This is a genomic window from Streptomyces sp. ME02-8801-2C, from assembly GCF_033793965.1.
Lineage (GTDB): Bacteria > Actinomycetota > Actinomycetes > Streptomycetales > Streptomycetaceae > Streptomyces.
Map to the genome: position 1 here is coordinate 172,567 of NZ_JARAXP010000001.1, position 56,854 is coordinate 229,420.

Annotated in this window: 52 protein-coding genes and 4 pseudogenes (2 of these 56 running past the window's edge); 31 read left to right on the plus strand and 25 right to left on the minus strand. The window is 71.0% G+C overall.

What is annotated here, in order from left to right:
• Positions 1-1,091 carry the 5' portion of an FdhF/YdeP family oxidoreductase gene (locus PV396_RS00785; protein WP_319199602.1) on the minus strand. It extends 1,189 nt beyond the left edge of the window, so 1,091 of the gene's 2,280 nt are visible here — the first part of the coding sequence; it begins with the start codon at positions 1,089-1,091; its stop codon lies off the left edge, out of view.
• Positions 1,092-1,221: 130 nt separating this feature from the next.
• Here PV396_RS00785 and polA point away from each other — a divergent pair, with 130 nt between their 5' ends.
• Positions 1,222-3,948 carry a DNA polymerase I gene (polA, locus tag PV396_RS00790; RefSeq protein ID WP_319199603.1) on the plus strand — a complete coding sequence of 909 codons (2,727 nt, stop codon included), beginning with the start codon at positions 1,222-1,224 and terminating at the stop codon, positions 3,946-3,948.
• 177 nt (positions 3,949-4,125) lie between these two features.
• Positions 4,126-4,389 (plus strand): hypothetical protein, encoded by a 264-nt coding sequence (locus PV396_RS00795; protein ID WP_319199604.1) that lies wholly within the window; start codon positions 4,126-4,128, stop codon positions 4,387-4,389.
• Between the two features lie 23 nt (positions 4,390-4,412).
• On the opposite strand, the gene PV396_RS00800 is transcribed toward PV396_RS00795, so the two are convergent.
• Entirely contained in the window at positions 4,413-5,339 is a 927-nt protein-coding gene (locus PV396_RS00800) for a DUF4184 family protein (protein ID WP_319199605.1), read from the minus strand.
• A 402-nt stretch (positions 5,340-5,741) separates the two neighbouring features.
• On the opposite strand from PV396_RS00800, the gene PV396_RS00805 reads away from it, so the two are divergent.
• The 3 genes from PV396_RS00805 (at position 5,742) to PV396_RS00815 (ending at position 8,883) form a co-directional block, all read left to right on the plus strand.
• Positions 5,742-7,568 (plus strand): lytic transglycosylase domain-containing protein, encoded by a 1,827-nt coding sequence (locus PV396_RS00805; protein WP_319199606.1) that lies wholly within the window; start codon positions 5,742-5,744, stop codon positions 7,566-7,568.
• A gap of 157 nt (positions 7,569-7,725) precedes the next feature.
• Complete coding sequence (locus PV396_RS00810) at positions 7,726-7,860, plus strand: SPW_0924 family protein (protein WP_319199607.1); 135 nt, start codon at positions 7,726-7,728, stop codon at positions 7,858-7,860.
• A gap of 30 nt (positions 7,861-7,890) precedes the next feature.
• Positions 7,891-8,883, plus strand: a complete 993-nt coding sequence (locus PV396_RS00815) for a DUF3068 domain-containing protein (protein WP_319199608.1) — start codon at positions 7,891-7,893, stop codon at positions 8,881-8,883.
• Here the strand turns inward: PV396_RS00815 and PV396_RS00820 are convergent.
• On the minus strand, positions 8,873-11,713 hold the full coding sequence (locus PV396_RS00820; protein WP_319199609.1) for an ATP-dependent RNA helicase: 2,841 nt from the start codon (positions 11,711-11,713) through the stop codon (positions 8,873-8,875). The genes PV396_RS00815 and PV396_RS00820 overlap by 11 nt on opposite strands.
• A gap of 86 nt (positions 11,714-11,799) precedes the next feature.
• Positions 11,800-12,842 (minus strand): annotated as a pseudogene (locus PV396_RS00825) (class I SAM-dependent methyltransferase).
• A 153-nt stretch (positions 12,843-12,995) separates the two neighbouring features.
• Between PV396_RS00825 and rpsA the strand changes: the two are divergent.
• The 4 genes from rpsA to PV396_RS00845 all read left to right on the plus strand — a co-directional run bounded on the left by rpsA (position 12,996) and on the right by PV396_RS00845 (position 16,793).
• Complete coding sequence (gene rpsA, locus PV396_RS00830; protein WP_319199610.1) at positions 12,996-14,495, plus strand: 30S ribosomal protein S1; 1,500 nt, start codon at positions 12,996-12,998, stop codon at positions 14,493-14,495.
• A gap of 223 nt (positions 14,496-14,718) precedes the next feature.
• Entirely contained in the window at positions 14,719-15,657 is a 939-nt protein-coding gene (locus PV396_RS00835; protein WP_319199611.1) for a PAC2 family protein, read from the plus strand.
• A gap of 87 nt (positions 15,658-15,744) precedes the next feature.
• On the plus strand, positions 15,745-16,353 hold the full coding sequence (gene coaE, locus PV396_RS00840) for a dephospho-CoA kinase (protein ID WP_319199612.1): 609 nt from the start codon (positions 15,745-15,747) through the stop codon (positions 16,351-16,353).
• A 50-nt stretch (positions 16,354-16,403) separates the two neighbouring features.
• A complete protein-coding gene (locus tag PV396_RS00845; RefSeq protein WP_319199613.1) occupies positions 16,404-16,793 on the plus strand; it encodes a tetratricopeptide repeat protein in 390 nt (129 codons plus the stop codon).
• Between the two features lie 17 nt (positions 16,794-16,810).
• Here PV396_RS00845 and PV396_RS00850 read toward each other — a convergent pair whose 3' ends face one another.
• Complete coding sequence (locus tag PV396_RS00850) at positions 16,811-17,077, minus strand: DUF6343 family protein (RefSeq protein ID WP_319199614.1); 267 nt, start codon at positions 17,075-17,077, stop codon at positions 16,811-16,813.
• A gap of 213 nt (positions 17,078-17,290) precedes the next feature.
• On the opposite strand from PV396_RS00850, the gene PV396_RS00855 reads away from it, so the two are divergent.
• From PV396_RS00855 to PV396_RS00865, 3 genes are all read left to right on the plus strand, one after another.
• Positions 17,291-17,980: a class I SAM-dependent methyltransferase gene (locus PV396_RS00855; protein WP_319199615.1), complete on the plus strand. Its 690-nt coding sequence runs from the start codon at positions 17,291-17,293 to the stop codon at positions 17,978-17,980.
• Between the two features lie 46 nt (positions 17,981-18,026).
• The gene (locus PV396_RS00860; RefSeq protein ID WP_319199616.1) at positions 18,027-18,569 is read left to right on the plus strand and encodes an MOSC domain-containing protein; all 543 of its coding nucleotides are present in this window, start codon (positions 18,027-18,029) and stop codon (positions 18,567-18,569) included.
• A gap of 87 nt (positions 18,570-18,656) precedes the next feature.
• Entirely contained in the window at positions 18,657-19,145 is a 489-nt protein-coding gene (locus PV396_RS00865; protein ID WP_319199617.1) for a DoxX family protein, read from the plus strand.
• Between the two features lie 73 nt (positions 19,146-19,218).
• On the opposite strand, the gene PV396_RS00870 is transcribed toward PV396_RS00865, so the two are convergent.
• Positions 19,219-19,749, minus strand: a complete 531-nt coding sequence (locus PV396_RS00870) for an RNA-binding S4 domain-containing protein (protein WP_319199618.1) — start codon at positions 19,747-19,749, stop codon at positions 19,219-19,221.
• Positions 19,750-19,839: 90 nt separating this feature from the next.
• On the opposite strand from PV396_RS00870, the gene PV396_RS00875 reads away from it, so the two are divergent.
• A complete protein-coding gene (locus PV396_RS00875; protein WP_319199619.1) occupies positions 19,840-20,571 on the plus strand; it encodes a uracil-DNA glycosylase in 732 nt (243 codons plus the stop codon).
• 61 nt (positions 20,572-20,632) lie between these two features.
• A complete protein-coding gene (pip, locus tag PV396_RS00880; RefSeq protein ID WP_319199620.1) occupies positions 20,633-21,604 on the plus strand; it encodes a prolyl aminopeptidase in 972 nt (323 codons plus the stop codon).
• Positions 21,605-21,647: 43 nt separating this feature from the next.
• On the opposite strand, the gene PV396_RS00885 is transcribed toward pip, so the two are convergent.
• Entirely contained in the window at positions 21,648-22,058 is a 411-nt protein-coding gene (locus tag PV396_RS00885; RefSeq protein ID WP_319199621.1) for a (2Fe-2S) ferredoxin domain-containing protein, read from the minus strand.
• Positions 22,055-22,711: a GntR family transcriptional regulator gene (locus PV396_RS00890; RefSeq protein WP_319199622.1), complete on the minus strand. Its 657-nt coding sequence runs from the start codon at positions 22,709-22,711 to the stop codon at positions 22,055-22,057. Before PV396_RS00890 ends, PV396_RS00885 begins: the two co-directional genes overlap by 4 nt.
• 270 nt (positions 22,712-22,981) lie before the next feature.
• Here PV396_RS00890 and PV396_RS00895 point away from each other — a divergent pair, with 270 nt between their 5' ends.
• Entirely contained in the window at positions 22,982-24,478 is a 1,497-nt protein-coding gene (locus tag PV396_RS00895) for an NCS1 family nucleobase:cation symporter-1 (protein WP_319199623.1), read from the plus strand.
• 2 nt (positions 24,479-24,480) lie between these two features.
• Positions 24,481-25,197, plus strand: a complete 717-nt coding sequence (locus PV396_RS00900; protein WP_319199624.1) for an aspartate/glutamate racemase family protein — start codon at positions 24,481-24,483, stop codon at positions 25,195-25,197.
• A gap of 12 nt (positions 25,198-25,209) precedes the next feature.
• On the opposite strand, the gene PV396_RS00905 is transcribed toward PV396_RS00900, so the two are convergent.
• From PV396_RS00905 to PV396_RS00920, 4 genes and pseudogenes are all read right to left on the minus strand, one after another.
• Positions 25,210-25,692, minus strand: coding sequence for a GNAT family N-acetyltransferase (locus tag PV396_RS00905; RefSeq protein ID WP_319200588.1), 483 nt, complete (start codon positions 25,690-25,692; stop codon positions 25,210-25,212).
• Positions 25,666-26,064 (minus strand): annotated as a pseudogene (locus PV396_RS00910) (RidA family protein); the annotation flags it as partial. The gene PV396_RS00905 and the pseudogene PV396_RS00910, both read right to left, overlap by 27 nt.
• A gap of 88 nt (positions 26,065-26,152) precedes the next feature.
• Positions 26,153-27,136, minus strand: coding sequence for a GNAT family N-acetyltransferase (locus PV396_RS00915; RefSeq protein ID WP_319199625.1), 984 nt, complete (start codon positions 27,134-27,136; stop codon positions 26,153-26,155).
• An 85-nt stretch (positions 27,137-27,221) separates the two neighbouring features.
• Positions 27,222-27,917 carry a hypothetical protein gene (locus PV396_RS00920; RefSeq protein WP_319199626.1) on the minus strand — a complete coding sequence of 232 codons (696 nt, stop codon included), beginning with the start codon at positions 27,915-27,917 and terminating at the stop codon, positions 27,222-27,224.
• 277 nt (positions 27,918-28,194) lie between these two features.
• Here PV396_RS00920 and PV396_RS00925 point away from each other — a divergent pair, with 277 nt between their 5' ends.
• The 3 genes from PV396_RS00925 to PV396_RS00935 all read left to right on the plus strand — a co-directional run bounded on the left by PV396_RS00925 (position 28,195) and on the right by PV396_RS00935 (position 31,828).
• Complete coding sequence (locus PV396_RS00925; protein WP_319199627.1) at positions 28,195-30,060, plus strand: FUSC family protein; 1,866 nt, start codon at positions 28,195-28,197, stop codon at positions 30,058-30,060.
• Between the two features lie 74 nt (positions 30,061-30,134).
• Entirely contained in the window at positions 30,135-31,502 is a 1,368-nt protein-coding gene (locus PV396_RS00930) for an amidohydrolase (protein ID WP_319199628.1), read from the plus strand.
• Between the two features lie 152 nt (positions 31,503-31,654).
• Positions 31,655-31,828 carry a hypothetical protein gene (locus PV396_RS00935; RefSeq protein WP_319199629.1) on the plus strand — a complete coding sequence of 58 codons (174 nt, stop codon included), beginning with the start codon at positions 31,655-31,657 and terminating at the stop codon, positions 31,826-31,828.
• 29 nt (positions 31,829-31,857) lie between these two features.
• On the opposite strand, the gene PV396_RS00940 is transcribed toward PV396_RS00935, so the two are convergent.
• Both PV396_RS00940 and PV396_RS00945 read right to left on the minus strand, forming a co-directional pair.
• Positions 31,858-32,310, minus strand: a complete 453-nt coding sequence (locus tag PV396_RS00940; protein WP_319199630.1) for a hypothetical protein — start codon at positions 32,308-32,310, stop codon at positions 31,858-31,860.
• Complete coding sequence (locus PV396_RS00945; RefSeq protein ID WP_319199631.1) at positions 32,301-32,981, minus strand: ATP-binding protein; 681 nt, start codon at positions 32,979-32,981, stop codon at positions 32,301-32,303. Before PV396_RS00945 ends, PV396_RS00940 begins: the two co-directional genes overlap by 10 nt.
• A 223-nt stretch (positions 32,982-33,204) precedes the next feature.
• Between PV396_RS00945 and PV396_RS00950 the strand changes: the two genes are divergently transcribed.
• The 4 genes and pseudogenes from PV396_RS00950 to PV396_RS00965 all read left to right on the plus strand — a co-directional run.
• Positions 33,205-34,065: a helix-turn-helix transcriptional regulator gene (locus tag PV396_RS00950; protein ID WP_319199632.1), complete on the plus strand. Its 861-nt coding sequence runs from the start codon at positions 33,205-33,207 to the stop codon at positions 34,063-34,065.
• A 110-nt stretch (positions 34,066-34,175) separates the two neighbouring features.
• Positions 34,176-34,391 carry a DUF397 domain-containing protein gene (locus PV396_RS00955; RefSeq protein ID WP_055525969.1) on the plus strand — a complete coding sequence of 72 codons (216 nt, stop codon included), beginning with the start codon at positions 34,176-34,178 and terminating at the stop codon, positions 34,389-34,391.
• A gap of 128 nt (positions 34,392-34,519) precedes the next feature.
• Positions 34,520-34,691, plus strand: a pseudogene (locus PV396_RS00960) (SAM-dependent methyltransferase); the annotation flags it as partial.
• A 264-nt stretch (positions 34,692-34,955) separates the two neighbouring features.
• Positions 34,956-35,207, plus strand: a pseudogene (locus tag PV396_RS00965) (SAM-dependent methyltransferase); the annotation flags it as partial.
• An 18-nt stretch (positions 35,208-35,225) separates the two neighbouring features.
• Here the strand turns inward: PV396_RS00965 and PV396_RS00970 are convergent.
• The 6 genes from PV396_RS00970 to PV396_RS00995 all read right to left on the minus strand — a co-directional run bounded on the left by PV396_RS00970 (position 35,226) and on the right by PV396_RS00995 (position 42,741).
• On the minus strand, positions 35,226-35,930 hold the full coding sequence (locus tag PV396_RS00970; protein ID WP_319199633.1) for a fused DSP-PTPase phosphatase/NAD kinase-like protein: 705 nt from the start codon (positions 35,928-35,930) through the stop codon (positions 35,226-35,228).
• Positions 35,931-36,088: 158 nt separating this feature from the next.
• Complete coding sequence (locus tag PV396_RS00975; protein WP_319199634.1) at positions 36,089-37,018, minus strand: hypothetical protein; 930 nt, start codon at positions 37,016-37,018, stop codon at positions 36,089-36,091.
• A complete protein-coding gene (locus tag PV396_RS00980) occupies positions 37,015-39,387 on the minus strand; it encodes a PEP/pyruvate-binding domain-containing protein (RefSeq protein ID WP_319199635.1) in 2,373 nt (790 codons plus the stop codon). The genes PV396_RS00975 and PV396_RS00980 overlap by 4 nt, the downstream gene beginning before the upstream one ends.
• Positions 39,388-39,789: 402 nt before the next feature.
• A complete protein-coding gene (locus tag PV396_RS00985) occupies positions 39,790-41,277 on the minus strand; it encodes a glutamate synthase subunit beta (RefSeq protein ID WP_319199636.1) in 1,488 nt (495 codons plus the stop codon).
• A 117-nt stretch (positions 41,278-41,394) separates the two neighbouring features.
• A complete protein-coding gene (locus PV396_RS00990; RefSeq protein ID WP_319200591.1) occupies positions 41,395-41,874 on the minus strand; it encodes a DUF1772 domain-containing protein in 480 nt (159 codons plus the stop codon).
• A gap of 114 nt (positions 41,875-41,988) precedes the next feature.
• Complete coding sequence (locus tag PV396_RS00995; RefSeq protein ID WP_319199637.1) at positions 41,989-42,741, minus strand: DUF2293 domain-containing protein; 753 nt, start codon at positions 42,739-42,741, stop codon at positions 41,989-41,991.
• Positions 42,742-42,836: 95 nt separating this feature from the next.
• Between PV396_RS00995 and PV396_RS01000 the strand changes: the two genes are divergently transcribed.
• Positions 42,837-43,478, plus strand: coding sequence for a uridine kinase (locus tag PV396_RS01000; RefSeq protein ID WP_319200593.1), 642 nt, complete (start codon positions 42,837-42,839; stop codon positions 43,476-43,478).
• Between the two features lie 135 nt (positions 43,479-43,613).
• Positions 43,614-44,042, plus strand: coding sequence for a CBS domain-containing protein (locus PV396_RS01005; protein ID WP_319199638.1), 429 nt, complete (start codon positions 43,614-43,616; stop codon positions 44,040-44,042).
• Positions 44,043-44,121: 79 nt separating this feature from the next.
• Here PV396_RS01005 and PV396_RS01010 read toward each other — a convergent pair whose 3' ends face one another.
• Complete coding sequence (locus tag PV396_RS01010; RefSeq protein WP_319199639.1) at positions 44,122-45,249, minus strand: magnesium and cobalt transport protein CorA; 1,128 nt, start codon at positions 45,247-45,249, stop codon at positions 44,122-44,124.
• A gap of 181 nt (positions 45,250-45,430) precedes the next feature.
• Here PV396_RS01010 and PV396_RS01015 point away from each other — a divergent pair, with 181 nt between their 5' ends.
• Positions 45,431-46,225 (plus strand): methyltransferase domain-containing protein, encoded by a 795-nt coding sequence (locus PV396_RS01015; RefSeq protein WP_319199640.1) that lies wholly within the window; start codon positions 45,431-45,433, stop codon positions 46,223-46,225.
• Positions 46,226-46,276: 51 nt separating this feature from the next.
• Here the strand turns inward: PV396_RS01015 and PV396_RS01020 are convergent, their stop codons facing one another.
• Positions 46,277-47,188, minus strand: a complete 912-nt coding sequence (locus PV396_RS01020; RefSeq protein ID WP_319199641.1) for a sugar kinase — start codon at positions 47,186-47,188, stop codon at positions 46,277-46,279.
• The gene (locus tag PV396_RS01025; RefSeq protein ID WP_319199642.1) at positions 47,185-48,090 is read right to left on the minus strand and encodes a pseudouridine-5'-phosphate glycosidase; all 906 of its coding nucleotides are present in this window, start codon (positions 48,088-48,090) and stop codon (positions 47,185-47,187) included. The genes PV396_RS01020 and PV396_RS01025 overlap by 4 nt, the downstream gene beginning before the upstream one ends.
• A 102-nt stretch (positions 48,091-48,192) precedes the next feature.
• Here PV396_RS01025 and PV396_RS01030 point away from each other — a divergent pair, with 102 nt between their 5' ends.
• A complete protein-coding gene (locus tag PV396_RS01030) occupies positions 48,193-48,621 on the plus strand; it encodes a VOC family protein (protein ID WP_319199643.1) in 429 nt (142 codons plus the stop codon).
• A 27-nt stretch (positions 48,622-48,648) separates the two neighbouring features.
• Here the strand turns inward: PV396_RS01030 and PV396_RS01035 are convergent, their stop codons facing one another.
• Complete coding sequence (locus tag PV396_RS01035; protein ID WP_319199644.1) at positions 48,649-49,941, minus strand: MFS transporter; 1,293 nt, start codon at positions 49,939-49,941, stop codon at positions 48,649-48,651.
• Positions 49,942-50,097: 156 nt separating this feature from the next.
• A complete protein-coding gene (locus tag PV396_RS01040) occupies positions 50,098-50,673 on the minus strand; it encodes a methylated-DNA--[protein]-cysteine S-methyltransferase (protein WP_319199645.1) in 576 nt (191 codons plus the stop codon).
• A gap of 311 nt (positions 50,674-50,984) precedes the next feature.
• On the opposite strand from PV396_RS01040, the gene PV396_RS01045 reads away from it, so the two are divergent.
• The 4 genes from PV396_RS01045 to PV396_RS01060 form a co-directional block, all read left to right on the plus strand.
• Complete coding sequence (locus PV396_RS01045) at positions 50,985-51,851, plus strand: MHYT domain-containing protein (RefSeq protein WP_319199646.1); 867 nt, start codon at positions 50,985-50,987, stop codon at positions 51,849-51,851.
• Positions 51,852-51,891: 40 nt separating this feature from the next.
• Positions 51,892-54,030 (plus strand): excinuclease ABC subunit UvrB, encoded by a 2,139-nt coding sequence (gene uvrB, locus PV396_RS01050; RefSeq protein ID WP_319199647.1) that lies wholly within the window; start codon positions 51,892-51,894, stop codon positions 54,028-54,030.
• Positions 54,031-54,278: 248 nt separating this feature from the next.
• Positions 54,279-54,845 (plus strand): TerD family protein, encoded by a 567-nt coding sequence (locus PV396_RS01055; protein ID WP_319200595.1) that lies wholly within the window; start codon positions 54,279-54,281, stop codon positions 54,843-54,845.
• Positions 54,846-54,896: 51 nt separating this feature from the next.
• Positions 54,897-56,854 carry the 5' portion of a TerD family protein gene (locus PV396_RS01060; RefSeq protein WP_319199648.1) on the plus strand. 154 nt of this gene lie beyond the right edge of the window, so only the first 1,958 of its 2,112 coding nucleotides appear in the window; its start codon is at positions 54,897-54,899; its stop codon lies off the right edge, out of view.

Here is a 56,854-nt window from a genome sequence, read left to right on the forward strand (position 1 = left end):
ACGATGGTGCGCTCGGACGCCAGGACCATGCCGAGGGCTTGCTCGATCTCCGCGCGCGTGAGGCCCGTCGCGGTGAGGGTCTCGTCCCAGTCGGCGGCGCGGGCCGCCTCGACGAACTCCTCGTAGCCGTGGGTGTGCTCGCGGACGAAGGCCTCGTCGACCGCGCCTTCGGTGTCCAGGATCAGCTTGTTGAGGAGGCGGAAGAGCGCCTGGTCGCCGCCGATGCGGATCTGCAGGAACAGGTCGGTGAGCGCGGCGCCCTTGAGCATGCCCTGCGGCGTCTGCGGGTTCTTGAAGCGTTCCAGGCCCGCCTCGGGCAGCGGGTTGACGCTGATGATGCGCGCGCCGTTCGCCTTCGCCTTCTCCAGGGCGGAGAGCATCCGGGGGTGGTTGGTGCCCGGGTTCTGGCCGGCGACGATGATCAGATCGGCTTTGTAGAGGTCCTCCAGGAGGACGCTGCCCTTGCCGATGCCGATGGTCTCGTTGAGCGCGGACCCCGACGACTCGTGGCACATGTTGGAGCAGTCGGGGAGGTTGTTCGTGCCCAGTTCGCGGGCGAACAGCTGGTAGAGGAAGGCCGCCTCGTTGCTGGTGCGGCCCGAGGTGTAGAAGAGGGCCTCGTCCGGCGAGCCGAGGGCCTTGATCTCCTCGGCGACGATGTCGAAGGCGCGGTCCCAGGAGACCGGTTCGTAGCGGTCGGCGCCCTCGGGCAGGTACATGGGGTGGGTGAGGCGGCCCTGCTGGCCCAGCCAGTAGCCGCTGCGGCCGGCCAGGTCGGTCACGGTGTGGGCGGCGAAGAACTCCGGGGTGACCCGGCGCAGGGTGGCTTCCTCGGCGACCGCCTTCGCGCCGTTCTCGCAGAACTCGGCTGCATGGCGGTGCTCGGGCTCGGGCCAGGCGCAGCCGGGACAGTCGAAGCCGTCCTTCTGGTTGACGCGCAGGAGGGTCAGCGCGGTGCGGCGGACGCCCATCTGCTGCTGGGCGATGCGCAGGGTGTGGCCGATGGCGGGCAGTCCGGCCGCGGCGTGCTTGGGGTCGGCGACCTGCGGTGCGTCCTGGACCGGATCACTCTTGGGCGGCTTGCTGGCCATTGCTGAACCCCTTCGCTTGCACGTGTCTCTCCGCTGTTCGATCCTCGCACGGGGTGGTGACAACGGCGTAGAGGGCCGGGGACGGCCCGAGGGGCCCGCGTTGTCAGTGGCACGTGGCAGGATCGGGGTCGTGGCAGAAACAGCATCGAAGAAGACCGAGAAGACCTCCGGCACGGGCCGCCCCCGGCTGATGCTCATGGACGGGCACTCGCTGGCGTACCGCGCGTTCTTCGCGCTGCCCGCGGAGAATTTCACGACCGCGACGGGCCAGCCGACGAACGCGATCTACGGCTTCGCGTCGATGCTCGCCAACACGCTGCGCGACGAGGCGCCCACGCATTTCGCGGTGGCGTTCGACGTGTCCCGCAAGACCTGGCGCTCCGAGGAGTTCACGGAGTACAAGGCGAACCGGTCGAAGACGCCGGACGAGTTCAAGGGGCAGGTCGAGCTGATCGGCGAGCTGCTCGACGCGATGCACGCGCAGCGGTTCGCGGTCGACGGTTTCGAGGCGGACGACGTCATCGCCACGCTGGCCACGCAGGCCGAGGCCGAGGGTTTTGAAGTACTGATCGTCACCGGCGACCGGGACTCCTTCCAGCTGGTCACCGAGAACACGACGGTGCTGTATCCGACGAAGGGCGTCTCCGAGCTGACCCGCTTCACCCCGGAGAAGGTCTTCGAGAAGTACGGGTTGACGCCGTCCCAGTACCCGGACTTCGCGGCGCTGCGCGGAGACCCGTCCGACAACCTGCCGGGCATCCCGGGGGTCGGTGAGAAGACGGCGGCGAAGTGGATCAACCAGTTCGGGTCGTTCGCGGACCTGGTCGAGCGGGTCGAGGAGGTCAAGGGCAAGGCCGGGCAGAACCTGCGCGACCACCTGGAGGCCGTCAAGCTCAACCGCCGGCTCACGGAGATGGTCCGGGACGTCGAACTCCCGAAGACGGTCACCGACTTGGAGCGCGCGGCGTACGACCGTACGGCGGTGGCGATGGTCCTGGACACCCTGGAGATCCGCAACCCCTCCCTGCGCGAGCGTCTCCTGGCGGTCGATCCGGGCGCCGAGGTGGCCGAGGCGCTACCGGTGGCCGAGGGTGGTGTCGAGGTGGACGGGTCGGTCCTCGGCGCGGGCGAGCTGGCTCCCTGGCTCACCGAGCACGGTACGACCGTCCTCGGCGTCGCGACGGTCGACACCTGGGCGCTGGGCAGCGGCTCGGTCGCCGAGATCGCGCTCGCCGCGCCCGGGGGAGCGGCGGCCTGGTTCGATCCGGCGGAGCTGGACGAGGCCGACGAGAACGCGTTCGCGGCCTGGCTGGCCGACGCGGACCGGCCCAAGGTGTTCCACAGTGCCAAGGGCGCGATGCGGGTGTTCGCCGAGCACGGCTGGACCGTGGCCGGGGTGAGCATGGACACGGCGCTGGCCGCGTACCTGGTCAAGCCGGGCAGGCGCTCCTTCGACCTGGACGCCCTGTCCCTGGAGTACCTCGGCCGTGAACTGGCGCCCGCCGCGACGGCGGACGGCCAGCTCGCCTTCGGTACGGACGAGGGCGCGGAGGCCGACTCCCTGATGGTGCAGGCCCGAACGATCGTCGACCTGGGCGTGGCGTTCGGTGAGCGTCTCCAGGAGGTCGGCGCGGCGGAGCTGCTGCGGGACATGGAGCTGCCGACGTCGGCACTGCTGGCCCGGATGGAGCGGCACGGCATCGCGGCGGACCGGGCCCATCTCGAAGCGATGGAGCAGATGTTCGCGGGCGCGGTGCAGCAGGCGGTGAAGGAGGCCCACGCGGCGGCCGGTCACGAGTTCAACCTCGGCTCGCCCAAGCAGCTTCAGGAAGTCCTCTTCGGGGAGCTCGGCCTGCCGAAGACGAAGAAGACCAAGACGGGCTACACGACGGACGCGGACGCCCTGGCGTGGCTCGCGAACCAGACCGACAACGAACTGCCGGTCATCATGCTCCGCCACCGTGAGCAGGCGAAGCTGCGTGTCACCGTCGAGGGCCTGATCAAGACGATCGCGGCGGACGGCCGTATCCACACGACGTTCAACCAGACGGTGGCGGCGACGGGCCGGCTGTCCTCCACGGACCCCAACCTCCAGAACATCCCGGTCCGTACGGACGAGGGGCGGGCCATCCGCCGGGGGTTCGTGGTCGGCGAGGGCTTCGAGTCGCTGATGACCGCGGACTACAGCCAGATCGAACTGCGGGTGATGGCCCACCTCTCGGAGGACGAGGGCCTGCTGGAGGCGTTCACGTCCGGAGAGGACCTGCACACCACGGTCGCCTCCCAGGTGTTCGCGGTCGACCGCTCCGCGGTGGACGCGGAGATGCGCCGCAAGATCAAGGCGATGTCGTACGGCCTGGCGTACGGCCTGTCGGCCTTCGGCCTGTCCGGGCAGCTGAACATCGACGCGGGCGAGGCACGCGGCCTGATGGACACGTACTTCGAGCGCTTCGGCGGGGTACGGGACTATCTGCGCCGGGCCGTCGACGAGGCGCGGGCCACGGGCTACACGGAGACCCTCTTCGGTCGTCGCCGTTACCTGCCCGACCTGAACAGCGACAACCGGCAGCGTCGTGAGATGGCCGAGCGCATGGCTCTGAACGCCCCGATCCAGGGCACGGCGGCGGACATCGTCAAGATCGCCATGCTGAATGTGGGCCGGGCGCTGGAGGAGGCCGGACTCAAGTCGCGCATGCTGCTCCAGGTCCACGACGAAATCGTCCTGGAGATCGCCCCGGGTGAGCGCGAGGCCGCGGAGGAACTGGTCCGCCGGGAGATGGCGGGTGCGGTGGCCCTCCGGGCGCCGCTGGATGTGTCGGTGGGCTCGGGACTCGACTGGGAGTCCGCCGCGCACTAGCTCCGCCGGCCAGACGGTTCGTCTGCGCGGGTCGGTTGTCCCTGGTCACGTCGTTCGTCGGCTTCGGCCGGTGGGGGCTGGCCGCGCAGTCCCCCGCGCCCCTTCGGGGGCGCGGCCCGTCACTCGCGTGGCCCTTGCGGGGGCGCCTGTGTAGGGGTGGGCCCACAGGATGCGGGCATGGGTATACGCACGCTCATCCGCTGGACGGCCTTCGCACGGCGGCCCGCTTCGGTCCGGGCGTTCGCGGGGGACGCGAGCACCGTCCGCCTTCCTGGCAGCAGCCCTGGCGCCATGCCCCTCGCGTACCGTGCGGACACGCTGAGGCGCCTGCTCGCGCCGCCCGCCCGCATCCGCCGCGCCCACCTCGGCCCACGCTCCGACCTTCCGGCAGTCGGCCGCGCCCTGGCCTGGCGGCGCTGGGCCGGCTGGGGGCGCGGATAGCTGCGCCGGCCGCTTCGCGGGGATCAGCGGGAACCCGTACGCCCGCCGGCCCGCCCGCCCGCGTGATCCTGCGCGGCCTTCTCCTCCGACGGTCCTTCCGTACCGTCTTCCGTGCGGAGGTGGGTGCCCTCAAGGGCAGCGGCCTCGGCCCGCGCGCCGGGACGCCTTGCCCTGACGGCCACCGCGTACAGGACCACTCCCGACAGGAGCCCCGCACCCGCTCCGAAGCACAGCGTCGGGATCACCTCCCACGGCCTTGCCGTCGCCCCCCAGTGCGTCCACCAGCGCAGCACCCGCTGCACCGCCCCCACCGTCGCGCAGCCGCCGATCACGGCGCAGGCCAGCCACCGGTCCCGTACCGACAGCGCCGGCACGCCTGTCGGCTCGCCCGCGCCGGTCTGCCGTAGCGCGTAGTACACGAACCAGGCGATGACCACCGCGGCCAGCGCCGAACTGCCGTACTGCAGGTACCAGAACCCGGGCGAGCCCGCCAGCGTGCTGTCGAGGACGGGGAACAGCCGTACCCCCCACCGGTCGTGGTGCGTGAACGCGTCCCAGACGACATGGGTCAGGGCGCCGAGAGCGGCCGACGCGTACCACCGCAGCACCAGGGAGGGCGTCACCCGCGCGCGTGGGGCCCCGCAGCGCAGCAGAGTGACCACCCGCTCCTGCCCGGTGCGTGGCAGCAGGGCCACCAGCGGCTCGCGCAGGAACAGCCACAGGGCGACCAGCGCCCAGGCGACAACCACGTCGAACGTGAAGACGCCAGGGAAAGAGTGGGTGAACGTGCCGAACTCCATCGCCCCGGGCAGGACGCTTGCCGCGAAGTAGGTCAGGTCGGGGGAAAAGGAGCCGGCGACCAGTACCGCGGGAATCAGTCGGCCGCGTCCCGTTCCGTCGGCGCGTACGCCGGGCAGTACGGCCGCCGCATGGCTGAGAGTGAACGGCAAGTGGGCTCCCTGGAACAGATGTTGACGTGGGGCGAACCGCCCTGATGATCATCGGCGTCCAGTATGCGGGACGGCCGCAAGCTGCGGCGGGCGGTCGCAGGGGCATGGGAAGGGGGCGAGAAAAGCGGCGTGCGGGCAACCCGGGTCCGCGCCACACGAGAGATTCACAGCTGGTCAATCGGTGAATATCGGGCGCGAACGGGTGTCCGCGAAACGCAAGTTGTCGTAGGGTCGCCTGGGTCGGTCTGCTGGGGAGCATGGCCGAACACGTAAGCGCAACGTAGACGGAAAGCGCGAACAATGCGTGGAATCGGGCGAAGTGGCCGGTTTGCAAGGCTGACGAAGACCGGGTGAAAACCGGCGGAACAGGGCGGCTCGCCGCCCGCGGGAGGGGTTCTCTGTATGGCGGCGTACATCGGCAGGAGGCTCCGCAAGGGGGCGGCGACCACCGCTGCGGCCGCGCTCGCGGTCGCGGCTCTGTCCGCGTCCCAGGCTCCGGGGGCGACGGTCGACGACCAGGGCAGACAGACCGCCAGTGACTCCCAGCCCACGTCCGAGTCCGACGCGGTGGCCGGCGGTAGCGCGACCGGCAACTCGCCGTACTACACGGACCTTCCGCCGCTGAACAGCCCGAACCCCAGCCCCAGCCCGAACCCGTCGCAGTCCTCGGTCATAGGCACGCCGGTCTCGATCGGCGAGGCCGAGGCCGGCATACCCGCGACCGTCCTCGACGCCTACAAGAGGGCCGAGGCGGCGCTGGGCGCGGCCAAACCAGGCTGCAATCTGCCCTGGCAACTCCTCGCGGCCATCGGCAAGGTCGAGTCCGGTCAGGCCCGCGGCGGCCGGGTCGACGCGAACGGCACCACGACCAAGCCGATCCTGGGCCCGCAGCTCGACGGCAACGGCTTCGCCCTCATCAGGGACACCGACAACGGCGCCTACGACGGCAACAGCAGCTACGACAGCGCCGTGGGGCCCATGCAGTTCATCCCGTCCACCTGGGCGTGGGCGGGCCGCGACGGCAACGGCGACGGCAAGAAGGACCCCAACAACGTCTACGACGCGGCCCTCGCCGCCGGTTACTATCTGTGCCGGTTCGGCTGGGACCTGTCGACGCAGGACGATCTCAACCGCGCGATCCTCAGCTACAACAACTCGACGGAATATCTGAACCTCGTCCTGACGTGGCTGGAGTACTACCGCAAGGGCACCCACGAGGTCCCGGACGGCACGGGCACGCTGCCCTCGAGCCGCAGCGACGGCCACACCGAGGTGCGCCCCACGCCGAGGCCGATCACGCCGACACCGAGCCCCGGCCCGACCAAGCCGGGGACGAGCAAGCCCGGGACGGGCACGCCGGGTACGAGCGCCCCGCCGCCCCCGGCCAAGCCGGGCAAGCCCCCCACGACGACCCCGATACCCGTGCCCACCCCCACGCCCACCGACACGGTGGACCACCTGGAGGACGCCGGCACCGCCAAACTCACCGCGACCGCGGGCGACGCGTTCAGCAAGCGGATCAGCACGCGCGCGGAGACCGCGGCCGGCAAGGCGGTCGGGAAGGTCAGGATCCGCTTCACGATCATCGGCGACACCGACACCACCTTCACCGGGGGCGAGAACATCGCCACGGTCGTCACCGACGGCACCGGAGTCGCGGTCGCGCCCACGCTCAAGGCGGGCGAGAAGACCGGCGACTTCACGATCCGCGCGATCGTCGTCGGCCGTACGGTCACCGGCCTCGACTACTCGGCCACCGTCAGCGCCCGAGCCGCCGACACCCTGGTGCGCACCGACACCACCGCGCTCACCTGCGTGCCGGGCGGCGAGTTCGCCGACCAGGTCGAGGCCAAGGCCACGAACGACGGGGCCGTCGCGGACCGGGTCGCGGCCACCGCCACCCTGATCACCTCGGCGGACGACCTGACGGTGAACGACAAGGGCCCCTATTTCAAGGACGCGGACGGCAAGGCCGTCCGTACCCTCACGGGTCTCGAGACGGACGCGAACGGCCTGCTCAAGCTGCCGAAGCTGTACGCGGACGACTCCACCGGCACCTTCTCCCTCCGCATCACCACCACCGGCGGCGCCACCCTGACGGTGGACCTGACAGTGGCGGCGCCCACCCCGACGGGCTCCACCACTCCCACGGACTCCACTCCCGCGCCGGAACCGTCGACTCCGACCGAGTCGGCCGACCCGTCGGCCTCCGCCTCCCCGAGCGCGTAGGTCCCCGTACACATCCATACGAGCTCAAGCGGCACCCCGTTCACGGCGAGGGGTGCCGCTTTCGTGTGTACGAGCTGTTCTCATCTCGGGCGCCCGTTGCTACGGTGCCCGACCTGACACCCCATCAGCTCACTGCCGGCAGCCGGGGAGGCCCCGAATGCGTGCCCTGATCGCCGCCGCAACCGGTCTCGCCCTCGCGTTCGCGCTCGTCCTCACGATCACCGCCGTGGGCGCACCGACGGGTACGACGTCCCCGAAGCCGCTGCTGACCACCGTGCCGGCACACCCATAGCCGCCGTACCTCGTTGGGAGGGAGGCCGAGATGCGCCGCAAGTCCGGCCTGATCCTGCTCGCCCTCGCCGTGTTCTTCGCGGCGCTGTCCCCACTGCTGCGCTGGTACGCCTTTCCGCGCCTCGCCAAGGTGCCGGCGAACCAGTACACGACCATGGTGCTCGAGGCGAAGAACGCGACGCTGCTCGACTACGACTCGTTCCAGGCCGTGAAGGTCCCCAAGGTCACCATCGTGCAGACCCTCAAAGGCAACGTCGAAGCCTCCGAGAAGATCGAGCGAACGGCGGGGCGGGACGTTGTCGTCTGGGACGGCCTCTCCTATGTCCAGGGGCCCGACGGGAAGATGGTCTCCAAGTTTCCCGAGCGCTACATCTTCGACGCGCACACCCAGGAACCGGTCCACGCCACCGGCGAGATGGTCGACGGCGACCCGGTGAAACGGCGGGGCATCGAGTTCAAGTGGCCGTTCCTGACCGAGAAGCGGGACTACGAGTACTTCGACGCGCAGGCCCGGTTGACAACGCCCATCCACTACAAGGGCACTCAGGACTTCCGTGGCGTCTCGGTCTACTACTTCGAACAGACCATCCCGTGGACGAGGGTTCCCTTCCCCAAGGACCTGCCCGTCAAGGGCATCACGCCCGAGGTGGTCGCCGCGACCGGTATGACCCGCTGGTACACCACGGTCCGCAAGTTCTGGGTGGAACCGGTCACCGGCGCGCCCGTCTACGGCGAGGAGATCCACAAGGAGGAGCTGCGCGGGGGCGCCCTCCTCGGCGGGCGCGACAAGGTCACGGCCTTCGCGGGGCACGTGAAAATGCGCGAGGACTACATCGAGTCGACGGTCGCCCTGGTCAAGTCCCAGCGGGTACTGGTCCTGTTGCTGACGTCGTACCTGCCCTGGGGTTTCCTGTCCCTGGGCGTGCTCCTGCTGGCCCTCGCCCTCTATCTGGAGGCGCGTGGACGCAGGCCTGCCGAACCCGAACCCGCCAAAACCTCCGCCCCCGAGCCGGTCACCGCCTGAGCCGCGCGTTGGTGTGCCGGGTGGGCTCGGCGGTCGCCGGGTCCTCGGGCCACGGATGCTTCGGATACCGGCCACGCAACTCGGCGCGTACGCCCTTGTAGCCGTCGTTCCAGAAGGAGGCGAGGTCGGCGGTGACGGCGGCGGGCCGCCCGGCGGGCGACAGCAGATGGACGAGAACCGGCACCCCGGCCACGACGGGCGACTCCCGCAGCCCGAACATCTCCTGCAACTTCACGGCGAGCACCGGCCGTTCGGGATCGGAGTAGTCGATCCGGATCCTGGACCCACTCGGCACCGTCAGTCGCTCGGGCGTCAGCTCGTCGAAGCGGCCGGCCTCCCCGGAGGCCCACGGCAGCAGCCGGTTGAGGGCCTGCCCCGCCTCGACGCGCCCCAGGTCGGCCCGTCGGCGCGCCCGGCTCAGCTCCGGCTCCAACCACTCGTCCACGCGCGCGTGGAGGGCGTTGTCGGAGACGTCCGGCCAAGGGGCGCCCAGGTGCAGATGCAAAAACGTGAGCCGCTGCCGCAGCGCCACCGCGTCCGCGGACCACCGCAACAGGCCGAGCCCGTCCTGCCGCAGCCCCTCGAGAAGGGCGTCGCGTACGAGGGCGGGGTCGGGGTCACGCAGCGGGCGCACCGCCAACTCCACCGCCCCCAGCCGCTCCACCCACCGGGCGACGACGTCCCCGCCGGCCCAGTGGACCTCCTCGCCCGCCGTACGCAGAGCGCCGGCCGCCGACCGGGCGGTGTCCTCGTCGACGGTGGCGGCGAGCCGCACACGCGCGTGCCCGGCCCCGACCGGCCGGTCCGCCACGGCGACCGCGATCCAGGGGACACCCCGCAGCGCCGAACCCGCACCGGCCTCGGCCCGGGTACCGGACACCATCAGATACGAGCCCCCCTGAGCCCTGGCGACCCGCTCGGGAAAGGCAAGCGCGGCAACGAGCCCGACGGCACGATCGTCCCCGCCGGACGTGCTGGACGTGCTGGACGCGCCGGGAGTGCCGGGAGTGCCGGGAGTGCCGGACGCGCCGTGTGCGCTGGACATGCCGGGAGCGCTGGAAGCGGCGGAAACGCCGGTCGCGCCAGCCGTGGCGGAAGCGGCGGACGCGCCGGACGTGCCGGGTGCGCTGGAAGCGCCGGTCGTGGCGGAAGCGGCGGACGCGCCTGACGCGGCGGAAGCACCGGCGGTGGCGTCCTCCGACCTGGCGGCGCCTGTGGCCTCGGCGGTGCCCTGCGCCTCGGTGGCCCCTGTCGCACCGGCGTCGGCCGGAGCCGAGCCCTCCGAATCGGCGGCCGCCGCCGCGGATCGGCGGGAGGCGTTCTCCGGCGCCGCCGACCGCAGTCGGCGGGCCTCCGTCCGCCAGCGGGCCGCGTACGCGTCGTTCCCGCGCCGTGCCGTACGCCAGGCCGCCGCGAGGTCGTCGCCGTACTCCCTCGGCGGTTCCTCGCTCAGCAGCGCGACCACCTCTGCTGCGCGGGCCGCGCCCACCTCGGGAGCCGCGTCCAGCAGCGCCCGCGCCAGCCGGGGGTGCAGACCGAGACGGGACATCCGCACGCCCCGGTCCGTGACCCGCCCCGTGGTGTCCACCGCGCCGATCGCCGTCAGCACCGCCCGCGCCGCCGCCATCGCGCCGCCCGGCGGCGGGTCGAGCAGGGCCAGCCCGGAGGCGTCAGGATCACCCCAGCAGGCCGCCTGAAGAGCGAACGCCGTCAGGTCGGCCACCTTGATCTCGGGAGACGGAAAGCGCGTCAGACGGGCGTCCTCGGCCTCCGCCCAGCAGCGGTACACCACCCCCGGCGCCTCCCGCCCGGCCCGCCCCGCCCGCTGCCGCCCGGCCGCCTGCGAGGCCCGCACCGTCGCCAGCGCGCTCAGCCCACGCGCGTGGTCCACCCTCGGCTCGCGCGCCAGGCCGGAGTCGATGACCACCCGGACCCCCGGAACCGTCAGCGACGACTCGGCCACGGACGTCGCCAGCACCACGCGGCGCCCCGTTCCCCCCGACAGCACCGAGTCCTGCACCGCCGCCGGCGCCCGCCCGTGCACCTGGAGCACCTCGACCGAGGGCCCGAGGTCCCGCAACTGGCCCGCCACGCGCGCGATCTCGCCCACGCCGGGCAGGAAGCACAGGACGTCCCCCGCCCGCTCGGCCAGCGCCCGTCGCACCACCGACGCCACATGCGTCAGCAGCGCCGGATCGACCCGCATACCGTGCGGCGGCCGCACCGGACGGGCCGGCGGCGCCCACACCACCTCCACCGGGTACGACACGCCCGCGGCCTCGACCACAGGTGCGCCGCCCAGCAGCCCGGCCCAGCCCTCGGCGTCGGTCGTCGCCGACGCCGCCACCAGCCGCAGTTCGGGGCGCAGCGCCGCCCGCACATCGACCAGGAACGCCGCCGCGGTGTCCGCGTCCAGGTGCCGTTCGTGGCACTCGTCGAGCACGACCACGTCGACGCCGGGCAACTCCTGGTCCCGCTGCAGCCGTTGCAGCAGCACACCGGTCGTGACGACCTCCACGCGCGTGCGTGGCCCGACCACCCGCTCCCCGCGCACGGTGTACCCGACGCTCGCGCCGACCTGCTCGCCCAGCAGCCACGCCATCCGCCGGGCCGCCGCCCGCGCGGCGATCCGCCTCGGCTCGGCGACCACGACCCGCCGCACGGGCCCGCCGTCGTCCAGCAGTCCCGCCAGGGCCAAAGGCACCAGCGTCGTCTTGCCGGTCCCGGGCGGGGCCACGAGGACGGCGGTGCCGTGCGCGTCGAGCGCGTCGGTCAGACCGGGCAGGGCGCCGCGTACGGGCAGGACGTCCAGGGCGTCGTAACGGATCACGCCTCTAGTGTCTTACGTCCATGGAAAGTGCCCTCCACGCGTGCGTGAAGGGCACTTTCGAGGGCCTGCCGGGCAAAGCCGGCGGTTCAGTCGCGCTCACAGACGAGGATCGCCGTCCCCGGGATGAGGCCGCCGCGCAGCGGGGACCAGCCGCCCCACTCGGACGTGTTCCAGGACGGCCACTCCGGCTCGACCAGGTCGACCAGGCGGAAGCCGCCCGCCACGACGTCCCGGACGCGGTCGCCGACCGTCCTGTGGTGCTCGACGTACACCGCGTTGCCGTCGTCGTCCTGCTCGACGTACGGCGTGCGGTCGAAGTAGGAACCCGAGACGGACAGGCCCTCGGGGCCGGGCTCGTCCGGGAACGCCCAGCGCAGCGGGTGGGTCACCGAGAAGACGAAGCGCCCGCCGGGGCGCAGTACCCGGCGTACCTCCCGCAGCACCTGGACCGGATCGGCGACGAAGGGCATGGCCCCGTACGCCGAGCACACCAGGTCGAAAGAGGCGTCCGCGAAGGGCAGCGCGCCGGCGTCGGCCTCCACCAGAGGGACGTCGCCGCCGATCCGCAGGGCGTGCTGGAGCTGGCGGTGGGAGAGGTCGAGGGCGACCGGACGGGCGCCCTGGGCGGCCAGCCAGCGTGAGCACTGGGCCGCGCCGGCGCCGATCTCCAGAATGTCCTTGCCTTTGAGGTCCTCGGCGGGGCCGAGGAGTTCGGCCTCCACCTCGTCGAGGCCCTCGGGGCACCAGACGAAACGGTCGTCGCCGAGGAAGGTGCCGTGCTCGTTCTGGTAGTCGTCCGCGTTGCGGTCCCACCAGCCCCGGTTGGCCCGGGAGCTCTCCGTGACTCCCGCGGCACGCCGGGTGGCCTCCGGCTCGGTCGATTCGGGCTCTTGGATGATCGGCTCCCTCGTATTAGTGTGCGGTCTCTTCGGTGCGACCTGTCCCGGCGGGTGTCACGAATGGGACGCCGACGCGCCTGCGTGGCCTCCTGGGGCACGTCTTGTGCCGGGTATGCGGCGATCCGCCCCGGGTGTGCGCCTTCGCGCATTGACCCTGCCCGGCTGCCCCCGTATGCTACAAGTTGCGCTGCGGGCCTGCGCACCTCAGACGTAGCAGGCTGCGCTCGCATCTGTATGTATGTCCCCTCGGTTGTCGAGGCGCCACTGGATCAGCAGGTCCAGGTGTGGCGCTTCCTTGGCTGTCCGGCCTTCTGCAGAGCGAAACGGGCTCCCGGCGCAAGCAGTACCTACGACTCTCTGTCCGTACCGGAGCCCTTTCCCACATGACGAGCAGCACCGAGATCACCGCCACCACTCCGCAGGTTGCGGTCAACGACATCGGTGACGAGGAAGCATTCCTCGCCGCTATCGACGAGACGATCAAGTACTTCAACGATGGCGACATCGTCGACGGCGTCATCGTCAAGGTTGACCGGGACGAGGTTCTCCTCGACATCGGTTACAAGACCGAAGGTGTCATCCCGAGCCGCGAGCTCTCGATCAAGCACGACGTCGACCCCAACGAGGTCGTCAAGGTCGGCGACGAGATCGAAGCCCTTGTTCTCCAGAAGGAGGACAAGGAAGGCCGCCTGATCCTCTCGAAGAAGCGCGCCCAGTACGAGCGCGCCTGGGGCACCATCGAGAAGATCAAGGAAGAGGACGGCATCGTCACCGGTACCGTCATCGAGGTCGTCAAGGGTGGTCTCATCCTCGACATCGGCCTCCGTGGCTTCCTGCCGGCCTCCCTCGTCGAGATGCGTCGTGTCCGCGACCTCCAGCCCTACGTGGGCAAGGAGCTCGAGGCGAAGATCATCGAGCTGGACAAGAACCGCAACAACGTGGTCCTGTCCCGCCGCGCCTGGCTCGAGCAGACCCAGTCCGAGGTGCGCCAGACGTTCCTCACGACCCTGCAGAAGGGTCAGGTCCGCTCCGGCGTCGTCTCCTCGATCGTCAACTTCGGTGCCTTCGTGGACCTGGGTGGCGTCGACGGTCTCGTGCACGTCTCCGAGCTCTCCTGGAAGCACATCGACCACCCCTCCGAGGTTGTCGAGGTCGGCCAGGAAGTCACCGTCGAGGTCCTCGACGTCGACATGGACCGCGAGCGTGTCTCCCTGTCGCTGAAGGCGACGCAGGAAGACCCGTGGCAGCAGTTCGCCCGGACGCACCAGATCGGTCAGGTCGTCCCGGGTAAGGTCACGAAGCTCGTTCCGTTCGGCGCGTTCGTCCGCGTGGACGAGGGCATCGAGGGTCTGGTCCACATCTCCGAGCTGGCCGAGCGCCACGTGGAGATCCCGGAGCAGGTCGTCCAGGTCAACGACGAGATCTTCGTCAAGGTCATCGACATCGACCTCGAGCGTCGTCGCATCAGCCTCTCGCTGAAGCAGGCCAACGAGTCCTTCGGTTCCGACCCGGCCTCGGTCGAGTTCGACCCGACGCTCTACGGCATGGCCGCGTCGTACGACGACCAGGGCAACTACATCTACCCCGAGGGCTTCGACCCCGAGACCAACGACTGGCTCGAGGGCTTCGAATCCCAGCGCGAGGTGTGGGAGAACCAGTACGCCGAGGCGCAGCAGCGCTTCGAGCAGCACCAGGCTCAGGTCATCAAGTCCCGCGAGGCGGACGCCCAGGCCGAGGCCGACGGCACCGGCGCTGCGGGTGCGGCTCCGGCCGCCTCCGGTGGCGGCTCGTACTCCTCGGAGTCGGACGACACGTCCGGCGCCCTGGCGTCCGACGAGGCCCTTGCGGCGCTCCGCGAGAAGCTGGCCGGCGGCCAGAGCTGATCGCTGCCGCTGTGGCTTAGCAGCTAGTCGAGGGGCCCGCACCGTTGAGGTGCGGGCCCCTCGTCGTGCGCGGTGGCGGTTGTCGTCCGGGTGCGGGTTCGGTGGGGGCTTGTCGCGCAGTTCCCCGCGCCCCATGGGGAGTTGGACCTGCCGTTCCTTCAAGCGGGAATGCTCGTGTCCTGTGCGGCGTTGTGGAGTATGAACACGAGGAGGAGCGGTCACTGTGCTTGATCCGCAGGGTTTGTACGCATGGGAGCCGAAAGGCCTGGCCGTCGTCGACATGGCGTTGGCGCAGGAGTCGGCCGGTCTTGTCATGCTCTACCACTTCGACGGGTACATCGACGCGGGGGAGACCGGCGGCCAGATCGTCGACCGGTTGCTCGACACGCTGCCGCACCAGGTGGTGGCCCGCTTCGATCACGACCGGCTCGTGGACTACCGCGCGCGCCGTCCGCTGCTGACGTTCAAGCGCGACCGCTGGACGGACTACGAGGTGCCTTCGCTCGATGTGCGGCTGGTGCAGGACGCCACCGGGGCGCCCTTCCTGCTGCTGTCCGGACCCGAGCCGGACGTCGAGTGGGAGCGCTTCGCCCTGGCCGTGCAGCAGATCGTCGAGCGCCTCGGCGTCCGCCTGTCGGTGAACTTCCACGGCATCCCCATGGGCGTACCGCACACCCGGCCCGTGGGCCTCACGCCGCACGGCAACCGGAACGAACTGGTGCCGGGACACCGCAGCCCCTTCGAGGAGGCGCAGGTCCCCGGCAGCGCCGAGTCACTCGTCGAGTACCGCCTCATGGAGGCCGGTCACGACGTCCTGGGTGTCGCCGCGCACGTTCCCCACTACATCGCCCGCTCCCCGTATCCGGACGCCGCACTGACCGTCCTGGAGGCCGTCACGGCGGCCACCGGTCTGGTCCTGCCCGGGATCGCGCACGCGCTGCGCACGGACGCCCACCGCACCCAGACGGAGATCGACCGCCAGATCCAGGAGGGCGACGAGGACCTGGTCGCCCTGGTGCAGGGTCTTGAACACCAGTTCGACGCGGCTGCGGGTGCCGAGAGTCGGGGCAACATGCTCGCCGAGCCGGTCGACATCCCGTCCGCCGACGAGATCGGGCTGGAGTTCGAGCGATTCCTCGCGGAGCGGGAAGGCGAGGGCTGAGCCCACCTGAGGGCCGGCTTCCACGGCCGCGCCCTCGCGGCCGCCCTGTCGGAGACGTTGTCAGCGCCAGGCCCTAAGCTTCCCGGCATGCTGACAGTGGGCCTGACCGGCGGCATCGGGGCCGGCAAAAGTGAGGTGTCGCGGCTGCTCGTCGCGCAGGGCGCGGTCCTGATCGACGCGGACCGTATCGCGCGCGAGGTCGTCGCCCCGGGGACCGAGGGGCTCGCCGCGGTGGTCGACGCCTTCGGTACGGAGGTTCTTGCCGAGGACGGCGGACTGGACCGGCCCAAACTGGGTTCGATCGTCTTCGCCGACCCGGAGAAGCTCGCCGTGCTCAACTCCATCGTGCACCCCCTGGTGGGCGCCCGGTCGCGCGCCCTCGAAGCCGCCGCGGCGGCCGACGCGGTGGTCGTCCACGACGTCCCGCTGCTCGCGGAGAACGGCCTCAACTCGCTCTACGACCTCGTGATCGTCGTCGACGCGCGCCCCGAGACCCAGCTCGACCGGCTGGTCCGGCTGCGCGGCATGACGGAGCACGACGCACGCGCGCGCATGGCCGCCCAGGCGACCCGCGAGAAGCGGCTGGAAATCGCGGACGTCGTCATTGACAACGACGTGCCACTGGACCAACTGGAAAGCCGCGTAAAGGACGTATGGGCAGATCTCGTACGCAGAGCGCGGGCATCCGGGGAATAGCCCTGCGCTGTCCGGGCGTTGAACCGGCGCAGTGAGGGAAGGACTCAGCCGTGCCCCAGACCAGCGGATCGACCGGACGTACTCCGGAGACGCATGTCATCGACTTTCGCGCCGCCGAGCGACTGCTCGCCGCGCGCGATCCCCGTGGCGCGGTGAAACTGCTCGACTCCGTGATCGCCGCGCATCCCGAGAACACCGCCGCCCGGCTGCTGCGTGCGCGTGCCTTCTTCGCCGCCGCTCAACTGCGGCCCGCAGAACTGGAGTTCACGATCGTCCTGGAGCGCGAGCCGGACAACGCGTTCGCGCACTACGCGCTCGCGCGTACCTACGAGCGTCAGCGCCGCCCCGACCAGGCCAAGCGTCACTTCCGGCTGGCGGCGGCACTCGACCCGAACCCGCGCTATCTGGAAGCGGCGCGCTTCGACGACTCGCAGCCCTAGCGCTAGCGCCTGGGGGTTCACGGGCCGCGCTGTTCCGGTGGGCGGTACGGCGGGATGTCGGGGCCCGGCTGGTAGTGCGGGCCCTGCCGGATGTGCCGCAGGATCATGGTCAGGTCGACCGTGACGACCAGCCACAGGACACCGCAGGCAGCAGCCCACCCAGGGCGCCCGGCGAGCGCGAACGCGGCGGTGCCGGCGATCGACCACACCAGCCCCCACACGCTCAGCCACAGGCGCGCCCGCAGGGCACTGCGCGCTGTCATCGGCTCACTGCCTGTACGCATCAGGACCACCACTCCCACCTGCAACGTACTCTCCGGCCCGGACGTTCACCAAGGGCCGACGGAACGCGTCCGGCTCGCCAGGAGGCAGGAGCTGTGGGCGGCCGGGCACTGGTTCATCGAGCCGGATGGTTCCCGTTTCCAGCGGTTTGACTCGAACGGGTGAACTGACTGGGAGGGGGGAACGGCCGTGCGGTCGCGGGCCGTTGTGCGGGCATGAAACGGGAAACGCGAGAAGGATATGAAGGCACGGGACCAGGTGCCATCACCCCGGACGGCTGCGCGGTCGAGCTCTACTCACGCCTGCCGATCGGCGACGAGCCGGACGTCATCGCCGCGGCGGTGCCCGCCGGCGCCCACATCCTGGAGCTGGGCAGCGGTGTCGGACGTATGACCCACCCCCTCCTGGAACGGGGCTTCACGGTCACGGCGGTGGACGAGTCGGCCGAGATGCTGGAGCGCGTCCGGGGAGCGCGGACGATACACAGCCCGATCGAGGATCTCGAGCTGGACGAGAAGTTCGACGTGGTGATGCTCGCGTCGTTCCTCGTGCACGCCGGGGACGTCGAGGTGCGGCGGGGGCTGCTGCGCACCTGCGTCCGGCACCTCGCGGAGGGCGGCCGGGTGCTGATCCAGCGCGAGGGCGCGGACTACCACACGAACCTGCCCCGCGAGCGGGTCGGCCCGGCCGGGTCGACGATACGGCTGGTGTCGTCGGAGCCGGTCGGGGACGGCGTCCACTCGGTGCACGCGGAGTACGAGTTCCCGGACGCGACGTGGACACAGACCTTCCTGGCCAGACCGTTGACACCGGAGCAGTTCGAGGAGGCTCTGGGGGAGGCCGGGCTGAGGGTGGACCGGTATTTGACGGAGGACGGGGTCTGGGTGAGGTCGGTGCGTGGGTAGGGGGAGCATGTAGCGAACGCACGACATGACGAGGGGGTACTCAGGCATGAGCGGCACAGTGGTGGCGGTCAGCAGCAACGGGGCGTACTCGTTCAGCAAGCCGAACCGGGACAGCGTCAGACTGCTGGCCGGGCTCGGCATCGAGGGGGACATACACGCCGGGACGACCGTCAAGCATCGCTCGCGCATGGCGAAGGATCCCACGCAGCCGAATCTGCGCCAGGTGCACCTCGTGCACGAGGAGCTCCTCGCCGAGGTCGCTGAGCAGGGGTTCGAGGTGGCGCCCGGAGAACTCGGCGAGAACATCACCACCCGGGGCGTCGATCTGCTCGGCCTTCCGGTCGGCACCTTGTTGCACATCGGCGACGACGTGGTGCTGACGGTGACCGGCCTGCGCAATCCCTGCCTGCAGATCGACGGATACCAGGACGGGCTGCTCAAGCAGGTGATCGGTCGGGACGCCGCCGGGAACGTCGTCCGCAAGGCCGGAGTCATGAGCGTTGTGACGGAAGGAGGTGAGGTGCGCCCCGGAGACCCGGTCAAGGTGGAGCTCCCGAGCGGGCCGCACCAGGCACTGCGGCCGGTCTGAGAAGTACCTCCGGGCGGCGATGAGTTCTGGGGCGACGGTCGGTCTACCCCTGCGAAAGCAACCCAACCGCTCACACGGGAGACCTCCATGTCCGAGACCACCGCCCCCGTCCCCACCACGCCCCTCACCCTCACCGCCGGCTCCGACGTTTCCACCACTGACGCCACGGCCACCAGGTCCGGGTCCGCTCGGGCGCGGCGCGCCTGGATCGCTCTGCGAGCGCTTCAGGTGGTGCTGGCGCTGTTCTTCGGGTTCGCGAGTGCGTTGCCCAAGCTGATCGCGCACCCGTCGGCCGCCGAGTCCTTCGACAGGATGGGCTGGGGCAGTGCGGGCATGTACACCATCGGTCTGCTCGAACTGGCCGGAGCCGTCGCCCTGTTGATCCCGGTGCTCCAGTCGGTGGCCGCGATGGCGCTGAGTGCGCTGATGGTCGGCGCGTTCGTCGTGCAGGTCACCGTCTTCGACGGGCAGTACGCGGCGACGCCGGTGATCCTCATAGTGCCGCTCACGCTCATAGCCTGGGCCCGCCGAGGGCACAACGCGGATCTGCTGCGGCTGGTGCGGCGCCAGGCGTAGAAGGTGCCGTGCGACGCATCAGGGGCCCACCCTCCGGGGAGGCCACCCTCCGGGGAGGGCCCTCGCGGCGGTCCTACGAGGCGTCGTCGGGTCCGCCGACACCTCGTAGGCGTTCCATCTCGCGGCGGTCCCGCTTGGTCGGGCGGCCCGCGCCGCGGTCGCGGACGCCGGCCGGGGCGACGGCCTCGCGGGGCGGCGGCGGAGGGCTGTTGTCGACGTAGCACTGGATGGCCACGGGCGCCCCGACCCGCTTGCGGATCAGGCGTTTCACCACGACGATCCGTTCCTGGCCCGCGTGGCGGAGGCGCACCTCGTCGCCGACGCGCACGGCGTACGCGGGCTTCACGCGCTCGCCGTTGACACGGACGTGGCCGCCTCGGCAGGCGGTCGCGCCCATGGAGCGGGTCTTCACGAGACGTACGGACCAGATCCAGCTGTCGATGCGAACGGTCTCACCGCTCGCCGGACCGGCTGCGTCCGCCGCAGCCACCGCCGGGGAGGCCGGTGCCGTCTCGGCGGCGGTGCCGTCTTCGACGTGTGCGCCGTTTTCGGCCTGTGCGCCGTCTTCGGTGTTCGCGCCCTCGGGAGCCCTGCCAGATGCCATGCCCCCGACCTTAGTACGCCGGATCGGGCGGACCAGACGGGTTTCTCCGGTCGCGGCGGCGGTTCCTCTCCGCCGTTCTACCGTGGACCCATGGACACCAGTGATCCGGCAACCGGGCTGACCGGGCCGACCGCGCTGGCCCTGCTCGACGAGCGGATCGCCGGGTGCCGGGTCTGCCCCCGGCTGGTCGCCTGGCGGGAGGAGGTCGCCCGTACCAAGCGGGCCGGTTTCGCCGACTGGGACTACTGGGGGCGACCGGTGCCCGGGTTCGGGCCGCCGGATGCCCGGCTGCTGATCGTCGGACTGGCGCCCGCTGCCCACGGCGGGAACCGGACCGGGCGGATGTTCACCGGGGACCGATCGGGAGACGTGCTGTACGCGGCGCTGCACGAGGTGGGGCTGGCCTCGCAGGCCACGTCGGTGAGCGTCGACGACGGGCTCGAACTGCATGGCGTACGCATCACCTCGCCCGTGCACTGCGCCCCGCCCGCCAACAAGCCGACGCCCGAGGAGCGGGACGCCTGCCGGCCGTGGCTGCTGAGCGAGCTGGAACTGCTCCGGCCGACACTGCGGGCCGTGGTGGTGCTCGGGGCGTTCGGCTGGCAGGCGACGCTGCCCGCCCTCGACGCGGCCGGCTGGAGCGTGCCGCGTCCGCGACCCGCCTTCGGGCACGGGGCGCGGGTCACGCTCGGCGGCGGGCTGCGGCTCTTCGGGTGCTTCCACGTCAGCCAGCGCAACACCTTCACCGGCCGCCTCACACCCACGATGCTCCAGGACGTACTGCGGGACGCGGCGAGCGCCGCCGGCCTGCCCCACCGGTAGCGGGAGCGGCTGCGCGGAAAATGGGGCGACCGGACCGGCGCGGGCGCGTTACGTTGCCCCGATGGGCCTGTATCCGGAGATCGAACCGTACGACCACGGCATGCTGGAAGTCGGCGACGGCAACCGCGTCTACTGGGAGGTCTGCGGCAACCCGCGGGGCAAGCCCGCGGTGATGCTGCACGGTGGGCCGGGGTCGGGAGCGAGCGCGAACTTCCGGCGGTACTTCGATCCGGCGGCGTACCGGATCGTGCTGCTGGACCAGCGTGGGGCCGGGCGTTCGACGCCGCACGCGAGCGCGTACGACACCGATATGAGCGTCAACACGACGGCCCACATCCTGGCCGATCTCGAGCTGCTGAGGCGGCACTTGGGGATCGAGCGGTGGCTGGTCTGGGGCGTGTCGTGGGGTTCGGTGCTTGGGCTTCGCTACGCCCAGACGCATCCGGATGTCGTGTCCGAGCTGGTGCTCACCGCGGTCGCGACCGGTTCCGATGCCGAAGTGGCCCTGCTGACCAGAGGACTGGGGAATCTGTTCCCCGAGGCGTTCGAGCAATTCCGTGCCGGGGTGCCCGAGGACGAGCGGAACGGGAATCTGGCCTCCGCGTACAACCGGCTGCTGGAGTCGGCCGACCCAGAGGTACGAGAGCGCGCCGCGCGGGCGTGGACCGACTGGGAGACGGCCATGCTTCCGGCGCCGCCCCGCTCCGTACCGCGCTACGAGGACCCGGTGTTCCGCATGGGCTTCGCCCGGACCGTCACCCACCACTGGGGCAACGACCACTTCCTGGGCGACGGGAACGAGGGCGCGCACGGTGTTGTACTGCGCGACGCGCACCTGCTCGAGGGCATCCCCGGCACCCTCGTCCAGGGCAGCCTCGACCCGGGGAACCTGCTCGGCACGGTGTGGCGGCTCCATCATGCCTGGCCCGGCAGCGAGTTGATCGTCGTCGACGAGGTGGGCCACAACGCCGGAGCGCCGGGCATGGTGGACGAGCTGGTGGCGGCCACGGACCGGTACGCCGCCCGCGGCTGAGTCGGCCCAGCCGTAGGGGGCGGTGCTCAGCCGTAGCCGTCGGCTAACGGCGACGGGCACGGGTGCGTTCGCCCGCCGACAGTACGAACTGGAGTTCCAGCGTGGCCGGGGGAGGGGCCACGCCGGGGCCGACCGCCTCCGCCCAGCGGAGTATCTCGTCGGTGCAGTCGTCGCCCATCGACCAGCCGATCCACACGGCTTTCCCGCCACGCCTGCGGCCCTCGCCCGACGGCTGTACGACGATGACGTTCGCCTGGTCGCAGGGGCCGAGGCAGTCCGTCGTACGGACCGCGAGGCGGCCGCCGGAGGCCGTGGCCGCCGCCCGCAGTCGCTCCAGCTGCCAGTCGTGGTCGTAGCCGGGGTACTTGCGTGGGTCGCCGCAGCAGCAGCCACGGCAGACGATCAGGGTGCAGGGGCGGGTGCGGGCAGCGCCGATCACCGTACGGGCGCTCACAGTTCGCCCTCCGTTCCGAAGAGGTGCCGTACCGTCGAGCGGTGGTTGGCCTGGACGTGGGTCAGTGCGTGGGCGCGGGCCCGTGCCGGGTCGCCGGACGCGATCGCGTCGTACAGCTCGCGGTGCTCGGTGAGGAGTTGGGGCCACTCCTCGTTTCGGCGGGTGAGCCAGCGGAGTCTGCCGTCGACCGGTTCCATGACCGAGATCAGCAGGCTGTTGCCGGCCGTGGCCAGGATGCGGTCGTGGAAGCGGGTGTTGACGTCGGTGATCGTCTCCGCGTCGTCCGCCGCCGTCGCCGCGGCGGCCCGGTCGAGGAGTTCCGCGAGTTCGGCCAGGTCCGCCGGGGTCGCGCGGGACGCGGCGAGGCCTGACGCGTAGACCTCCAACGCCTCACGCAGTTCGAAGAGTTCGGCCACGTCGGTCGGGGTGAGACGGCGTACGACCGTGCGCCGCGGGGTCTCGAAGAAGACGAAGCCCTCGGCGACCAGGGCCCGGATCGCCTCGCGGACGGGGACCCGGGACACCCCGAAGCGTTCGGCCAGTTCGCGTTCGACCAGTCGGTCACCGGGGCCGAGCCGACCGGCGATGATCTCCTCGCGCAGAGCCGCCAGGACGCGCTCGCGCACCGCTCCGAGCGGTTCGATCTTCGTCATGGGCCCATCTTCGCCGACCCGGGCGTGATTTACGGAGCCGTAACAGAGCGGACATCGGACCGGACTCTTGACGGGAGGAGCATGTGCGCAGTTTGGTATACCAAACGCGTCGCAGCTAACTCCGTTCCGATCTACTCTGCTGCGGTCTGCTGCCGTTTGTCGCTCTCCCCCAAGAAAAGCCCCGTCCGCCCAACCGCCCGCAGGTGACCACCCCCTCCGCCTCCGCTCCCCCCGCCTCTCCCGCCCCGTCCTCTCGCCCATGGAGCCCCCGTGTCCCTCGCCGACAGAGCCGAAGCCATCGGCACCACCCCAGCCTTCGTCCCCGATCCCCGGCTCACCAACGAAGACCTCGCGCCGGCGGGCAAGCGCAACTGGAAGGTCTTCGACCTCTTCGCGATGTGGATGTCCGACGTCCACAACCTCGGCAACTACACCTTCGCGGCGGGCTTGCTGGTCCTCGGTATGAACGTCTGGCAGATCTTCACCTCCCTGCTCGTCGGCTTCGTGATCATCTACGTCGGCATGAACTGGATGGGGAAGATCGGCCAGCGGCACGGCGTTCCGTTCCCCGTCGTCAGCCGGATCAGCTTCGGTGTCTGGGGTGCCAACATTCCCGCGCTCATCAGGGCTGTCATCGCCATCATGTGGTATGGCATCCAGACCTACCTGGCCTCCGTCGCCGTCAACGTCATGCTGCTCGCGGCCTGGCCGGGCCTCGAATCCTGGACGCACAGCTCCTTCCTCGGGCTCGACGCGCTCGGCTGGGTGTCCTTCGTCTCGCTGTGGCTGATCCAGGCGTTGATCATCAGCCAGGGCATGGAGTCCGTACGGAAGTTCCAGGACTTCTGCGGGCCGGCCATCTGGCTCGTCATGATCGCGCTCGCCGTCTGGATCCTCGCCAAGGCCGGATGGAGTATCTCGCTCACCTCCACCCCGCACCCGGTGTCGGTCGGCGAGCAGTGGCGGCAGTGGTTCGGCGCGATCGGGCTGATCCTCGCCACGTACGGCACGCTGATGCTCAACTTCTGCGACTTCTCGCGCTTCGCGCCCGACTACAAGACCGTCAAGCGCGGCAATTTCTGGGGGCTGCCCTTCAACTCGACGGCCTTCGTGATCGTCTCGGTCATCGTCACCGCCGGTTCGATCGAGGTGTTCGGCGAGGCCATCACCGACCCGGCGGAGCTGGTCGCCAAGGTCGGCAACACCTGGGTGCTGGTACTGGCGGCCCTGACCTTCGCCGTCGCCACCATGGGCGTCAACATCGTCGCCAACTTCGTCTCACCCGCCTACGACCTGGCCAACGTCTGGCCGCAGAAGATCACCTTCAAGGTCGGCGGCATGATCAGCACGGTCGCCGCGCTGGTGGTGACCCCGTGGAACCTCTTCTCCAACCCCACGGTCGTCCAGTACTTCCTCGGCGGACTCGGTGCCTTCCTGGGACCGCTGTTCGGTGTGATCATGCTCGACTACTTCTGGGTCAAGAAGGGTCGCGTCGACGTCGACGAACTGTTCAACGCCCAGCCCGGATCGCGCTACTACTACCGCAAGGGCGTCAACCCCAAGGCGCTGTGGGCCTTCCTGCCCGCGGCCGGCGTCGCGGCGGTACTCGCCCTGGTGAAGGACTTCAGCGACGTGGCCCCGTACTCGTGGTTCATCGGTACGGCGCTGGCGGCGGGGCTGTACGCGCTCCTGTGCCGCGACGAGCGGGCAGCGGCCGTCGACGACGAGCCGTCCGCTCCCACCTCCGGCACTTCTGTGGCGGGCTGAGCGTGCGGATCGTCGTCACCAACTGCAACACGACGCAGGAGATGACCGAGGAGATCGTACGAGGTGCCCGGGCCGCCGCAGGCCCGGGCACCACCGTGCGCGGTCTCACCCCCGCGTGGGGCCCCGAGTCGGCGGAGGGCTGGCTCGACAGCTATCTCTCGGCCGCCGCCGTCCTCGACACCCTGCGCACGTACGAGGATCCGTACGACGCCGTCGTCATGGCCGGGTTCGGGGAGCACGGGCGGGAGGGGGTACGGGAGCTGGTGGACGTACCCGTCGTCGACATCACCGAGGCCGCCGCGCACCTCGCCTGTCTGCTCGGGCGGCGGTACGGGGTCGTCACCACCCTCGAGCGGTCGTGCGGACAGATCGAGGACAGCCTCGACACCGCCGGCGTCGGCCGGAACTGCGCCGCCGTCGTCGGTACCGGCCTAGGCGTCCTCGAACTGGGCGACGACCGGCGGACCGAGGAGGCGTTCGTCGCGGCGGCCGAGCGGGCGGTCGCGGCGGGGGCCGAGGTCCTCGTCCTGGGCTGCGCGGGGATGACCGGCCTGCAGCGGGCGGTCGGCGAGAAGCTGGGGCTGCCGGTGGTCGACGGGGTGGGAGCGGCGGTCAAGCTGGCCGAGTCGCTGGTCGCGCTGGGACTGACGACGAGCCGTGCGGGCGGCTACGCGAAGCCGTTGCCCAAGCGACGGGGCTGGGGGCGACCGGGGGAGTGAGAGCGGGGCTCCTCACTCTTGGTTCGGCCGCCAGGCGTAACGCACATCCGGTTCCCGCTCCTCGTTTCCGCTGCCGTCCGTGTGCTCGACGGCGACGAATCCGTGGCGTTCGTAGAAGCGGTGGGCGGGCTTGTTGACCTGGAAGGTCCACAGGGACAGTCCGCCAGGGCTGCGCTCCTTCGCGAGGGCGACGAAAAGATCACCTATGCCGCGCCCACGCCACTCCGGGAGCAGGTACAGCTGGGACACCTCGTCGTCGGCGAGCACCATCACGCCGACGATCCCGTCCTCGGCCGATGCCTCCGCGACCCAGGTCTCGCGGTGGGGAACCACCACGTTGTGGAAGTAGTCACGGACCTCGTCGTCGGATCGCGGCCAGGCGACGGTCGGCAGGGCGACGGCTCTGGACCGCAGCAACACGTCGGCCGCGGCGCGGGCATCGCCGGCCACCGCGCGGCGGAGGGCGATCTCCGGGACGGCGGCCGTTGCCGTGATCTCCACCAACTGGCCCGGGTAGCCGAGGCAGGCCACTCCGAGGAGGGTCGACGAGTGAGGTCCGGCGGACAGGCCCGAGGCCTCGACGACCTTCCAGACGGCGGCAAGTACCTCGGTCTCGCCGCTCACGACGTACACATCGGTCGACAGGACATGCGCGAAGTCACTGCCCACCGCCCGCAGTTGCTCGCCCAGATTGGCGATCACCTGCCCTGCCTGCCGCACAGGATCCCCCGCGCCGACGAGCCGCCCGTGTGCGTCGAGCGGCACGGAGCCGGAGAGAAACGCGATACGCGTGCCGGCCTCGACGACGGAGGCGTGGGAGTAGACGGGCGGCGGGAACAGGCCGGGGACGGTTACGCGCTTGATCACGGCGGACTCCTGGAGGACGGCGGGAGGCGAGGAGTGGGAGACGGGACAGTGAAAACGAGGGCGGGCGCGTGGGTTGCCCACCGACGACCTACCGATCATGCGGAGTACCGGGTGTCGGGTGCACCCGGATTTCCTGTCGGTCGTACAGGCCCGTGAGTCGCCAGCCGTCGTCGCGGGCGACCTGTTCGAAGATTTCGATCTTCTGTGCGAGCCCTTCGGGGTCGCCGATGTCGCACCACCGGCCCGAGACCGCCTCGGCCCATTCCTCCTTCCCTCTCACCAACGGCAGTCCACGCACGGCGAGATGCAGCGCGAGCGTCGACCGCGCGTAGTACCGGACGGCGTTCAGCTCATCGCGGGTACGGGCATAGTGCTCGGTCTCCCGCAGGCGCAGCCGCCCGTCGACCGCGTCGGCGACGAGCAGTGGGACGGTGTCGCCAGGCGTGCGCGCATCCGGAGGCGTGACAAGGAACGTCAACTCGCCCTTGTCGTCCCGGACTTCGTACCGGGGTAGATACGACAGGCGGGCGAGCCCGAGCGCGTGCTTCCACGACGTCACCCACAGGCCCCGGTTGAGGTAGTAGCGAACACTCCGCTGCCAGGTCCAGCACGTGTCGAGGCGGAAGCCGTGCATGCCCTCGGCGCGGCACGCCTCGTACACCGTGTCCAGCGTCGACGAGGCGAGGCCGCGCCTCCGGGCCACGGGGTGGACGTACAGCGACGAGACGCGCAGCGAGCCCACACCGCTCGGCCAGGTGTCCACGGCGACGGTACCGAGCGGCCCCGTCGGCCGTCCGTACCGCGTGTCTCCGGCGGTGTCCCAGATCCAGTACCTCCTGCGGTAGTCGTCGTTGTGCTCGTACTCCCGTCCGGACGCCCCGAGCCGTAGGCGTAACCGCTTCTCGTGCGCGACCGTGATCGAGTCCGGGTCGGTGCACCCGCCGAGGGCGCCCTCGGCGAGTGAGGCCAGGTCCCAGAGTTCGAACCGGTGCCCTTCGGCGGGCCCGACCGCGCGCAGGCCGGGGCACGCCGTCAGGCGTTCGTGCACGCGCAGGGCGAGATCATCTTCCATGGCCGGAGCGTAGGGACGTGGGTGGTGTGTCTGTCCGGTCCGGGAGGGGATCTCATCCGGGGGTTCACCTTGGCGACGGACCCGCTCATTGATCGCGTGTTTGCCTCTCGCACTCCTGTTCAAGCGGTGGGTACGCCTCGGCGATGGCCGCGCAGATCCGTCGGCGGAGCAGTTCCTCGGCCTCGGCCCGGCCGGAGTCCCGCTCGCCTCCCGGCAGGCCGTCCAGTAGTTGGTCGTAGTGGCTCATCCGGTGCCTCAGATACTCGACCTTCCAAGGGGCGAGGGTGGCTCGGCCGCCGTGACCCGTGTCCGGTGCGGAGTTGCTGCCGACCGGTTCGATCCGGCCGTCGGCCGCCGCCTCCCGGCGTGCCCGGTGTTCCACCGCCCGCAGGGCCAGCTTGCCCGGCTCCAGGCGTGGTACCTCGATCGGCTCGGTCCTGATCCGCTCCAGGACCTCCAGCCGCCGTCGCCGCACCGTGCTGCGCACCGCCTCCGACCGCCGAGCCGAAGTCGCCGCCACCCTCTGGAACTCGTCGGTCCGCTCGGCCGCCTCGACCCGCTCGACGCGGTACAACCGGACCTGCGGCGCCGCCCTGAACCGTGGATTGACACTCAGCCGGTCCGGCGGCCCGAGCAGCCGGTGCACCATCCCGCCGGTCCACCCGCGAGTCCGCAGTCCCGCCAACGAGACGTACCGCTGCCCGTCCTCCTCCTCGTAACCCTGATCGTCCTGCTGTCCGTGGCTCTCCTCGTAGCCCCGATTCTCGGCATGGCAGGCCATGGCCACCTCCCCCGTAGCTGTGTCGTAACTCTCTGTGACGACATCTCCCATTGAAGCGCCCACCACTGACAATCGCCCCGACCACCGTCTTGCCCCGGGCTCCGTCCCAGCCCTCTGCTCCTGTTGCGTTCATAAAGAACGCGGGTTTCGCGGCGACCGTCACATCCCCGAAATACCAGCGCCCCATCTCCTCCACCGACCCGATCTACGCTGGAGCACAGCCCGGCCATCGTCGCCCGAAGGCATCGCACCCCCGCCCTCGCCCGACAGGAGCCCCGTGTCCCGCCCCAGCAGTCCGCGCCCACGTCTCGCTCTGCCGCCCTGGCTCGCCCACGCGCTGCGCGCCCAGCGCGGCCCCGTGCCCTGGAACGCGGTGATCCGGGGTGCGCTGGCCGCAGGGCCGTTGCTGCTGGTCGGCGTACTGGCGGACCGCACTTCCCTCGGTGTCCTCGCCGCGCTGGGTGCCATGCTCGCCGGGATCAACGACCGGCCGGGCAGTCGGCGTTCCTCCGTCAGGCGGCTCGGTGTGCCCGCGTCGGTGGGGGCCCTCGGGCTGGTCATCGGGACGTACGCCGGACAGCAGTTCGGTGCCGTACCGCTGACCCTTCTCCTCACCGGCCTCGGGCTCCTCGCGGGCGGCATCAGCGCCATCGGGACCGTCGCGTCCGGCGCCGGTACGCAACTGCTCGTCGCCGCCGCCATCGGGGCCGGGATGCCGTTGCCCGAGCCCGGCTGGCAACGGGCGCTGTTCTTCGTCGCGGGCGCCGGCTGGCTGCTCGTCCTGCGTCTCGCGCTCCCCACCCCCGGCTCCGGCGCCGGTGACTTCCGCTTCGACGGTGAACGGGCCGCCGTCGCCGCCGTGTACGACGCCATAGCCCACCTCCTCGACGCCGCCGGTACGGACCAGGCCGGCCCCGGGCGCGTCGCCCTCACCGCCGCCCTCGACCACGCCCAGGACGCCCTCGGCGGGCCCCGGCTGCGCCAGTACGCCAGTTCCGCGGACGAGCGACGGCTGCGCACCCAGTACGCCGCCGCGCTGCCCATCGCCGAGGCGGCGACCGCCCTCGCCTGGGCCGGGGACGCCCTCCACGCGCGCGTGGCGGAAGGGCCCCGCCGCCTCGCCGCCGCCGTACGGACCAACACGCACACCGGGCCGCTGCCCGCCCCCGCCCGTTCCGCGCCGGGGCTGCGCGCCCTCGACGACGCCCTGCTGCACGCCGCCGACGCCTTCGACCGGGGCGGCGACACGCACGACCTGCACACGCGGCGCCGTACCGTCGCTGCCCTGCTGCGCACGGCCGTCGACGCGGGTGGGCGTGAGTACGGGCTGCGGGTGGCGCTCTGTTTCGGGGCGGGGGCCGCCGTCGCGCAGGCCACGCACCACGCCCACTGGTACTGGATTCCGGCCACCGCCGTCTTCCTGGTCAAGCCCGACCTCGGGCCGCTCGTCTCACGCGTCCTGTGCCGGGCGGCGGGGACCGTCCTCGGGGCCGTCGTCTTCGCCGGGTTCGCCGCCGTACTGCCACGCCCCGAGGGGCTTGTCGCGCTCGTCGCCGTGTGCGGTGCGCTGATCCCGGTCGCCACCCGGCACTTCGCCGCCCAGACCGCCGTCGTCACGGTGCTCGTGCTCGCCCTCGTGATGGTGGGCGGGGAGCCCCAGGCGTCGTGGAGCCGGATCCTCGAGACGCTGGTCGCGTGTGCCCTCGTACTCGTTGTCGGACATCTCCCGATGCCCGGGCAGCGCGGCGGGGGCGTCCGGGCGCGGCTGGCGCGGGCCGCCGAGGCCGCTCAGGCGTACCTCCAGCATGTGCTGAGCGGCTCGGACGACCGGCACGCGCGCTGGATGCTGCGCCGCGAGGCCTATCGCGCGCTCGCCGAGGCCCGTACGGCCATCGCGCACTCCGCGGCCGAACTGCCCGCCCTGGCACGGCACACAGAGGGGACGGAGGAGGTCGCCGCCACCCTCGAACGACTTGTCGACACGGCGACCGCCTGTGCCGTCCACCTCGACGACACCGGACACCTCACCCGTCGGCACAGCGAACACCTCACCGAACTCCTGGACGAACTCACCGAACGGCGCGAGCGCGCCGGGCTCCGGACGCGGACATCGGGGGCGGACGGGACACCGCTCGCCGGTTGACCTCGCCCGGTGCCGCCCGTTCGTTCATACGGTTCGCGCCGCCCGCCGCCACGAGCGCGTCGTACGGTGGCCGCATGACGCCATCTCCCGCTGCTCCCGCGGACCTCGTCATCACCGACTGCACCGCCCTCCTCCACTCCGGCGGCGACGAGCGGATCGAGTTCGCCGAGGACGCCTCGATCGTCGTACGCGGAGGGACCATCGAGGCGATCGGCGTGGGCGTCGAACTCCCTGATGCCGTCGAACGCATCCACGCGCGTGGGCAGTTGGCGATGCCGGGGCTCATCAACTGCCATACGCACGCCCCGATGGTCGCGCTGCGCGGGATCGCCGAGGACCTGCCCACCGAGGAGTGGTTCAACGACGTCGTGTGGCCGATCGAGTCCAACCTCACCGCCGTCGACGTGGAGTTGGGCGCGCGGCTGGCCTGCGCCGAGATGATCCGCGGCGGTGTCACCTGCTTCGCCGACCACTACTTCTCGATGGACACCGTCGCCGCGGTGGTCGAGGAGTGCGGGATGAGGGCGCATCTCGGCGAGGCGTACTTCTCCTCGCAGGGGCCCCAGGGGCGGGAGAGGTCGCTGGAGTTCGCGCTGCGGCACCGGGGCGGCGCCGACGGACGCGTCACCACGGCCCTCGCCCCGCACGCCCCGTACACCGTCGACGACGCCGACCTCGCCGCCACGGCGGACCTCGCCCGCGAACACGGGCTTCCCGTGCACCTCCACGCCGCCGAGAACCGCGACCAGACCGACGCCAGCCTCGCCCGGCACGGTCTCACCCCGATCGAGATCCTGGCCCGCACCGGTCTGCTGGCCGACGACCTCGACGTCCTCATCGCGCACGGCACCGGCATCGTCGAGCGCGACCTCCCCGTCCTGGCACGCACGAACGGACGTACGGCCGTGGCGACCGCGCCCCGCGGATACCTCAGGTTCGCCTGGCCGACCACCACCCCGGTACGGGCCCTGCGCGAGATCGGTGTCCCCGTGGGCCTCGCCACCGACGGCGCCGCCTCCAACAGCTCGCTCGACGTGTGGGAATCCATGGCCCTCACCTCGCTGATCCAGAAGTCGACCGAGGGCGACCCGCGCTGGCTGACGTCCCGCCAGGCCCTGCACCACGCCTCGCTGCAGAGCGCGCGGGCGGTGGGACTCGGCGAGCGGATCGGCAGTCTGGCACCCGGGCGGAAGGCCGACGTCATCCTCGTCGACCTCACCGGTCCGCACACCCAGCCCGTGCACGACCTCGCCGCCACGCTCGTCCACAGCGCCCGCTCCTCGGACGTCCGTACGACGATCGTGGACGGCCGGGTCCTCATGCACGACCGCGAGTTGCTCACCCTCGACGTGCCGGAAATCGTCCGCGAGCTGGCGGAACGGCTGCCCGCGCTCGTCGACCGGAGCCACGGCAGGCGGATTCAGGAGTACGACCCCACCTGAAAAAAGGGCGCAAGGGATGTAACAGGGTGAGGTGATCCTCACATCTGGCGGTGAACGGGTGTCAACTACGTCTCAGTACGGTCACTGGGCGAGGCCCTTTCCCCATGATGAGCGTTTAAGTCTATGAGATCAGCGCTACATGGAGGTGCAGGGTGAACGGGCGAAAGGTGCTCGAACGCTTTCCCGCCGGCGGGCCGCGCGGTTCCTGGCCCGCGGAGGAGTTCGCGCAGGCGCGGCGGCTCGAGGGCCTGGCCGCGGAGGTCGTCATGGACCTCGCCACGGACACGTTCCTCGTGATCGTCCGGGGCGCTGTCGCGGGGGAGTGAGGCGGCCGCCGGGCCCTCGGGGGAGGGCTTCAGGCGCTGATCGGCCTCGACCACGCCGGGATCGTCCCCGTCACCTGGCACAGGGCGAGGTAGAGCGGTATCGGCGGGGTGTACGGGAGAGTGTCGTGCGGGCGGTGCAGGAGGGGCGGGACACGCGAGGCGTCACGGACCACCGCTCCGGTGGCGTAGTGAGCCGGGGACGGCCACTCCAGGGCGTAGTCGGAGTCCGCGGGAACGAGCCACCACCAGTGGCTCGCGTCCGCGAAGACGCAGCCCACGCGGGGTAGCCGGGGGAGTATCTGCGGGCCGAAGCGCGCGGGCACCGCCACCGCGTCGCAGCCCAGGGGTGCGGTCATGTCGTCCGGTATGGGAAGACGCAGGGGGGTGCCCGTACGGGGCGGACCGTGCAGGCCGCGCCTCACGCGTACCAGCGTGTCCATGCTGACGACCCGGGCCCCCGTGGACGAACCCCTTACACCCATTCGGCCTCTGTCCCCGTCCCCGTTGTCGCGTGGCCCTGAAACCGGTGGCGTCCATGGTGTCCGGAGCGCCCGTGGTGTGCCTGTGTGTCGTCCGCGGGCTCCGGTTCCGGGTCGCCGGCGGTGCCGGGGCGGGGCGGTGGCGCGCCCCAGCCGAGGTCGCCGCGGGGCGCCGTGGAGTCGGTGTCGACCGCCGCTCGGGCCAGCTCCGCCCAGACCAGCAGGCCGGGTCCGTGTTCCTGGGCGCCCCAGGCCCTGCACATGGCCTCGACGAGCAGGAGTCCCCTGCCCTGCTCGTCGTCGGGGCGCTGCGGTGACTGATGGGGCACACCGGGTGCGCAGCCCTCGTCACGCACGGCTATACGCACCAGGTCGTCGCCGTCGTGCAGCTCGCAGACTATGTGGCTGCTCGCGGTGTGCACGATGGCGTTGGTGACCAGTTCGGTGACGACCAGGGCAGCTGTGTCGCAGGTGTCCTCGCAGACCGACCAGCCCGTGAGCCGGGCGCGCGTCAGGCGGCGGGCCTGCGCGGGCGAGCCCGGATGGGCGGCCAGCTCGAAGCGGAACCGGCGCTCGGCCGCCGTACCGGGGCGCAGCACGGCTGCGGCCCCGGGACCGGAGCGGTCCGCGGCGGCGTCTGTTCCTAAGGGCGGGGACGGAATCACGCTTGCCACTATCTCCCCGCCGTGAACACTTGGCAAGTGTCACTCTGAAAAATGCAGAGTGCGGTGTGACGGAGTGGAACGGCGTGGCACACTGCTCGCAACAGCACTCGGAGCGGCGCCAGTTGGGACTTTCGGTAGGTTTTCGAATAAGCCTTCGAATGGAATCCCGGTGGCGCCGCCGGGCTGTCAGGAACCCTCACCGGCGCACGCCGGTGCTCGATGGAGGTGGAGCGTGAGCGAACCGCGGTCCGCGCCGACGGTCGGACAGGTCGTCCTCGGCCGACGGCTGCTGGACCTGCGGGAGCGCGCCGGCCTGCGACGAGAGGAGGCCGCACGCATCCTCAGGGTCGCCCCCGCCACCGTCCGCCGTATGGAGATGGCCGAGGTCGCCCTCAAGATCCCCTACCTCCAGCTCCTCCTGAAGTCGTACGGCGTCTCGGACGACGAGGCCGAGGCGTTCGTCCAGCTGGCCGAGGACGCCAACCAGCCCGGGTGGTGGCAGCGGTTCCACGACGTGCTGCCCGGCTGGTTCTCCATGCACGTCAGCCTGGAGGGCGCGGCGAGCCTCATCCGCCAGTACGAGCCCCACTTCGTCCCCGGCCTGCTGCAGACCGAGGAGTACGCGGTCGGTGTCCTGACATCGGGCGCCATCGGCCAGACCAGACCCGAGGACATCGAGCGCCACGTCGCGCTGCGCATGGAACGCCAGGGACTGCTCACCCGTGACGGCGCGCCCCGGCTGTGGGTCGTGATGGACGAGACCGTCCTGCGCCGCCCGGTGGGCGGCCCGGAGGTGATGCGCGCGCAGATCGACAGACTGCTCGAAGCCACGAACCTGCCCAACGTGACGATCCAGGTCGCCCCCTTCTCCTCGGGGCCGCACCCGGGCACGTACGGGCCCTTCGTGCTTTTCCGTTTTGCCGTGCCGGAACTCCCGGACATGGTCTACAGCGAGTACCTGACCGGCGCGATCTATCTGGATTCGCGCAGCGAGGTGGCCACCCACCTGGAGGTCATGGACCGTATGGCGGCTCAGTCCGCTACAGCACATCGCACGAAGGAGATCCTCCGCGATCTCCGCAAGGAGCTCTGAATCTCTGCATGGATCGCATCACGTCCAAGGTCCGGATACGCCACGAGCGAATCAATGAGCTGACCACTGAACGGGTCGCCGAGCGGGCGAGTGCCCGTATCTACAACGGCATGCCCGCCGGCGAACTGGGCAGCGAGGGCTGGCACAAGCCGTGGAGCGGTGGCAACGGAGGCAACTGCCTGGAGGCGATGAAGCTCGCCGACGGCCGGATCGCCGTCCGCCAGTCCACCGACCCGGACGGTCCGGCGCTGATCTACACCACCGCCGAGATGCTCGCCTTCATCGAGGGCGCCAAGGCGGGGGAGGCCGACTTCCTGCTCTCCTGAGGTCGGGTTTCGGCCGTTCATGGGCCGCCGCTTCCGTTGTGTTCAGTCAAGCCCCCTGATTTGGTTAATTTTGGTGCTCAGTTGATCACTTGCCACGCCAAACCCCGCAGAGACTTACGGAGTTCGTCATGACCGGGCAGCCCTCCATCGAGATCGGCACCAGCAAGCCTCATCCTGCGCGGATGTACGACTGGTATCTCGGTGGCAAGGACAACTATCCGGTGGACGAGGCGATGGGGCGGCAGGTGCTCGCCCTTAACCCGCGGGTGCCGGTGATGGCGAAGGTCAACCGCGCTTTGCTGTACGTCATCTCCGAGGAGGATGGGAAGTGAGGGGCATCCTGTCCGCAGCGGGCCGGACGGTCGCAGCGGCATGGCTGGAATCGTCTTGTCGGGCAACGGAGTTGTCCGACCTACCGCCGGACGGGCGGGAAGTCAGGCCTGCGGAGGCCACGTAAGACCGACCCTGACCGGTCGGCAGAGGCCCGTGAAACAGGAACCCGCGGTGGTACTGCGTAGCAGTACGGACCGGAATCACCAGCCCTCGGGCAGGTGAGGGCGTCAACTGATGATGACCCACGCGACGGCCGACTTGTCCCCGGAGGAGTCGGCGGCGGCGACAGCGAAGCTGAAGGCCGCGGGCGTCACCCTCGCCCTGCGCTCCCGCACCGAGTTCGGCCGCTTCTTCCACGGCCTCGACCTGGTCGAGCCGGGCGTCGAGGTGGTCGACAAGTGGCATCCGGAACTGGGCGAGCCGGTCCCCGGCCAGGAGGACGGTGTGATTCCGGGGTACGGAGCGGTGGGCCGTACGTCCTGACCCGCCCGCGTGCGTGGCTCACAGCCACGACCACATGCGCCGTGGCGCGTCCACGAGCCGGCTGACCGCCACCACCGCGAGCGGCGGCTGCTCGGCCTTCTGCCGGCCGAGGCTCAGCCCGTAGTAGATCTGCTCGATCGACGGAGGCCCGACCGCGAGGTTGCGCCGGACCGCCGTCGACGGCGACTGCTTGTCGGCCTGCACCAGATACGCCGCCGCCATCGTCCCCGTACGGCCGACGCCGGCGCCGCAGTGCACGAACACCGGTCCGGGCGAGGAGGCGACGACATCGAGGAACCGCTGCACCTGACCCTGGGTGGGCGTCTGCCCGTCACGGATCGGCAGCCGTACGACGTCCAGCCCGGCCTTGTGCGGTTCGGCGAGCTGGGCCGCGTTCAGGTCCTCGGCGCGCAGGTCGACGACAGTGGCGATGCCGAGACCCGCCAACGCCCGGTAACCGGCGGGCGAGGGTGCCGCTCCGCGCCACAACCGCCCTTGACTGTCCACGCGTTGGAAGTGGTGGACGCCCTGGACCTCGCGGGTGCCGGGCGGCGCCGGGGTCTCGTCGCCGACCCAGTGCGACACCGCCAGGATGCCGAGGGCGCCGGTGGCCCACAGAACGAGATATCCGATGACGACTCTGCTCAGGATCCGCAGGATGCGGCGGACCGCACGGCGGGTGGGCAGCGGGAGCGGGGACGGGGAAGCGGCGATGGCAGCCATGAATGACCCGGGGGGTTGGGGGCGGAGGCGCGTTCGTACGTTCATGCAGGGGACGAGAGCGCTTTTGCATCGTAACCCGGGCCACTGACAGCGAGGCCTTTACGTGACGTACGCCTCATTTAATGAGCTTTAGTACCGAATGCCCCGATTGCGCATTCCTAGTCGTCGTCCGCGTCCATGTCGCCGATACCGACGACCGTGAGGTGCGCGCGGTCGAGGGCGGCGTCCTCCAGGCAGCCGCGCAGCCGCATGCGGTCGTGCTCGGTGAGCGCCGGCCGGACCACGCCGGCGAACACCCCGTCGCCGAGATCGCCGAGGGTCGCGCGGTTGAGCGGCACGGACGTGGAGTCCCGGCACTGCTCCCAGACCTGGTGCGCGGCGAGGGAACGCCGCTCGTCGGAGATGAGGCTGCCGCTGCCGCGCAGGTCGACCTGGACGAGGACGGAGGTCGCCGCGCTGTCGTTCGCCTTCTGCTCGCGGGTCTCGGTGAGGTCGGCGAGCCCGACGACGAGCGCGCCGAGCAGGGCGGCCCCGACGACCCCCAGGGCCGTCGTCCGCGCGATGTGCCCCCTGGTAGGCCTACCACTACCGCCCACCGGGGGGAGGTCCTCCAGGTCGGTGTCGGCCTCCGGACCGGGCGCGGCCAGGACGGTCAGGCGTCCGGCGAGCCGCCGTTCGGCGGGCTTCGCGGTGACCGACGCGACGCGCTGCACGACCCAGGCGAGCCCGGACAGCAGCACACCGGTGACCATGAGTACCGGCACGAAGACGTACGTGCGTTCGGCGGGCTCGTCCAGCCAGCGGAACCGCCCGGTGCTCTGCCGCACCGGGGGCTCCCGCAGCCGGGCCAGGACGTCCTGCTGCCCGCGGCCGCTCTCGCGTACCTGGTCCTGGGTCTCGCGCACCTGTTCCTCGATCCGCGAGAGCCGCCCGATCAGCGCGATCCCGAGCAGCATCACCTCGACGACGAGAAGCAGCACACCGCACAGGACGGCCCGCTGCCACTGCCATCGGTAGAGGTAGATGACGACGTAGGTGCCCGCCCCGGCGGCGGCCAGCCAGCCGAATACGTATGCGATGCGCCTCATCGTCCGGCCCCCGCCCCGGTCTCGTCGTCGGTGCGTACGGCATCGGCGCGTACGTCGCCGGTGGTGCCGTCTACGGTGAGACGGCTGCCCGGCGGGAACCGGCTCACGGCGTCCTTCGCCCCGACGACTGCGGGCAGCCCGAACTCCCGTGCCAGCACGGCGAGATGGGACAGCGGACTGCCCGTCTGCGCGACCAGCCCGGTGAGCCCGGGCAGCAGCGGGGCGAGCGCGGGATCAAGGGTCCGTACGACGAGCACCGCGTCCGACGGCGGGGTCCCGGTGCCGTCCCAGACGGTCCCGGCGGCCCGCCCGCCGGACACGCCGCGGCCTCCGTCTCCCGCCGGGCCGTTACTGTGCTCGGCGACGACGGTCCCGTCGGCGGCGACCCGGAAGGCGTCCGGCAGCGGGGCGGTCGGGGGCAGCGGCTGCCGTTCGCGCACGTCCGCGGGCAGCGGCCCGCCCTCCAGCGCGGTCATGAACTCCGGCCAGCGCAGCAGACCCACCCGCGTGCGGTCGTCCAGCGCTCCGCGCACGACCAGCCTGCGCGCCCCCTCCCGCACGAGCCGCACCTGCAACTCCTGCACCCACCGGACCCGGAGCCTGAGCGCCTCCCGGGGCGGGAGCACGGGGGCGGTGGCGCCCGGCCGGTCGACAGATCGCAGGAACGGTCGTACGCCGGTGACCGACGCCGGGTGACCGTGTCCGCGTCCGTGTCCGTCCGGGTCGGGACGGCGTCCCGCGCGCGGGGCACCGGCCGCGCTGCCGGGGGCGTCCTCGAGAGCCGGCGCCACTGCCGGTAGCCGGATCCGTCCATGCAGGCTCGGTGCCGTCAGGGCGAGGACCACCGGTTCGGCGGTCACGACGTGCTCGTCGGGCATCCCCCGGACGCGGGCGTCACGGGCGTCCGCGAGCGCGGTGAGGGCGGCACCGGCCGCCGTACGGCTCCTGCCGCCGGCCCCGCTCGCCGGGCTCTTGTGCAGCAGCGCACCGGCCAGCGCCTCCTGGGCGTGCAGCGCGACCAGCGTCGTACGCGTCCAGCGCAGGGTGGACGCCAGTTCGCTCGACGGGAGGTCGGCGGGCGGCGGGGTCTCGGCCAGGCGGCGGTCGACGTCCGCGACGAGGTCGACGGCGAGCCCGGGCAGCGCCGAGGCCAGCCGGCCCGTCCGCCAGGCGGCGGCGAGCCTGCGTCCGCCCGGCGCCGGGTTGAGCAGCGCGAGCCAGCGGTGCCGGGGCGGAACGGCGCCGAGCAGCAGCAGATCTGCGGCGGCCCGTCCGCCGACCGCCGTGACCACCGGCACGGCGCGCAGCCGCCTCCGGGGGGCGGTGCCTCCGATGTCGAGCGCGGCGGCGAGCCCACGGGCCATCGGCGCCACCCACAGGTCCTCCTCCAGGGGCTCCAGCTGATCCGGCAGGGTCTCCGCGACCGGTCCTGGGCCCAGCAGCCGGGCCCCGCGCGGCGGCCGGGCGGCCATCGCGGTGATCGGCCGGCTCTGGAACAGCCACAGTCCACCGTGGTCGTCGAACCCGAACTCGATGTCCTGCGGTCCGTCGAAGACCTGGCGGGCCTGTCGCGCGAGGCGGGCCAGGCGACGCAGTTCGAAGGTGCCCAGAAGAGGCTCGGCGTCCGCCGGTTCGGTGCGCAGCATGCGGCCACGCAGACTCAGCCAGTAGTCGGTTCCGGCCTGTTCGCCACTGACGAGGCTGTCCGGGCCGCCGCGCACCGCGCTCACCAGCATTCGGTCGGCGCGCCCTTCGACGGGGTCGGCGCCGAACATCACGCCTCCCACGCGCGCGGTCAGCATCGGCTGGACCAGCACGGCCATCGGCGCGGGGGCCTCACCGGGGCGGTGCGCGGAGTCGAGCACGGTCCGCACCGCCGCACGGAAGTCGGCCCAGCCGCGTACGTCGAGCACGGACGCGAACCGGCCTGCGAGTGACGATTCCTGGGTGTCCTCCTGAGGCGAGGAGGACCGGACGACGAGCGGGCGCCGACCGCCGTCCGAGAGCGTGTCCCAGGCGTGGCGCAGTGCGGGCCAGCTGCTGGCGGGGATGCCGGAGGAGGCAGCGGAGGCGACGCCGGACGGGATGCCTGGCGGGTCGTCGGGTGCGGCATCCGGGGCGGCCGGGCGCGTGATGACGAATCCGGGCAGTACCGGCAGTCCGGCGGCGCCCGCGCGAGCGAGGTTCGCCGCCTTGGAGCCGGCGAGCAGGGGGAGAGCGGCGGCGGGCTGGTCCAGGGGGACGGCTTCCCTGGCGTGAGCCCCGACGGTGTCGCGGCCGTGTCGCGCGGCCGCGTCCAGGACCGCCCCGCCGCGGGGGTCGTCCCCGTCGCGTGCGCCTTCGCCGTGACGTTCATCGAGCGTCGTCATAGAACACCCTCCAGGTCCGACCGCCAACAGGGGGGACGCGTAGGGGTGGCCCTGCGCCTGACGGCAGAACGAAGGATCGGCGGCGGGCCCGTGAGGCCCCGTCTCCTGTGCCAATGATCCCACCGTCGGCCGTATTCCTCCTGACTCAAAGCCGGTTTCGCCCGCGCTCGCGAACAAGGTCACCCAGAGCAACCACGCGCTGCCAGTTCGCGTTGTCGGCGGCCCCTCAACCCGGCGGAAGTGCCTGGCAGAGCGCCTCCACCGCCGCGCTGTATGCATGCTCGGCCAGTCGAGGTCGACATGCCGCGCGTGCGCGGCGAGCGCGGCGATAAGCCGGTCACGGCGACGCTGGCACCGCTGCCGCATCTCGCCGCACCTGACGGTCGTACGACCCGGACCGCTCTACACGGTCATCGGCCGGTCGTAAGGCCCTATCGGCGCCGGCAACTGTGTGTCGCCCGTCATGCGGCGGTCCACGGCCGCCGCGACCGCCCGTCCCTCAGCGATCGCCCACACGATCAGCGACTGTCCGCGGGCCGCGTCCCCCGCCGCGTACACGCCCGGCACGTTCGTCGCGAAGTCCGCGTCGCGGGCGATCGTGCCGCGCGGGTCGAGAACGAGCCCGAGCTGGTCGATCAGTCCGTCCCGCCGGTCGGGTCCGGAGAAGCCGAGGGCGAGCAGCACGAGGTCGGCGGGAAGGGTCCGGTCGGACCCGGGCAGCGGCCGGCGCTCGGCGTCCACCTCGACGAGGTGCAGCTCCCGTACGTGCCCGTCCGCGTCGCCCGTGAAGCGGAGCGTGGACGCCGCGAAGAGCCGGGCGTCGGCATCGGCCGCGGGCGCCGACTCCAGGTCGCGGGCCTCCTCGTGCGCGGCCGACAGCCGGTAGACCTTCGGGTACGTCGGCCAGGGATCCACGTCCTCGTCGCGCTCCCCGCCGGGCTGGGCGTAGATGTCCAACTGGGTGACCGACGCGGCCCCTTCGCGCACCGCGGTGCCCAGACAGTCGGCCCCCGTGTCACCTCCGCCGACGATGACGACGTGCTTTCCGGCGGCGGACATCGGGGAGACCTCCAGGTCCCCCTCGCACACCCGGTTGGCCAGCGGCAGATACTCCATCGCCTGATGAACCCCCGCCAACCCCCGCCCCGGCAGCGGCAGTTCACGCCACGCCGTGGCTCCCACCGCCAGCACCACCGCGTCGTAGCGCGACCGCAGTTCGGCGGCCCCGACATCCCGCCCGACGGCGGTCGACGTACGGAACTTGGTCCCCTCGGCCCGCATCTGCTCGACGCGCCGCTCCAGGTGGTGCTTCTCCATCTTGAAGGCGGGAATGCCGTACCGCATCAGCCCGCCGAGCCTGTCGTCCTTCTCGTACACGGCGACGGTGTGCCCGGCCCGGGTCAGCTGCTGGGCCGCGGCGAGCCCGGTGGGTCCCGACCCGATCACCGCGACCGTACGTCCCGACAGCCTGTCAGGCGGTCGCGGCGGCGCGAAGCCGTCCGACCAGGCCCGGTCGGCGATGGCCACCTCGACGTTCTTGATGGTCACCGCGGGCTGGTTGATGGCCAGCACACAGCCGGCCTCGCACGGAGCCGGACACAACCGCCCGGTGAACTCGGGGAAGTTGTTCGTGGCGTGCAGCCGGTCGCTCGCGGCGCGCCAGTCCTCCCGGGAGACCAGGTCGTTCCACTCGGGGATCAGGTTCCCCAGCGGACAGGCTTCGTGACAGAACGGGACCCCGCAGTCCATGCAGCGACCGGCCTGCTTGCTGATGACGGGCAGCAGCGCCCCCGGGACATAGACCTCGTCCCAGTCACGGACCCGCTCCTCGACGGGCCTGCGCAGCCAGTCCTGGCGTGGTGTGGTGAGAAAACCCTTGGGATCGCCCATGGCGGTGTCCTTGCCGTCTTCGTGCGGACGCGTGACGGGGCCGTGCGTCGTCGGGCGGCACTCTCTTCCGGACACGATACGACTCATCGGCCCGCATGCCGAGCGGGGCCCGGTGACTCACGCGACGGCCAGGACGTAGAGCACCGAGGCCGCGGCGGAGGCGACCGTGCGTATGTGGTTCCACAGGGTCCACTCGCGCACGTACACGGGCCAGTAGGCGTCGGCCTCCGCCGTACCGGGCTCCAGCTTCATCAGGGCGTCGTTGCGCGGCACGTTCGCGCCCATGGTGAGCCCGAACGAGCCGAACAGATGCAACGCGCTGCCCACCAACAGTTCCACCGCGCCCTCGTTCGGCCACACCACCAGCGTGACCACGACGATCACCAGACACAGCACGGCCGACCCGACGAACACGAGCATGAACGGCGGATGCAGCGCGGTGACGTTGATCGCCCGCATCGCCGCGACCCCCTGCGCGGGCGGCAGCGCGGCGAGCCCCCTCATCACGAAGGTCGAGAACCCGCAGAACACCCCGGCCACCACCCCGGTGCCGAGCACCCCCAGCACCACGAGTACGAAGTACGCCCCATCGATCATGCCGTCCCCCAGGTCGATCCCCATACGTCCCCACAAGTGAACCCCTTGCCACTGACAATGCCCATTGCTCGACGACGCGGCGCTGCGGTCGACCGGCCCACGGACCTGCCGAGCTCACGCCGACCGGGCCCGAACATCCGTCCCCATCGCCGCATCCCCATCCCCGTGCCCATCCCCATCCGCCCCCGCTGCCGTCCCCCATTCCCGAAGCCTCTCCTCGACGGCACCCGCGATCCGGCGCCGAGCCTCGTGCCGCGCGACCCCGCTCATCAGCAGCAGGTCGTACGACGTGTCCACATGCCGTACGGACGCCACGACCGCCGAGATCACCGCCCCCTCGGACAACGCCCGCCCCGCCGCGCTCCGCCCCACCCGCCCGCTGCCCCGCACCGAGGCGTGCGCGGCGATCTCCGTCGCCCGGTCCGCCGGGCACCCCGGCAGCAGCCTGCGGATCTCCCGCGCGAACGCCTCCGTGAACCGCAGATCCTCCGCGGCCCGCCGCCGCGCGTCCCGCGTCCGACGCAGGCGCCGTGCCTCCGAATCCGCCAGGCACCGCTCCTCGGCCCGGGCGAGCCCCGCCTCCTCGACCAGCACGCCCTGCCGTTCGTACCGTCCCTGCCGCCGGTTGAACCGCACGACCACCGCCGACAACCCGCTCTCCTCCCGCGACCTGCGCGTCAACGCGGTGTCGCCCCTCGGCAGAAACACCAGATGCCCGAGATCGGCACAGTCGAGACACCGAGGCGCCCCCTCCTCCAGCACCAGCAGGGCCAGTGGCCCCCGCCGGCACTCGGCACACTGCCGCCGCTTGAGCGGCTGCACGACGAGAAGTCCTGGTGGGAGCGGAGGAGTTGTGCGCCTTGTCATGAGTGATTGATTCCCGCCGGCTACCAGGAATCCCCGGCCGGACCCCAGCTGCTCGCGCATGCTCCGCTCCTCCCCGCCAACAGCAACCCGGCATGATGGACCGTGTGCGACTGGAACCGATCACCTGGGACCGGCTCGGCGACCTCCTCGCCGAACGTGTGCTCGACCTGAAGCCGGACGACGGCAGCCCCTGGCCGCGCATCGCCTTCGACGGGGCCCCGGCGGCCCACCCCGGAGACCTCGCCGACCGCGTGGCCGAGGCGCTGCGTGTCCGCGGCCGACCCTCGCTCGCCATCGATACCGCCGGTTTCCTGCGCCCCGCCTCCCTCCGGCTGGAGTACGGCCACCAGGACGTGGACGCCTACTACGACGGCTGGTTCGACACCGGCGCCCTCTGGCGCGAGGTGTTCGGCCCTCTCGAGCCCGGCGGCGACGGACGTGTCCTGCCCGACCTCCGCGACCCGCTCACCGACCGCTCCACTCGTAGCCCCCGCGTCGAGCTCCCGCCCGGCGGCCTTCTGCTGCTGCACGGCCCCTTCCTGCTGCGCCACTGGTTCCCGTTCGATCTGACCGTCCACGTCCTCCTCTCCCCGGCTGCCCTGCGCCGCCGTACCCCCGAGGCCGAGCAATGGACTCTCCCCGCCTTCGAGCGCTACGAGAGCGAGACGGATCCCGTCACCGCCGCCGACGTCCTGATACGCGCGGACGACCCACGGCACCCGGCCTGGAACGGCTGACTCGGCCCCGGACCCGGCGCCCGAAAGCCGCGTACTTCCGGGTGCGCTTCCCCCGGAGCGCGGCAAGAATGTAGGGCGCCGGGACTAGCGGTGCCCTCTGTGCCGCGCCGGCCGTCCGGCACCGGGAGGTACTTCATGACCACCGCCGGAGACATCATGCACCGCGGCGCTCAGTGGATCCCCGCCCACGAGACCCTCGATCGGGCCGCCCAGATGATGCGCGAGCTCAACGTGGGCGCCCTGCCCATCAGCGACGAGAACGAACGCCTGTGCGGCATCCTCACGGACCGCGACATCGTCGTCGGCTGCGTGGCCATGGGCCACGACCCGGCGAGGGTCACCGCGGGCGAGATGGCCCAGGGCACCCCACGCTGGATCGACGCGAGCGCCGATGTCAGCGAAGTGCTCGAAGAGATGAAGGATCATCAGATCCGCCGACTTCCGGTGATCGAGAACAAGCGTCTGGTCGGCATGATCACCGAGGCCGATCTGGCCCAGCACCTCACGGACGACCAGATCGCGGCCTGGGCCGAGAGCGTCTACGCCCGGACCACGATGCGTTGATCCCGTCCTTCCCCGGCACGCACCCTCGCCCGGCCGCCCACGCCGGGCGAGGGGTTGTGCGTGCCGGGGTCGGCCGTGTTCAGAGCCAGCCGTTGCGCCTGAAGCTCCGGTACAGCGTCAGACAGACGACCGATATCAGACCGAGGACCAACGGATAGCCGAACTGCCAACGCAGCTCGGGCATGTGCTCGAAGTTCATGCCGTACACACCGCAGACCATCGTCGGTACGGCGATCACCGCCGCCCACGCCGTGATCCTGCGCATGTCCTCGTTCTGCGCGACCGTGACCTGCGCGAGGTGCGCCTGCAGAATCGAGTTGAGCAGCTCGTCGAACGCCGCGATCTGCTCGGTGGCCCGCAGCTGATGGTCGGAGACGTCCCGGAAGTACGCCTGTATCTCCGGGTCGATCACCCGTATCGGCCGCGTCGCCAGTTCCTGCAGCGGTCGGTGCAGCGGAGCGACGGCGCGTTTCAGTTCCAGCAGCTCACGCTTGAGCTGGTAGATCCGGCCGGGGTCGGCCCGCGCGCCGTTCGTCGCGAAGACATCCGACTCGACCTGGTCGATGTCCGCCTGGACCGCGTCGGTGACGTGCAGATAGTCGTCGACCACATGGTCCGCGATCGCGTGCAGTACGGCTGCCGGCCCCTTCGCGAGCTGCTGAGGGTCGGCCTCGAGTCCCTCGCGCAGCGGGCCCAGAGAGCCGTGCCTGCCATGTCGTACCGTGATCACGAAGTCCCGGCCGACGAAGACCATGATCTCGCCGGTGTTCACCACCTCGCTCGTCGCCGTCAGTTCGGTGTGCTCGACGTAGCAGACCGTCTTGAACACCGCGAACAGGGTTTCCCCGTACCGTTCCAGTTTCGGGCGCTGGTGGGCGTCGACCGCGTCCTCGGCCGCGAGCGGGTGCAGGTCGAAGAGTTGGGCGATGCCCGCGAACTCGTCGTCCGTCGGCTCGTGGAGACCGAGCCAGACGAAGCCCTCGTCGCTCTTGCGGACCCGCCGCACCGCGTCGGCCAGATCCTGGCCGGCCGGGATCCGGACACCTGACTCGTAGGCCACGCAGTTCACGACCGCGGTACCCAGGGGCGACCGGGCATGGTGACTCAGATCGACAAGCGGGCGCCGCCGTGCCAGCCGTGCCACCTTACGGAGGTCACCGACCCTGCCGAGGGCGGTGACCTTCCGCAGATTCCCTGCCATGGACATCTGGATCTCCTTGCGTGGATCTCCTCGCGCCGCACTGTCCGCACCTTGCGCCTGGCTCGTCAGTTTGCCAGCCTCGCGTGAACGCCGGAGAAGCCTGTGGGAACGGAAGGTTCCGTTTCGCTTCATCGGTGCGGGAGCGTCGACCCGGCCGAACAAAGCGGATGACTGGGATGATCTCGCCATGACGCGAACCGACGGGTATCTCCTCGACAACCGGCAGACCGAGGCGGGACAACGCTTCGACGCCTTCGCCGCTCTCTTCGATCCCACGACCTTCCGGCATCTCGAGGGATTCGGTGTCGGACCCGGCTGGCGGTGCTGGGAGGTCGGCGTCGGGGGGACCTCGGTGGTCTCCTGGCTGGCCAAGAAGGTGGGTCCGACCGGAAAGGTCGTCGCGACCGACCTCGACACCTCGTGGGTCGCCCCGGCCGCCCGGCCGCCTGTGGAGGTACGCGTCCACGACGTGGGCGTCGACGAGCCGCCGGGGGAGGGGTTCGACCTCGTGCACGCCCGGCTGGTCCTCGTTCATGTGCCGGACCGGGAAAGGGCGTTGCGCTCGATGATCAAGTCGCTGCGCCCCGGCGGACGGCTGCTGATCGAGGACGCCGATCCCGCTCTGCAGCCCCTGCTCTGTCCCGACGAGCACGGCCTCGAGCAGCAACTCGCCAACCGGCTGCGGCACAGCTTTCGCCAACTGCTCGCGGACAGCGGCGCCGACCTGGCGTACGGCCGCAAACTCCCGCGGCTGCTGCGCGAAGCGGGCCTGCGCAACGTACAGGCGGACGCGTACTTCCCGGTCACCTCGCCCGCCTGCGCCGCGCTGGAGTCCGCGACGATCCGTCAGATCCGGGACCGGCTCGTCGCCGAGGGCCTTGCCACGGACCAGGACATCGACCGCCACCTGTCCAATGTCGCCTCGGGCGGGATGGACCTGGCCACCGCGCCGATGATCTCGGCGTGGGGACGCAAGGGCTGATCGCCGACGGCGGTCGAGGGCCCTGTCCGTAGGCTCAACCGAGAACGGGCCTCAACCGAGAACGGGCGGTCTTCCGCCCACCCGCTCCACCGCGCGTGCGCCCGCCCGGCATCCCTGCGCCGCCGCGTCCTCGGGCGCGGCGCCCGTCAGCAGGGCGGCGAGGAACGCGCCGGTGAAGGCGTCGCCGGCCCCCGTCGTGTCCCGGGGTGTCGCGGGCACGGCCGGGACATGCGCGGACACGGTCCCGGACCGGGCCACCAGCGCACCCTCGGCACCCTGCTTGGCGACCACCAGCGGGACGTGGCGGCTCAGCTTGGCCGCCGCGTCCGCCGGATCGGGCAACCCGGTGAGCAGACAGGCCTCGTCACGGCTCGGCAGCAGGACATCCACCCCGGCCGCCAGATCCAGGAAGCGGTCGACACCCAGTTCGACGAGGTACCCCGCCGACGCCGGATCCAGGCTCACCGGCACACCACGCGCGCGTGCCGACGCCAGAGCCACTGCCGCGAGCGCCCGACTCGTCGCCGAGAAGAGCAGATAGCCCGAGAGATGCAGCCGTGCGACACCGTCCAGCAGCTCGTCCGACCAGTCGTCGGGGTCCAGCCGCGCCGAGGCACCGCTCTGGGTCAGGAAGGTGCGCTCGGCCGCCGAACCCGTGTCCACCAGGCAGATCACCGTTCCGGTCGGCGCCTCGGGATCGACGACGAGGCGTGGCCGCACCCCGCAGGCGGTCAGCTCACGCTCGTGCCACGCGGCCGAGTCCCGGCCCACCCGACCGAGCAGCCGAACCTCCGAGCCGCCCCAATGGGCAGCCCAGCAGGCCACATTGGCACCGGCACCGCCCGGCAGGGTCCGGATCGCGGCGGTCGTGTCGGTCCCCGACGCAAGCGGACCTCGGTGCCGGGCGACGATGTCCGTGATGACGTCCCCGACGACGAGCAGCGCCCCGCCCGACTCGGTCACGCCCCGGCCCAGGCCGCCGCGATCCGCCCCGCGAGCCGTACGTTGCCGCGGACCGCTGCCAGGTTGGCGCTCAGCGAGGCACCGTCGGTGTGCCGCACCAGGTAGTCGAGCAGGAACGGCGTCACGGCCTGCCCGCTCACGCCCTGCTCCTCGCACGCGTGCAGCGCGTCGGCGAGCACGCGCGCGTGGAGCTCCGGATCCAGCTGCTGCTGCTCAGGCACCGGATTGGCGACGATGAACGCCGACGCCGGGGAGTCGAGCGCGTCCTGGGCCCGCATCACGTCCGCGACCTGCTCCGGAGTGTGGAGCGTCCAGTCCACCGGATGCCCGGAGTCCGAAAGGTAGAAGCCGGGGAAGTTGCCGGTGCCGAAACCGGCCACGGCGACCCCGAGAGTCTCCAGTCGCTGCAGTGTGGCCGGCACATCCAGGATCGACTTCACGCCCGCGCAGACGACCGTGATCCTGGTGCGTGCCAGGAGTCCCAGATCGGCGGACTCGTCCTGGGTCACCGTCCACTCCCGGTGCACTCCGCCGAGCCCACCCGTGGCGAACACCCGTACGCCGGCCTGGGCGGCCAGCAGCGCGGTCGCGGACACCGTGGTCGCCCCGCTCGCCCCGGCGGCCACCGCGAGCGGCAGATCGCGGTGGCCCAGCTTCCGGATCCCGTCCTCGTTCGCGACCCGGTCCAACTGCTCCTTGTCCAGACCGACATGGGGGCGGCCGTCCAGCACGGCGATCGTGGCTGGGACGGCGCCCTCCTGCCGTACGACGTCCTCGAGTTCCAACGCCACCTGCAGATTGCGGGGGCGCGGCAACCCGTGCGCGATGATCGTGGACTCCAGGGCGACCACGGGTCGACGCGCGTCGACCGCTTCCCGTACTTCTTCGGACACCACCAACATCACGTGCCTGCTTCCTGTCGTTCGGTCTTCCCTCATCTCTGGCGGGCGGCACGCCTGGTCAAACCCTTGCGGCCGGGGGAAGAGACCACGAGCCTTGAGTACATGACGGACAACTCGGCGCGTCTCGACCATGTCGTCCTCTGGGTGCGCGATCCGCTGGCCGCTGCCGACTTCTACGAGAAGGCGGTCGGCATGGAGCCCCTGAGAGTCACTGAATTCGCCGCGGGAACGGTGTCGTTTCCCTCCGTGCGCCTCAACGAGGAAACCATTTTCGACCTTGCACCGTTCTCGCTGGTGGAGCGTATGAACATGCTCCCCGGGTCTGCCGACAGCGCGGGCCATCCTGTCAACCACGTGTGCCTGTCCCTGCCCGCTGACTCCTTCGACACCCTGCGCACTCGCCTGCTGGAACGGGACGTACCCGTCTCGGACTTCTCGTACGACTCCTACGGGGCCCGTGGCATGGCCAGGCGCAGTTTCTACTTCAGCGACCCCGACGGCAACGTCTTCGAGGTGCGGCACTACGTGTGACCACCGCGGGCCCTGCGGCTTCGTGGGTCAGTCGCCTGCCGACTCGCTCCGGACCCGCCGCGGGCCGCCGCGTGTGAACAACGCCAGCGCGCCCACGGGTATCAGCAGGCATGCGGCGGCGAGATTCAACCAGCCGTAGCCCGCCTGCGCCATCACGAGGCCGGCGGTCGCACCGCCGAGGCCAGCCGAGGTGTTCATGACGAGGTCGGACAGCCCCTGGGCGGCAGCGCGTGCGGCCTCGGGCACGGAGTCGGTGAGCAGGGCGGACCCGGAGACCAGCCCGGCCGACCAGCCGAGCCCCAGAACGAACAAACCCACCGCGACGCGGCCGTGACCGCCACCGGCCGCGCCCGCGAGGAATGCGGCGCAGGCCAGCAGCCCCACGGCGAGCCCGATACCCGACAGCCGTCCGACCCGGTCGGACAACCGCCCCATGAGCGGCGAGAACGCGTACATGCCCGCGATGTGACCACTGATGACCAGCCCGATCAGATCGATGCTCGCACCGTGGTGCCCGAGAGCGACCGGCGTCATCGACATGACCGAGACCATGGCGGTGTGGCAACCGGCGACCGTCACGAGCGCGAGCCGGGCGCGCGGCGAGGCGGCGACGGCGGTGAGACCCGCCCGCAGGGACCGGCCCTCGGCCGACAGTTCCTCTGCCGGGGCCAGCGCACGGGCCGTGAGCAGCGGGTCGGGGCGCAACAGGACGGCCACCGTCGCCGCCGCGACCAGGAAGATCCCGGCCGCCCAGAGAAAGGGGCCCGCCGTCGCGGGTATCCCGAGCCCGGACACGCTGCGCCCAGCGGGCGCGGCGATGTTCGGTCCGAGGACCGCCCCTATCGTCGCCGCCCACACGATGTTCGAGATGGCCCGGGCCCGCCTGTCCGGCTCGGCGAGATCGGCGGCCGCGAACCGCGCTCCCAGATTCGCCGACGAGGCCGCGCCGAACCCGGCCATGCCGCACAGCAGCAGCGGAAAGCTGCCGATGACTGCCGCGATCACGACGACGCCCGCCCCGAGGGCACCCACGAGATACCCCAGGACCAGTCCGGGCCGTCTCCCGCGCGCGGTCATCAGCGCCGCCAGCGGCAGCGAGGCCACCGCGGTGCCCGTGACCATCGCGGTCGGCGCGAGCCCGGACAGCGACTCGGTGCCGCTGATCCGCTGGGCCAGTACGGAAGAGAGCGCGACACCGGTGGCCACTCCGAGCCCGCCGAGAATCTGACTCGCGACGAGTACTCCGGAGACGCGACGGCGCAGCGCGGCCCGCTGCTCGCCCGCCACGGGCACGCCGACGCTCCGCTCGACGGCGGTCACCGCGGCCCGCTCACACGGCCGAGGAATGTGCTCACTGGCGCGGTCCCCCCTGCTTCCGCACAGCATCCGCCGCACGGAACCCCTTCCGTGCGGGACTGTCCCCTCGTACTACTGGCCCCCTATTGATGAAACCCTCGGGCCCCGCCGCCGAAACCCTCAGAACAGCGGCTCGGGCAGCACCCCTTCGAGCGCGAGCAGCTTCCGCTTGGTCTCCACCCCGCCCCCGAACCCGCCCAGGCCGCCACCGCTCTCCACGACCCGATGGCACGGCACCACGACCGGCAGCGGATTGGCGCCCATCGCCGCGCCCACCGCCTGCGCCGCGCCCGGCCGGCCTACCCGATCGGCCAGGTCGCCGTACCCGACGACCGCACCGTAGGGCACACCCGACGCCAGTTCGCGCAGTACCTGGCGGTTGAAGCCGGAGATCAGGGACCAGTCGAGCGGCAGCTCGAAATCGTGCCGCTCACCCGCGAAGTACGCGGTGAACTGGCGTATCGCCTCGGCAAGAAGGGGGGACCCGGGCTCCTCCACGGGTTGCTCGCCGAACCGGGAAGCGAGCCGCTTCACAGCCCTCTCGCGCACCGACTCCGTGGCGTGGAACACGACGTTCACCAGGCCCTCGTGCGTCGCGGCCAGCAGCAGCGGACCGATGTCGGTGCCGACAACCGTCCACACGACCCGCTGCCGCTTCTCCGGCTCCCGCCGCTCGTCCCACCCATGGCCGTCCATGTGCCCCACCGTACGACCCACCACTGACAATGCCCGGCGACGGCTCCGAGCGGGTGCGCAGGGGCCAGGAGTGACAGCGGAGGGACAACGGGCAAAGAGGTACGACACAGACACAGATTGAACGGAGTTGCCCGAGTGTGCACACGCCTGCCGCACAAGTGGGGCAAGGCCGTGTTTCTTTGCCGGAAAATCGTTCGACCCCTCGGGAGCCAGTCATACTCTCTGCCACAACCCTGACCGCTGGCCGGTCCTGGGGCACGGAGGCATTTCAGGGAAAACCGGGATGCAACAGGGCGGAAGGGCAACCGCGCATGCAGGGCACGGTCGACGGATTCAGCTACGGAATCGTCACACCGCTGGTGGCCTACCTCATGGCCTGCCTGGGCGGAGCGCTGGGCCTGCGCTGCACCACCAGATCGATGCTGGTCGCCCAGTCGTGGCGACCAGGGTGGCTGGCACTCGGGTCGGTCGCGATCGGCTCCGGCATCTGGACCATGCACTTCGTCGCGATGATGGGGTTCACCGTCAAGGAGACCCCGATCCACTACGACATGGCGCTGACCTTCGCCAGTCTGGGCGTCGCCATCCTCATGGTCGGCATCGGGATCTTCATCGTCGGCTACCGGGGCGCGAGCGGAACCGCGCTGTTCACCGGGGGCACCATCACAGGCCTCGGTATCGCCTCCATGCACTATCTGGGCATGGCCGGAATGCGCCTCAACGGGAAGCTGGAGTACAACACGCTCACCGTCGCCGCTTCGGTCGTGATAGCCGTCGTGGCCGCCACCGCCGCCCTGTGGGCGGCCGGGCAGATCCGCGGCTTCCTGTGGAGCGTGGGCGCCAGTCTCGTCATGGGGCTCGCCGTCAGCGGTATGCACTACACGGGCATGGCCGCCCTGCGGGTCCACCTCCACACGGCACCCGGCAGCCCGGAGGGAGCCTCCCCCGCGGCCCTGCTCGCCCCCCTCATGATCGGCCCTCTGGCCTTCCTCCTGCTGGCCGGCGTCGTCGTGCTGTTCGATCCGCTGATGGTCAAGGGCAAGCCCGACCTGCGCGCTGCCGAGAACAAACCGGGTATCCCGGCCCACCCTCCGGTCCCGCACCCCGGCCGACGCCTCCCGCCGGGTGCCCGGCAGAGGCACGGACATCAGGGCTCCCGCACCCCGCAGAACCGGTGATCAGGACCCGTTGTCAGTGGGTGGTCGTACGGTGGATGTCATGCGGCCAGTTTCCGAGATCGAACGCACGGTGGCGCCCTTCGAGGTCGTCAGCCCCTACCAGCCGAGCGGCGACCAGCCGACGGCCATCGCCGAGCTGGCTCGGCGCATCGAAGCAGGTGAGAAGGACGTCGTGCTCCTCGGCGCGACCGGCACCGGCAAGTCCGCCACCACGGCGTGGATGATCGAGAAACTTCAGCGCCCCACGCTCGTCATGGCGCCGAACAAGACCCTGGCCGCCCAGCTGGCGAACGAGTTCCGGGAACTCCTCCCGAACAACGCGGTCGAGTACTTCGTCTCGTACTACGACTACTACCAGCCCGAGGCCTACGTCCCTCAGTCGGACACATACATCGAGAAGGACTCCTCGATCAACGAGGAAGTCGAACGCCTGCGCCACTCCGCGACGAACTCGCTGCTCACCCGGCGGGACGTCATCGTGGTCGCCTCCGTGTCCTGCATCTACGGCCTCGGTACTCCGCAGGAGTACGTGGACCGGATGGTCCCTCTCAAGGTCGGCGAGGAGATCGACCGGGACCAGCTGCTGCGCCGTTTCGTCGACATCCAGTACACGCGCAACGACCTGGCCTTCACCCGCGGCACGTTCCGCGTCCGCGGCGACACCATCGAGATCTTCCCGGTCTACGAGGAGCTGGCCGTCCGCATCGAGATGTTCGGTGACGAGATCGAGGCCCTTTCCACCCTCCACCCGCTCACCGGCGAGATCATCAGCGAAGACGAGCACATGTACGTCTTCCCTGCCAGCCACTACGTGGCAGGGCCCGAGCGCATGGAGCGGGCCGTCAACGACATCGAGAAGGAACTCGGCGAACGCCTCGCCGAACTGGAGAAGCAGAACAAGCTGCTGGAGGCCCAGCGCCTGAGGATGCGGACGACGTACGACATCGAGATGCTCCGCCAGATCGGTTCCTGTTCCGGAGTCGAGAACTACTCGATGCACTTCGACGGACGCCTCCCCGGCTCTCCGCCGAACACTTTGATCGACTACTTCCCGGACGACTTCCTGCTCGTCATCGACGAGTCGCACAACACGGTCCCGCAGATCGGCGCCATGTACGAGGGTGACGCGTCCCGCAAGCGCACGCTCGTCGACCACGGCTTCCGGTTGCCCTCCGCGCTGGACAACCGCCCTCTGAAATGGGAGGAGTTCCAAAAGCGCATCGGGCAGACCGTCTACCTGTCGGCGACCCCCGGCAAGTACGAGCTGTCCCGGGGTGACGGCTACGTCGAGCAGATCATCCGCCCCACCGGTCTCATCGACCCCGAGGTCGTCGTCAAGCCCACCGAGGGCCAGATCGACGACCTGGTGCACGAGATCCGCACGCGCGCGGAGAGGGACGAACGCGTCCTGGTGACCACGCTCACCAAGAAGATGGCCGAGGACCTCACCGACTACTTCCTGGAACTCGGCATCCAGGTCCGCTATCTGCACAGTGACGTCGACACCCTGCGCAGGGTCGAGCTGCTGCGCGAACTGCGCGCCGGCGAGTTCGACGTCCTGGTCGGCATCAACCTCCTCCGGGAGGGCCTCGACCTCCCGGAGGTTTCCCTGGTGTCCATCCTCGACGCCGACAAGGAGGGCTTCCTGCGCTCCGGCACCTCCCTGATCCAGACCATCGGCCGCGCGGCGCGCAATGTGTCCGGCCAGGTCCACATGTACGCCGACAAGATCACCCCGGCGATGGAGAAGGCCATCGAGGAGACCAACCGCCGCCGGGAGAAGCAGGTTGCGTACAACAAGGAGAAGGGCATCGACCCGCAGCCCCTCCGCAAGAAGATCAACGACATCGTCGCGCAGATCGCCCGTGAGGACGTCGACACGGAACAGCTCCTCGGCTCGGGCTACCGCAAGTCGAAGGACGGCAAGGGCGCCAAGGCGCCGGTGCCCTCGCTCGGCGGCAAGGCGGCCAAGGGAGCGAAGGCGGGCAAGGGCAAGGCCGGCCAGACGGTGCCGACGGACCGCCCCGCGGCCGAACTCGCCGACCAGATCGAGGAGATGACCGCACGCATGCGTGCCGCGGCGGCCGACCTGCAGTTCGAGATCGCTGCCAGGCTGCGCGACGAGGTGTCGGAGATGAAGAAGGAGCTGCGGCAGATGAGGGAGGCGGGCATCGCCTGAGTGCCGCACGGGGCGCACGAGGTACCCGGCCTCCGCACCGGCCGGGACCTCGACCCGCCCCCGCGACCTGCGTCGTACGCGCAGTGTTGCAACACCGACACAAAGTGCGCCCGAGGCTTCGGCACTGTCAGTGCTCCTGCGTAGGGTTCAGGTCATCCGCGGACCCCGCGGAAACAGGGGACGGCTCGAGAGGGGAACAGCGCGTGGTGGACGTATCCAAGGGTGGAGCACCCAGTGGCAGCGTCAATCTGACCAAGGGTCAGGCCATCAGCCTGCAGAAGAACGACGGGGGCACCCTGACCGCGGTGCGTATGGGCCTCGGCTGGCAGGCGGCTCCCCGGCGCGGCCTGTTCGGCACGCGTACGCGGGAGATCGACCTCGACGCATCCGCCGTGCTGTTCGCCGACAAGCAGCCCGTCGACGTGGTGTTCTTCCGTCACCTCGTGAGCGACGACGGCTCTGTGCGGCACACGGGCGACAACCTCGTCGGCGGTGTCGGCCAGGGCGGTGACGACGAGGCGATCCTCGTCGACCTCCCGCGTGTGCCGGTCCACATCGACCAGATCGTCTTCACCGTGAACTCCTTCACGGGCCAGACCTTCCAGGAGGTGCAGAACGCCTTCTGCCGCCTGGTCGACGAGGCCAACGGAGACGAACTCGCCCGCTACACACTGGACGGCGGCGGGCAGTACACGGCCCAGATCATGGCGAAGGTGCACCGCGCCGGTGCCGGCTGGAAGATGACCGCCCTTGGCACGCCTGCCAACGGCCGCACCTTCCAGGACCTGATGCCGGCGATCCTGCCGCACCTGTAACCGGGCCCGGGCAGCCCACGAACAACAGAACGACACGGGGGGACGAAGGCGATGACGGCCGAGCTGGTCCGGGGGCAGAACCATCCGCTCTCGCAGGTCCGTCTCGAAGTGCGGATCTCGGCCGGCACGCCGATCGTGGCCGCGGCCACGATCGGCGACGAGCAGGGCAGGGTCCACGGTGTCGAGTGGGTTGCCCATCCCGGCGCGCCCACGCTCCCCGGTCTGGAGGTCTCCAGACAGGCGGCGGCCGATCACCGCCTCGCCGTGGATCTGGGCGCCATGCCGGAGTCCGTGCACCGGGTCAGCGTGCTGCTCGCGCTGCCGTCCGGCGTGGGCGGCCCGGCCCGGTTCGGCGCCGTAGCCGCCCCCTTCGTCACCGTCACCGGCCTCGACGGCACCGGGATCGCCAGCTACACGATCACGGGCCTGGAGGCCGAGTCGGCGGTGGTCGCCCTGGAGCTGTACCGCAGACAGGACGCCTGGAAGGTACGAGCGATCGGCCAGGGATACTCCGGCGGCCTCGCCGAACTCCTCACCGACCAGAGCCTTCCCGAGGCCCGCCGCCTCGCGGACGTCATCAACGAGGCGGTGTTCCAGGCGCACTCCCGCTCGGTCGCACCCCCTCCGCCGCGCACACCCGACAGCGACCGCACCCGCCGGACGCCGTCGGCCGCACCCGCCCAGTCCGCGTCGCCCTACGCGGCTCAGGGACCGCAGGACCCCCTGGCTCCCGGAACACCGGAGCAGGCCGGCTCCGCGTCGCAGGGCGTCCAGGGCGCCGCATCGGCGCAACCTCCGTCGCTGTACGGGGTCCAGGACCCGCAGAACCCGCCGGCACAGACCGGACAACCTGACGATTCGCCCCAGGTGGGCGGCCGCGCAGGGGAAGCCGCGCAAACCGACTCCTCCGCCACCTCCCAGCCACCCGCCCCCGCCGGCGGCGCACCGATCAACTACAGTCACCCCAGCCGCCGTACCTCCGCGCCGCCACCGGCCCCGCCGACCGCACCCCCGTCCCCGCCCGGACAGCCGCCACGGCCGGTCGCGGGCGACGCGACCGGGTGGTCCATGGACGAGCGGCTCTACAACCAGGTCTGGGGCATGTTTGAGGACCTGGCGCGCAGCGTCGCCGCGTACCGCAGCGCCGTGGACTTCGCCGACTCTCGTCTTGAACAGGAGATCGACAAGGCGCTGGCGGATCCGCGCAGCCGGATCGGCGGCCAGGGCGATGCCGCCCGGGAGACCGCCCGCGCCAAGCACGCGCAGCTCGTCGACCAGGCCCGCGCCGCCCTCGACCGCGACCTCTCCCAGCTCGTCGCGGAGGCGGAGGTCGTCGAGCCCGCGCTGCCGCTGTCGTACGCGCGCTGGGACAATCCCGTCTGGCACGGCTACCGAGTGCCGATGGAGTTGCCCATGGCGCTGCGGCTGGGCGATCTGCGGCTGCCCGAGAGCGCCGACCTGAGCATTCCGATGCTTGTTCGGCTGCCGTTGGAGCGGGGCCTGTGGATCGACAGCGGTGGTGAGGCGCTCGACGGTTCGCTCGTCGATTCCGACGAGCTGCGGCGGCTCGCGATGGACACGGCGGTGACCCACGCGGCCCGGCTGCTCGCCGTCCATCCCCCGGGTGAGTTCGCCGTGCACGTCATCGATCCGGCAGGCTCGGGCGCCCAGGCCCTCGCGCCGCTCGTACGGACCGGGGTGCTCGCGGGCCCGCCCGCCGCCGGGGCCGCAGGCGTCGCGGACGTTTTGGGCCGGCTGACCCAGCGCGTCGACCTGGTGCAGATGGCGGTGCGTGGTGGCGCGGCCGACTCGCTGCCGCCCGACCTCGACACCGCTCAGCAGCTGTTGATCGTCAATGACTTCCCGCACGGCTTCGACGACCGGGCGGTGACCCAGCTGCGCTACCTCGCCGACGAGGGCCCGGCCGTCGGGGTCCACCTGATGCTGGTCGCCGACCGCGAGGACGCCTCGGTCTACGGACCCCTGCTTGACCCGCTCTGGCGTTCGCT

Coding starts and splice junctions, on each gene's coding strand:
- uvrB (WP_319199647.1), top strand. CDS start 51,892: ATGCGGCCAGTTTCCGAGATCGAACGCACGGTGGCGCCCTTCGAGGTC.
- PV396_RS01015 (WP_319199640.1), top strand. CDS start 45,431: ATGACGCGAACCGACGGGTATCTCCTCGACAACCGGCAGACCGAGGCG.
- PV396_RS01000 (WP_319200593.1), top strand. CDS start 42,837: ATGGACCGTGTGCGACTGGAACCGATCACCTGGGACCGGCTCGGCGAC.
- PV396_RS00870 (WP_319199618.1), bottom strand. CDS start 19,749: ATGGCATCTGGCAGGGCTCCCGAGGGCGCGAACACCGAAGACGGCGCA.
- PV396_RS00875 (WP_319199619.1), top strand. CDS start 19,840: ATGGACACCAGTGATCCGGCAACCGGGCTGACCGGGCCGACCGCGCTG.
- PV396_RS00990 (WP_319200591.1), bottom strand. CDS start 41,874: ATGATCGATGGGGCGTACTTCGTACTCGTGGTGCTGGGGGTGCTCGGC.
- PV396_RS00995 (WP_319199637.1), bottom strand. CDS start 42,741: ATGACAAGGCGCACAACTCCTCCGCTCCCACCAGGACTTCTCGTCGTG.
- PV396_RS00940 (WP_319199630.1), bottom strand. CDS start 32,310: ATGGGTGTAAGGGGTTCGTCCACGGGGGCCCGGGTCGTCAGCATGGAC.
- PV396_RS01010 (WP_319199639.1), bottom strand. CDS start 45,249: ATGTCCATGGCAGGGAATCTGCGGAAGGTCACCGCCCTCGGCAGGGTC.
- PV396_RS00850 (WP_319199614.1), bottom strand. CDS start 17,077: ATGCGTACAGGCAGTGAGCCGATGACAGCGCGCAGTGCCCTGCGGGCG.
- PV396_RS01005 (WP_319199638.1), top strand. CDS start 43,614: ATGACCACCGCCGGAGACATCATGCACCGCGGCGCTCAGTGGATCCCC.
- PV396_RS00860 (WP_319199616.1), top strand. CDS start 18,027: ATGAGCGGCACAGTGGTGGCGGTCAGCAGCAACGGGGCGTACTCGTTC.
- PV396_RS00970 (WP_319199633.1), bottom strand. CDS start 35,930: ATGGCTGCCATCGCCGCTTCCCCGTCCCCGCTCCCGCTGCCCACCCGC.
- rpsA (WP_319199610.1), top strand. CDS start 12,996: ATGACGAGCAGCACCGAGATCACCGCCACCACTCCGCAGGTTGCGGTC.
- PV396_RS00795 (WP_319199604.1), top strand. CDS start 4,126: ATGGGTATACGCACGCTCATCCGCTGGACGGCCTTCGCACGGCGGCCC.
- PV396_RS00980 (WP_319199635.1), bottom strand. CDS start 39,387: ATGACGACGCTCGATGAACGTCACGGCGAAGGCGCACGCGACGGGGAC.
- coaE (WP_319199612.1), top strand. CDS start 15,745: ATGCTGACAGTGGGCCTGACCGGCGGCATCGGGGCCGGCAAAAGTGAG.
- pip (WP_319199620.1), top strand. CDS start 20,633: ATGGGCCTGTATCCGGAGATCGAACCGTACGACCACGGCATGCTGGAA.
- PV396_RS00805 (WP_319199606.1), top strand. CDS start 5,742: ATGGCGGCGTACATCGGCAGGAGGCTCCGCAAGGGGGCGGCGACCACC.
- PV396_RS00865 (WP_319199617.1), top strand. CDS start 18,657: ATGTCCGAGACCACCGCCCCCGTCCCCACCACGCCCCTCACCCTCACC.
- PV396_RS00920 (WP_319199626.1), bottom strand. CDS start 27,917: ATGGCCTGCCATGCCGAGAATCGGGGCTACGAGGAGAGCCACGGACAG.
- PV396_RS00975 (WP_319199634.1), bottom strand. CDS start 37,018: ATGAGGCGCATCGCATACGTATTCGGCTGGCTGGCCGCCGCCGGGGCG.
- PV396_RS00915 (WP_319199625.1), bottom strand. CDS start 27,136: ATGGAAGATGATCTCGCCCTGCGCGTGCACGAACGCCTGACGGCGTGC.
- PV396_RS00810 (WP_319199607.1), top strand. CDS start 7,726: ATGCGTGCCCTGATCGCCGCCGCAACCGGTCTCGCCCTCGCGTTCGCG.
- PV396_RS01025 (WP_319199642.1), bottom strand. CDS start 48,090: ATGTTGGTGGTGTCCGAAGAAGTACGGGAAGCGGTCGACGCGCGTCGA.
- PV396_RS01040 (WP_319199645.1), bottom strand. CDS start 50,673: ATGGACGGCCATGGGTGGGACGAGCGGCGGGAGCCGGAGAAGCGGCAG.
- PV396_RS00890 (WP_319199622.1), bottom strand. CDS start 22,711: ATGACGAAGATCGAACCGCTCGGAGCGGTGCGCGAGCGCGTCCTGGCG.
- PV396_RS01030 (WP_319199643.1), top strand. CDS start 48,193: ATGACGGACAACTCGGCGCGTCTCGACCATGTCGTCCTCTGGGTGCGC.
- PV396_RS01045 (WP_319199646.1), top strand. CDS start 50,985: ATGCAGGGCACGGTCGACGGATTCAGCTACGGAATCGTCACACCGCTG.
- PV396_RS00955 (WP_055525969.1), top strand. CDS start 34,176: ATGCCCGCCGGCGAACTGGGCAGCGAGGGCTGGCACAAGCCGTGGAGC.
- PV396_RS00930 (WP_319199628.1), top strand. CDS start 30,135: ATGACGCCATCTCCCGCTGCTCCCGCGGACCTCGTCATCACCGACTGC.
- PV396_RS00985 (WP_319199636.1), bottom strand. CDS start 41,277: ATGGGCGATCCCAAGGGTTTTCTCACCACACCACGCCAGGACTGGCTG.
- PV396_RS00815 (WP_319199608.1), top strand. CDS start 7,891: ATGCGCCGCAAGTCCGGCCTGATCCTGCTCGCCCTCGCCGTGTTCTTC.
- PV396_RS00855 (WP_319199615.1), top strand. CDS start 17,291: ATGAAACGGGAAACGCGAGAAGGATATGAAGGCACGGGACCAGGTGCC.